This window comes from Methanoregula sp. (assembly GCF_041663825.1).
Lineage (GTDB): Archaea > Halobacteriota > Methanomicrobia > Methanomicrobiales > Methanospirillaceae > Methanoregula.
Map to the genome: position 1 here is coordinate 1 of NZ_JBAYLY010000021.1, position 51,437 is coordinate 51,437.

The 51,437-nt window shown below is 52.9% G+C and carries 43 protein-coding genes; 21 read left to right on the forward strand and 22 right to left on the reverse strand.

Translation table 11 applies throughout. The features are described from left to right. The 3 genes from WCX19_RS09840 to WCX19_RS09850 all read right to left on the reverse strand — a co-directional run. On the reverse strand, positions 1 to 312 hold a 312-nt coding region (locus WCX19_RS09840; protein WP_373007615.1), incomplete at its 3' end, for an AAA family ATPase. Between the two features lie 267 nt (positions 313 to 579). Then, positions 580 to 1,032, reverse strand: a complete 453-nt coding sequence (locus WCX19_RS09845; RefSeq protein ID WP_373007617.1) for a DUF5814 domain-containing protein — start codon at positions 1,030 to 1,032, stop codon at positions 580 to 582. Next, on the reverse strand, positions 1,029 to 1,661 hold the full coding sequence (locus tag WCX19_RS09850) for a DUF2150 family protein (RefSeq protein WP_373007619.1): 633 nt from the start codon (positions 1,659 to 1,661) through the stop codon (positions 1,029 to 1,031). The genes WCX19_RS09845 and WCX19_RS09850 overlap by 4 nt, the downstream gene beginning before the upstream one ends. A gap of 139 nt (positions 1,662 to 1,800) precedes the next feature. Between WCX19_RS09850 and thiI the strand changes: the two genes are divergently transcribed. Then, positions 1,801 to 3,012 carry a tRNA uracil 4-sulfurtransferase ThiI gene (gene thiI, locus WCX19_RS09855; protein WP_373007621.1) on the forward strand — a complete coding sequence of 404 codons (1,212 nt, stop codon included), beginning with the start codon at positions 1,801 to 1,803 and terminating at the stop codon, positions 3,010 to 3,012. A gap of 27 nt (positions 3,013 to 3,039) precedes the next feature. Here thiI and pap read toward each other — a convergent pair whose 3' ends face one another. Then, positions 3,040 to 4,518 carry a polyphosphate:AMP phosphotransferase gene (gene pap / locus WCX19_RS09860; RefSeq protein ID WP_373007623.1) on the reverse strand — a complete coding sequence of 493 codons (1,479 nt, stop codon included), beginning with the start codon at positions 4,516 to 4,518 and terminating at the stop codon, positions 3,040 to 3,042. Between the two features lie 168 nt (positions 4,519 to 4,686). On the opposite strand from pap, the gene WCX19_RS09865 reads away from it, so the two are divergent. After that, complete coding sequence (locus WCX19_RS09865) at positions 4,687 to 5,223, forward strand: hypothetical protein (protein ID WP_373007625.1); 537 nt, start codon at positions 4,687 to 4,689, stop codon at positions 5,221 to 5,223. An 82-nt stretch (positions 5,224 to 5,305) separates the two neighbouring features. Here the strand turns inward: WCX19_RS09865 and pscS are convergent, their stop codons facing one another. Further along, the gene (pscS, locus tag WCX19_RS09870) at positions 5,306 to 6,487 is read right to left on the reverse strand and encodes an O-phospho-L-seryl-tRNA:Cys-tRNA synthase (protein ID WP_373007627.1); all 1,182 of its coding nucleotides are present in this window, start codon (positions 6,485 to 6,487) and stop codon (positions 5,306 to 5,308) included. Continuing rightward, positions 6,488 to 6,667: a hypothetical protein gene (locus WCX19_RS09875; protein WP_373007629.1), complete on the reverse strand. Its 180-nt coding sequence runs from the start codon at positions 6,665 to 6,667 to the stop codon at positions 6,488 to 6,490. A 309-nt stretch (positions 6,668 to 6,976) separates the two neighbouring features. Between WCX19_RS09875 and WCX19_RS09880 the strand changes: the two genes are divergently transcribed. Then, a complete protein-coding gene (locus WCX19_RS09880) occupies positions 6,977 to 8,419 on the forward strand; it encodes a saccharopine dehydrogenase NADP-binding domain-containing protein (protein ID WP_373007631.1) in 1,443 nt (480 codons plus the stop codon). A 42-nt stretch (positions 8,420 to 8,461) separates the two neighbouring features. Next, positions 8,462 to 9,643, forward strand: a complete 1,182-nt coding sequence (locus WCX19_RS09885) for a type III PLP-dependent enzyme (RefSeq protein WP_373007633.1) — start codon at positions 8,462 to 8,464, stop codon at positions 9,641 to 9,643. Between the two features lie 1,584 nt (positions 9,644 to 11,227). Here WCX19_RS09885 and WCX19_RS09890 read toward each other — a convergent pair. From WCX19_RS09890 to WCX19_RS09915, 6 genes are all read right to left on the reverse strand, one after another. Then, positions 11,228 to 11,635: a heavy metal-binding domain-containing protein gene (locus WCX19_RS09890; protein ID WP_373007635.1), complete on the reverse strand. Its 408-nt coding sequence runs from the start codon at positions 11,633 to 11,635 to the stop codon at positions 11,228 to 11,230. Positions 11,636 to 11,679: 44 nt separating this feature from the next. After that, positions 11,680 to 12,231, reverse strand: coding sequence for a hypothetical protein (locus tag WCX19_RS09895; protein ID WP_373007637.1), 552 nt, complete (start codon positions 12,229 to 12,231; stop codon positions 11,680 to 11,682). 4 nt (positions 12,232 to 12,235) lie between these two features. Further along, complete coding sequence (locus tag WCX19_RS09900) at positions 12,236 to 13,243, reverse strand: PAS domain-containing protein (protein WP_373007639.1); 1,008 nt, start codon at positions 13,241 to 13,243, stop codon at positions 12,236 to 12,238. An 873-nt stretch (positions 13,244 to 14,116) separates the two neighbouring features. Continuing rightward, positions 14,117 to 14,866: an ABC transporter permease gene (locus WCX19_RS09905; RefSeq protein WP_373007641.1), complete on the reverse strand. Its 750-nt coding sequence runs from the start codon at positions 14,864 to 14,866 to the stop codon at positions 14,117 to 14,119. Between the two features lie 2 nt (positions 14,867 to 14,868). Continuing rightward, positions 14,869 to 15,855, reverse strand: a complete 987-nt coding sequence (locus WCX19_RS09910) for an ATP-binding cassette domain-containing protein (RefSeq protein ID WP_373007643.1) — start codon at positions 15,853 to 15,855, stop codon at positions 14,869 to 14,871. Positions 15,856 to 15,861: 6 nt separating this feature from the next. Next, on the reverse strand, positions 15,862 to 16,350 hold the full coding sequence (locus WCX19_RS09915; RefSeq protein ID WP_373007645.1) for a PadR family transcriptional regulator: 489 nt from the start codon (positions 16,348 to 16,350) through the stop codon (positions 15,862 to 15,864). A 153-nt stretch (positions 16,351 to 16,503) separates the two neighbouring features. Here WCX19_RS09915 and WCX19_RS09920 point away from each other — a divergent pair, with 153 nt between their 5' ends. After that, positions 16,504 to 18,120: a putative manganese-dependent inorganic diphosphatase gene (locus WCX19_RS09920; RefSeq protein ID WP_373007647.1), complete on the forward strand. Its 1,617-nt coding sequence runs from the start codon at positions 16,504 to 16,506 to the stop codon at positions 18,118 to 18,120. A 99-nt stretch (positions 18,121 to 18,219) separates the two neighbouring features. Continuing rightward, entirely contained in the window at positions 18,220 to 19,920 is a 1,701-nt protein-coding gene (locus WCX19_RS09925) for a histidine kinase N-terminal 7TM domain-containing protein (protein WP_373007649.1), read from the forward strand. 775 nt (positions 19,921 to 20,695) lie between these two features. Here the strand turns inward: WCX19_RS09925 and WCX19_RS09930 are convergent. Together WCX19_RS09930 and WCX19_RS09935 are read right to left on the reverse strand one after the other, a co-directional pair. Then, positions 20,696 to 23,290, reverse strand: coding sequence for an oligosaccharyl transferase, archaeosortase A system-associated (locus WCX19_RS09930; protein ID WP_373007651.1), 2,595 nt, complete (start codon positions 23,288 to 23,290; stop codon positions 20,696 to 20,698). 47 nt (positions 23,291 to 23,337) lie between these two features. Next, positions 23,338 to 23,730 (reverse strand): hypothetical protein, encoded by a 393-nt coding sequence (locus WCX19_RS09935; protein WP_373007653.1) that lies wholly within the window; start codon positions 23,728 to 23,730, stop codon positions 23,338 to 23,340. A gap of 274 nt (positions 23,731 to 24,004) precedes the next feature. On the opposite strand from WCX19_RS09935, the gene WCX19_RS09940 reads away from it, so the two are divergent. Continuing rightward, the gene (locus WCX19_RS09940; RefSeq protein WP_373007655.1) at positions 24,005 to 24,439 is read left to right on the forward strand and encodes a YkgJ family cysteine cluster protein; all 435 of its coding nucleotides are present in this window, start codon (positions 24,005 to 24,007) and stop codon (positions 24,437 to 24,439) included. Between the two features lie 549 nt (positions 24,440 to 24,988). On the opposite strand, the gene WCX19_RS09945 is transcribed toward WCX19_RS09940, so the two are convergent. Then, complete coding sequence (locus WCX19_RS09945; protein WP_373007657.1) at positions 24,989 to 25,543, reverse strand: TATA-box-binding protein; 555 nt, start codon at positions 25,541 to 25,543, stop codon at positions 24,989 to 24,991. Between the two features lie 189 nt (positions 25,544 to 25,732). Between WCX19_RS09945 and WCX19_RS09950 the strand changes: the two genes are divergently transcribed. After that, positions 25,733 to 26,704: a cation diffusion facilitator family transporter gene (locus WCX19_RS09950; RefSeq protein WP_373007659.1), complete on the forward strand. Its 972-nt coding sequence runs from the start codon at positions 25,733 to 25,735 to the stop codon at positions 26,702 to 26,704. A gap of 108 nt (positions 26,705 to 26,812) precedes the next feature. On the opposite strand, the gene WCX19_RS09955 is transcribed toward WCX19_RS09950, so the two are convergent. Together WCX19_RS09955 and WCX19_RS09960 are read right to left on the reverse strand one after the other, a co-directional pair. Next, positions 26,813 to 28,153 (reverse strand): COG1361 S-layer family protein, encoded by a 1,341-nt coding sequence (locus WCX19_RS09955; RefSeq protein WP_373007661.1) that lies wholly within the window; start codon positions 28,151 to 28,153, stop codon positions 26,813 to 26,815. 19 nt (positions 28,154 to 28,172) lie between these two features. Beyond that, the gene (locus WCX19_RS09960; protein ID WP_373007663.1) at positions 28,173 to 29,471 is read right to left on the reverse strand and encodes a COG1361 S-layer family protein; all 1,299 of its coding nucleotides are present in this window, start codon (positions 29,469 to 29,471) and stop codon (positions 28,173 to 28,175) included. A 197-nt stretch (positions 29,472 to 29,668) separates the two neighbouring features. Here WCX19_RS09960 and WCX19_RS09965 point away from each other — a divergent pair, with 197 nt between their 5' ends. The 3 genes from WCX19_RS09965 to WCX19_RS09975 all read left to right on the forward strand — a co-directional run bounded on the left by WCX19_RS09965 (position 29,669) and on the right by WCX19_RS09975 (position 32,701). Then, on the forward strand, positions 29,669 to 31,906 hold the full coding sequence (locus WCX19_RS09965) for an RND family transporter (RefSeq protein WP_373007665.1): 2,238 nt from the start codon (positions 29,669 to 29,671) through the stop codon (positions 31,904 to 31,906). Between the two features lie 68 nt (positions 31,907 to 31,974). Next, positions 31,975 to 32,244: a hypothetical protein gene (locus tag WCX19_RS09970; protein ID WP_373007667.1), complete on the forward strand. Its 270-nt coding sequence runs from the start codon at positions 31,975 to 31,977 to the stop codon at positions 32,242 to 32,244. Positions 32,245 to 32,419: 175 nt separating this feature from the next. Beyond that, positions 32,420 to 32,701, forward strand: coding sequence for a hypothetical protein (locus tag WCX19_RS09975; protein WP_373007669.1), 282 nt, complete (start codon positions 32,420 to 32,422; stop codon positions 32,699 to 32,701). 122 nt (positions 32,702 to 32,823) lie between these two features. Here the strand turns inward: WCX19_RS09975 and WCX19_RS09980 are convergent, their stop codons facing one another. Continuing rightward, on the reverse strand, positions 32,824 to 33,258 hold the full coding sequence (locus WCX19_RS09980) for a hypothetical protein (protein WP_373007671.1): 435 nt from the start codon (positions 33,256 to 33,258) through the stop codon (positions 32,824 to 32,826). 180 nt (positions 33,259 to 33,438) lie between these two features. On the opposite strand from WCX19_RS09980, the gene WCX19_RS09985 reads away from it, so the two are divergent. Both WCX19_RS09985 and fhcD read left to right on the forward strand, forming a co-directional pair. After that, a complete protein-coding gene (locus tag WCX19_RS09985; RefSeq protein WP_373007673.1) occupies positions 33,439 to 34,041 on the forward strand; it encodes a 5-formyltetrahydrofolate cyclo-ligase in 603 nt (200 codons plus the stop codon). Continuing rightward, positions 34,013 to 34,903, forward strand: coding sequence for a formylmethanofuran--tetrahydromethanopterin N-formyltransferase (gene fhcD, locus WCX19_RS09990; protein ID WP_373007696.1), 891 nt, complete (start codon positions 34,013 to 34,015; stop codon positions 34,901 to 34,903). The genes WCX19_RS09985 and fhcD overlap by 29 nt, the downstream gene beginning before the upstream one ends. 771 nt (positions 34,904 to 35,674) lie before the next feature. Here fhcD and preA read toward each other — a convergent pair. After that, positions 35,675 to 36,880 (reverse strand): NAD-dependent dihydropyrimidine dehydrogenase subunit PreA, encoded by a 1,206-nt coding sequence (preA, locus tag WCX19_RS09995; protein ID WP_373007675.1) that lies wholly within the window; start codon positions 36,878 to 36,880, stop codon positions 35,675 to 35,677. 320 nt (positions 36,881 to 37,200) lie between these two features. On the opposite strand from preA, the gene WCX19_RS10000 reads away from it, so the two are divergent. From WCX19_RS10000 to WCX19_RS10035, 8 genes are all read left to right on the forward strand, one after another. Further along, positions 37,201 to 38,880, forward strand: coding sequence for a S41 family peptidase (locus WCX19_RS10000; protein ID WP_373007677.1), 1,680 nt, complete (start codon positions 37,201 to 37,203; stop codon positions 38,878 to 38,880). Positions 38,881 to 39,268: 388 nt separating this feature from the next. Further along, positions 39,269 to 39,439 carry a hypothetical protein gene (locus WCX19_RS10005; protein WP_373007679.1) on the forward strand — a complete coding sequence of 57 codons (171 nt, stop codon included), beginning with the start codon at positions 39,269 to 39,271 and terminating at the stop codon, positions 39,437 to 39,439. Positions 39,440 to 39,700: 261 nt separating this feature from the next. Then, positions 39,701 to 39,883: a hypothetical protein gene (locus WCX19_RS10010; RefSeq protein WP_373007681.1), complete on the forward strand. Its 183-nt coding sequence runs from the start codon at positions 39,701 to 39,703 to the stop codon at positions 39,881 to 39,883. Between the two features lie 255 nt (positions 39,884 to 40,138). Then, positions 40,139 to 40,321: a hypothetical protein gene (locus WCX19_RS10015; RefSeq protein WP_373007683.1), complete on the forward strand. Its 183-nt coding sequence runs from the start codon at positions 40,139 to 40,141 to the stop codon at positions 40,319 to 40,321. A 582-nt stretch (positions 40,322 to 40,903) separates the two neighbouring features. Beyond that, positions 40,904 to 43,396, forward strand: coding sequence for a carboxylesterase family protein (locus WCX19_RS10020; protein WP_373007685.1), 2,493 nt, complete (start codon positions 40,904 to 40,906; stop codon positions 43,394 to 43,396). Positions 43,397 to 44,155: 759 nt separating this feature from the next. After that, entirely contained in the window at positions 44,156 to 44,338 is a 183-nt protein-coding gene (locus WCX19_RS10025) for a hypothetical protein (RefSeq protein WP_373007687.1), read from the forward strand. Positions 44,339 to 44,490: 152 nt separating this feature from the next. Further along, positions 44,491 to 44,667 (forward strand): SOS response-associated peptidase family protein, encoded by a 177-nt coding sequence (locus tag WCX19_RS10030; RefSeq protein WP_373007698.1) that lies wholly within the window; start codon positions 44,491 to 44,493, stop codon positions 44,665 to 44,667. Continuing rightward, a complete protein-coding gene (locus WCX19_RS10035) occupies positions 44,618 to 44,989 on the forward strand; it encodes an SOS response-associated peptidase (protein ID WP_373007700.1) in 372 nt (123 codons plus the stop codon). Before WCX19_RS10030 ends, WCX19_RS10035 begins: the two co-directional genes overlap by 50 nt. A gap of 37 nt (positions 44,990 to 45,026) precedes the next feature. Here WCX19_RS10035 and WCX19_RS10040 read toward each other — a convergent pair whose 3' ends face one another. The 3 genes from WCX19_RS10040 to WCX19_RS10050 form a co-directional block, all read right to left on the reverse strand. Continuing rightward, complete coding sequence (locus WCX19_RS10040; protein WP_373007689.1) at positions 45,027 to 47,426, reverse strand: PKD domain-containing protein; 2,400 nt, start codon at positions 47,424 to 47,426, stop codon at positions 45,027 to 45,029. A gap of 184 nt (positions 47,427 to 47,610) precedes the next feature. Continuing rightward, positions 47,611 to 51,084, reverse strand: a complete 3,474-nt coding sequence (locus WCX19_RS10045; protein WP_373007691.1) for a PKD domain-containing protein — start codon at positions 51,082 to 51,084, stop codon at positions 47,611 to 47,613. 109 nt (positions 51,085 to 51,193) lie between these two features. Beyond that, positions 51,194 to 51,437, reverse strand: a 244-nt coding sequence (locus tag WCX19_RS10050; protein ID WP_373007693.1) for a hypothetical protein, incomplete at its 5' end; no start/stop codon positions are given.

The following is a 51,437-nucleotide window of genomic DNA, read 5'->3' on the forward strand; positions in this document are numbered from 1 at the left end:
CGTTGAGAAGGTCGAGTCCTTCTGGTTGTAGATCTTCGTCCCCATGATATCGGCAGGCAGGAGATCCGGGGTAAACTGGATCCGGACAAAACTGCAGTCAATGCACTGCGAGAGGGTGCGGATCGTGAGCGTCTTTGCAATCCCCGGTACTCCTTCAAGGAGAACGTGGCCGTCGGCACAGAGTGCGATAAGGAGACGATCGATCACGTCCCGCTGGCCGACAATGACGGTCTTCATCTCGTTGCGGAGTTCGTCCAGCGTTTCTGCATAACCCTTTGCCTGGCTAGTCAGGCTGCTTATTTCGGCATTCATTCTGATACTTCCTGGCGGATGCTCCGGGGATAATTCCCCTTGTCGCAGGTATGTGCATAACAACCGTGCCCGTATTTTTTTACGGGGAAGGATCAATGCGATCTCTTCTTGTTGTCTCTGCAGTCCGCTTTTTGTATGATCCCCGGGTTTTTATAGGATGGAATAAATGCTTTCCTCCGGAATTTGATCCTTAAATAAATACTTTCCGGAAAACAGGCCGCCGGGATGCGCTGCCGCGTCTTTTTTTTAATAAAAAAGCGATACAACCTATCGTTCGATGAGCCGGATATGATCCACGGTCTTTTGAGCAAGGGCATCCTGCCTCTGCAGGTGTGCCACATCCGCTATTGCTTCGAGCACATGCACGGACTCTTCCAGAAACGAGAGCACGTCCGCAGGAAAGATCTCGATGCCGTACTCGTCCGACAGGTACGCCGCGATCTGCCGGTGGTCGAGACCGTTCTCGCGCAGTTCGAGGACTTTTATTGCAAATTTCTTCTCCGGGCAGCCGCACAGGGGCGAGTTCTTGCACTTGCACCGGAGAAAATCATTGAAAAAACTAAGGAGCTGCTCGCGGATGGCAAAGTCAAGCGCGTCGAAATTAAAACGTGTGGTGATGGTTTCGAGCATCACCGGGTAAAAAGCGTGGTCGGGCACCCGGTAGCCGGCAAGCCGTTCGATCTTTTTTGCGTGACGGAACCGTGCCCGATCGGCGATCAATCGTCTTCTCCTGTTGACTCGTCAAAGTTCTTTAACGTGGCCATCGCCTCGAACATCCGCTCGCATTCGATGAGCCACTCGTCAAACAGGGTCGGGTTTTCAAGGTCGTCCTTAACATACTTCCCGCAGCAGGCAGCGCCGTCGATCACGGCGGCCCCGATATTTGCGGCTGTCTCAAGTGCACCCTCCATGTCCTTCTCGATCTGCCCCTTGCCCGTTTTTACCAGCGTCTTTATATCCTTGTCAAACTCCCCGCCAAGATATTTCCGGCAGGAAGTAAACAGGCACAGTTTGGGGAGCTGGAGGAGCTCGATAAGTTCCTCGATGTCACCCTTGGGGGCGGGAGACATGACAATGGCCTCGACCTGGCCGAGCCGGTTAAATGCCTCCTCCTGGGAGAAGCGCTTATTCTGGTATAACTTCACGATCTTGAGCACCGCAAGGGTGATGTCGACCGAAAAACTGTCGAGCACCCGGAACCCCTCGGGCATTTCTTCGCTTTTCGGGTCGACCTCGAAACTGGCCTCACCAAGAGATTTTACCCAGTTGTCCCAGCGCTCCTGATTATAAAAAATGTAGAACAACTTGAGCGGTTCCTCTTCTGCTTTTTTACTCGCCTTTTTCGCCATTTCAGTACACTATTCTCTCTCCCGATTAAAGAGTTTCGTTATCTTTGGCACTTTTTAAAACGGCGTGAATTGATCGGATTAGCCCAAGCCACGACTGCCAACGGTTATCACCTTTTCCGCTCCACTATGTGGAGTGATCATGGCAGAGCGGCATTGCGGGGATAAACCGGAAAAGGTCGTGATGGTCCGGTATGGCGAGCTTTTCTTAAAGAGCGATCCGGTAAAATACCATTTCATCGGCCTGCTCCTGCGCAATATCCGGCAGGCACTGGAAGCAGTAGGCTACACTTGCCGGTTCGAGAGCCCCCGGGGCCGGATCTTTATTTTCGGCGACCGGCCTGAAGAGATTGCCGGGATCGTTTCCCGGGTGTTCGGCGTCGTGGACACGAGCGTCTGCACGCTTGTCGCTGCCGAACCGGATGCCCTGAGGGATGCCGGTCTTGCTCTTGCACAAAAAAACCTGCACGCGCCCTGCCGGTTTGCCGTGCGGGGAAAAAGGCAGTCAAAGACCGGCATGAACAGCCAGGAACTCGGCGAGTATGTCGGCTCTGCCATATACGATGCAATCCCCGGGCTCACGGTCGATCTCACGCATCCCGACTATGAACTGTTTGTGGAAGCCCGGGACTGCGGGGGCCTTGTCTACGATTCACGGGTCCCGGCACCGGGAGGGCTCCCGTGGGGCTCGCAGGGAAAGATGCTTGCGCTGCTCTCCTCCGGGATCGACTCTCCGGTCGCCGCGTGGCTTGCGATGAAACGGGGCTGCGAAGTGGCGTACCTGCACATGGACGGCGGCCGGTGGGCCGGTGGCGATGTGAGAGAGACCGCGATCGAGAACCTCCGCCGGCTCTCGCTCTGGTGCCCGGGAAACCCGGTGCAGATGGTGATCGCGAACAGCGAGCCGTTCTACGACCGGATGCAGGAACTCCGCATCCCGCCCCGGTTCCGCTGCGTCCTCTGCAAGAGGTTCATGCTTCGGGCAGCCGGCCGGCTCTGCGGAAAGGAAGGGGCGCAGGCGATCCTCACCGGGGAAAACCTCGGCCAGGTCGCGTCCCAGACGCTTGCAAACCTTGCGGTGATTGCCGATGCAACGACCGTCCCGGTGCTCCGCCCGCTCATCACCTACGACAAAGCAGAGACGATCACACTCGCCCGGAAGATCGGGACGTTCATGGACAAGCAGGGCGACCTTGCCTGCCGTGCGGTGCCGAAGATGCCGGCGACCGCGGCGACCCTTGAAGCGGTGCGCGAGAGCGAAGACAAGATGGGAATAAACGGGCTGCTTGACACCGTGCTTGCATCCGTTCAGTACGTGACCGCAGAGAACGGGAAAGTCCCTGATAAAAAGTAAAAATACGTGAACCGGCATACCGGCCGGTTATTCCAGCAGTTTTTCACAGTAAGCGACAGCCGTTTCGAGCGTTTTTGTCCGGGCATACCACTTGTCGTCGGACTCGATCACAGTCCAAGGCGCGTATTTCGTGCTTGTCTTTGCAAACATCTCATCGATGGCCTCCCCGTAGAGGTCCCATTTCTCCCGGTTCCTCCAGTCCTCATCCGTGATCTTCCACTGCTTCAAGGGGTCCGTCTCACGCTGCTCAAAACGTTTGAGCTGCTCCTCCGGGCTTACTTCCAGCCAGAACTTCAACAGGCCGCCGCCCCAGTTCCGGAACTCTTCTTCCATCTCGTTTATCTCGGAATATGCCCGTTTGTACTCCTGCTTCGTGCAGAACCCTTCGACCCGTTCCACGAGCACCCGGCCGTACCAGCTCCGGTCGTAGATCGTGATGTGGCCTGCCGCCGGGTAATTCCGGATAAACCGCCAGAGATAGTGGTGCTCCTTCTCGTAATCGTTCGGGGCTGAAACCGGCATCACGCTGTAGTCCCGGGGGTTCAGGTCATGGGCAAGACGCATGATTGTCCCGCCTTTCCCGGCGGCATCCCGGCCTTCGAAAACGATGGCAAGCGGGATGTTTCTCTTGTAGAGGAGATACTGGAGATCCCGCACCTTTTTCTGGGCAGCGGCGACCCGGGCCTCGTACTCTTTTTTCTCGCGGAGGTCTGGTGCAGCAGACCTGCGGGTGACCGGCACGATCACCGGGCTGAACCGGGACCGGGTCTCCTTCCCGCTCTTTTTCTTCTGAAGGATCACAGGGATGTTCTTTTCGAGCGTCTTTACAACAGTCTGATAACACGTGAGGAGTGTGTGGTTTGCATCGGTAGCCCCGATCACCGTCCACGGTGCGCAGGGCGTGTCGGTTTTTTTCAAAAACTCATCGAAGACCGGGATGTAGGCATCATACTCGCGGTGGAAGTCCCAGTCGCCTTTTGTGATCATCCATGAGGTGAGCGGGTTAGTCTCCCGTAAAAGAAGCCGCTTTTTCTGCTCTTTTTTGCTGATGTGGAGGAATATCTTGACAATAATGGTCCTGTCATCTGAAAGTTCCCGCTCGAACCGGTTGATGGAACCGATGGCCCGGTCCATGCGCTGTTCCCAGCCCGGCCCATCGGTCTCCTCGGCAAGCGCCCGGCTGTACCAGCCCCGGGCAAAGATCCCGATCCTCCCGGCCGCAGGAATGCGGTTCCAGAACCGCCACATAAGCGGATGCTTCTGTTCCTCTTCGGTTGGCACCCCAATAGAGGAGAGGGTAAACCCCCGGGGATCCAGGAACCGGATAAGTTCCTGGATTGTCATCGTGATCCCGGAGGCATTCCAGCCTTCGATGACGATAATAACCGGGATCCTCTCGTCCCGCAGCTGCCGCTGGAGCTCGCCAAGCCGCTGCTGGAGGGGCACGATCTTTACGGCAAAGGTTTTTTCATCGGTTTTTTTCGTGAGGTCGCATTTTTTAAGCATGGTAGCATCGTGCCTCCCGGCAATTTTTCCCAGTGGTACTCTCGTTTGGTGGGCGCTTGGTGATAAAACCAGTGCCGGAAAAAGAGCACCAGCTGGATCCCTTGGGCATCCGATACTCGCGACAGGATCGCAAATGCTTTTCTGGACAGATCAAGAAAAATTACCCTGATGATCGTTCTGGAGCCGGGAAACGTGATGCTCGCCCTTTTCCTTGCCATGATGATCGGCCTTCCCGCAGGACTACTCGCGGCGGGGATCCGGTTTGTGCTCGAACAGGTCCCGCAAAAACCGATCCGCTGGCTCATCCCTGTTATTATTGCAGTTGCTACCTTTGCCGTTTCGCTCGTATTCTTCGGCCATCCTGAGACCCCGGAATCCTACCAGCAGCACTGGCTTTTCATGATGATCTCTGGCTTCCTGCTGTATGCATCATTCCTGCTCGTCTCCTTCCCGCTTTTCGAGAAATACTTTACCCGGAGCCCGCCATATGGAGTCATCCTCTTTGCGGGCATTGTAACATTCTTTATCCTTGCCTTGCTCGGCATCATCGGCGGGGATCGGGCGTATGCTGGTGAAGGATCGCAGATGCTGCTCGATATTGTCATCACTGACAGTGCACTGCTGGTTGTTCCGGCCATCATTTATGGTGCGATCGCGTTTCTTGACACGGCACTGTACGGGGAACCCGGTAAAAAATCCCCATGATCTTTTGCTGTATGCGGGCTGGCGGTTCGGGAGCACCGGCAAAATAACCGGTTCCCGACAAGCAGCGGGAAACAAAAAAACGTTACAGGTTTATCGCGAGCCCGTTCTCCTGTGCCACCGCCACAAACGCATCGGCAAGGTACCGGGCCTGTTTTGGTGTCATCCCGTATGTGTTGAACTTCCAGACCCGGGTCGCTCCGGGAATGAGGCCAAATATCCCCTTGTCATTTAATGCGGACGAGAAGAAGAATCCCTTTTTCTTGTGCGTCTCTGCAACCTTGTCAAACGAACCGGTCGTATCGACCCGTGTTAAGGTATGCTTTCTCGGGTACTCGGAGAGGATCTTTGTCCCGTCAATTGAGAGCAGCGCTTTCATGACGACCCGGTTGTTTTCAAGTTCATTATCGAAACGCTTCACTCGCTCCTTTACGTGGGGAAACGAGGCCATCATGCCTACAAGTGTCGCGCCCATCAGCGTGCAGCCCATCAGCTCCGGTTCCTTCACGCCAAACCTGCGCTTTGTCACGTCGCCTTCGATCGTAGTCGTGCGGAACACTTCCTTTGCCCGCTCTTCTGTTGCCGCAAGGACACCGGATGGTGCGGGTGACGCCATGCTCTTGTGGCCCGAGCCAACCACAAAGTCGACACCCATCGCTTTCCCGTCAACGGGCATGATACCAACGGTGTATGCACCGTTGCAGAGGATCGGGACATCGTTTTCACGGGCAACTTTTGCAATACCGGTAACATCGTGCAGGTTCCCGTATTGGTAATCCACGTGATCGATAAAGGCAAGGACCGGCGCTTTCCCAAATTTTTGTTTCACCTCATCGATCTTTGCCGCTGTGGCTTCGGGCGAAACTATGTGCCCTGCATCGGCCGGGATCTCGCAGGCAACACCGCCCGCTTCTTCCACCGCGAGGAACTCGGTATAATGCGAGAGCGAAGTCAGAAGAACCGGGTCGCCCTTGTTCACGTACGTATGGGCGACTGCCTGGAACGCCCGCCGGGCACCGGGCATCATCCGGGCTGCATCCATGCCAAGCCATGCGGCAACATCCTTGTGAAATTCAGCAATCGGTGGTTTTGAAATGCAGTCGAGCCGGTTTGGCTTCCTGCAATTATCGCAGACCGAGTACCCGTCCCCGTATGCGATAATCGCTTTTATCGCATCGCCCGTGAGCCGTCCCCCCGCCTGGATAGGATCGACGTTTATGAAAAGCTCGTTGACCTGTCGGGCCTCGATTCCTGCCCCGCATTTCATTTAGAGCATCTCCTGCTTTAATGAGCCAACCTGCCGTTCGAGGTTTTCGAGCAATCGTGCCGCTTCTGCTTTCTGCGTTTCATCCAGCTCGTGTGTCGGCGCCGTCTCCCGTAGAATCATGCGGATATCGGTGAGCGTGTAGGTCGCCTGAAATACAATGTCAACTGCCCGTTTTGACAAAAATTCACCTGTCCGTATATTGTACTATTCCAAGAATTAAGTAACCGCTTCGTACGAGTGCCTGTGTTTTTCCCATCTGGAAGAGGCCGGTTAATGAGCGCAGATCCGTGTAGATTTTACTACGAAAAACTGCTGTTTTTAATAAGCCTGATATACATGCCTGACCATCTTTTAATTGTCACTTTACACGTTATTACTGGAACATGGTAAAGAGACGCTGTACCTCAAGACTTTTTGGTCCAGCAGGCCCATGTTTCTTAGGTTAACTGATTACTACAGAGCACGAAATAAAAACCCGGGAGGGTTAGGATGGACTTTAAAAACAAAGTACTCATTATTGGTTATGGTTCTGTGTGCCGGTGCACGCTCCCCATCCTGCTTCGGCATGTCAATATACCGCTTGACAATATCACTATCGTGGATTTTAAAGATAAATCCCAGGATCTCAAAGCGTATACGACCCGGGGTCTCCGATTTTTGAAACGGAAGATCACACCCGAAAACCTTAGTACTATCCTGTCCGAGAACCTCGCGGATGGCGGGCTCCTCATTGACCTCGCATGGAATATCGACTGCGGGGATATTCTCCAGTGGTGTCACGACCACAACGTGCTATATGCCAACACATCGGTCGAGTCCTGGGACCCGCTCGGCGTACGTTTTACCGCAAGCCCGTATGAAAAATCCCTGTATTACCGGCAGATGAGACTGCGCGAGCTCACCCGCGACTGGAAGGGTTCGACAACCTGCGTGGTCGATCACGGGGCAAACCCGGGCCTTATCTCGCACATGACAAAACACGGGCTCGTGGATATCGCAAACCAGATGATCGTGGACGGGATTGCCGAGGACCCGAAACGGTTTGTCGAGCTTATCAAAGAGCAGCGCTTTGCCGAGCTTGCGATGGAAGTCGGGATCAAGGTGATCCACTGCTCCGAGCGCGACACGCAGATCTCGCGGTTACCCAAAAAGGTGGACGAGTTTATCGGTACCTGGTGTATCGAGGGCCTGCATGAGGAAGGCACTGCGCCGGCCGAGATCGGCTGGGGAACCCACGAGAAGGAACTGCCCGCGAATGCACATGTGCCGACAGAAGGGCCAAAAAATGCGATCATGCTGCCCTACATGGGAATCAATACCTGGATCCGGTCCTGGGTGCCGAACGAGGAGATTGTGGGCATGGTGATCCGGCACGGCGAGGCTTTTGGCATCTCCGACCGGTGGACGGTCTGGCACGACGGGAAGGCGATCTACCGGCCGACCGTCAACTATGCATACCTGCCATGTGACGCGACGATTGCATCGCTGCACGAATTGCGGGGCAGGAACTACGAACTCCAGCCCAGGATCCGGATCATGAACGACCGGGAGATCACATCCGGTTCCGATATCCTTGGCGCGCTCCTGATGGGCCATCCGTACAAGTCCTGGTGGACGGGAAGCATCCTCAACATTGAAGAAGCGCGGAAGCTTGCGCCGGGCCAGAACGCGACGACCATCCAGGTCGCGCTCGGTATTGTCTCCGCGGTCATGTGGATGATCGAGAACCCGAAGAAAGGATTCTGCCTGCCCGACGATCTGCCCCACGAGTTTGCGCTCAATATTGCAAAGCCCTACCTTGGGGACTTTGTGTCCGGGCCATCAGACTGGACGCCTTTAAAAGATCGCGCGGTTTACTTCAAGGAGAACCCTGAAAACAATTATGATCGGTCAGATGTCTGGCAATTCAAAAACTTCTTATTTGTCCGGTGAACCAACATACATACAATAAGGGGAACTGATGTGGACACAACTGTGAAAACATGTGGACGGGACGACGCGGTCTCTCATACAGACCGTGGAAGTCTCCAGTATTTGCAGCAGCTTGCGCGGGAAAATGGAACGCCTATTTTCATTATAGATCACGAAAAAATCCGTGAAAATTACCGGGAATTTAAAAAGTTCATGCCGAAGATCCAGGTCTATTTCGCGGTCAAGGCAAACTCGAATCCCGATATTGTGAAAACTCTTCTTGACATGGGATCAAGTTTCGATGTGGCTTCCATGCCGGAATTTATGATCGTGCACCAGTTCATTAAAGACCTGCCTCCAAAGGAACGGCAGGACTGGATTTGGGATCGCATCATCTATGCAAACACGATCAAACCCATCGAGACCTTAGAAGAACTCAACCAGTACAAGCCTCTCGTGACATTCGACAACATCGAAGAACTCAAAAAGATCCGGGCACATGCACCTCAGGCAGGTCTTGTCCTGAGGCTCAGGGTCCCTAACACCGGCTCGATGGTTGAACTCTCGTCAAAGTTCGGGGCCGACCCGGGCGAAGCGGTGGATCTTATCGCCGCTGCCTTCGACCTCGGCCTTGTAGTCGAGGGTTTAAGTTTTCACGTGGGCAGCCAGTGCACGAACTTCGAGAACTATGTGGAGGCACTCCAGATCTCCGCAAGTATTATCGCGGAATGCGAGAGCCGGCTCGACAAGAAGATCCGGATTCTCGATATCGGCGGCGGGTTCCCGGTGAAGTACAACCCCGAGGTCAGGTCCATCGAAGAACTTGCGGTAAAACTTAACGCGGAGATCGCACGTCTCTTCCCGGCCGACATGGAGATCCTTGCCGAGCCCGGCCGGTTCCTTGTCGCAAATGCATGCACGCTTGTTGCAAAAGTTGTGGGCAAGGCGCACCGGGACGGCAAGCCCTGCTACTACATCAACGACGGCGTGTACCACACGTACTCGGGGCAGGTCTTCGACCACTGTACCTACCCGGTGCTCGCATTCAAGGACGGCCCGACGCAGATCTCGGCCGTATTCGGGCCGACCTGCGATGCGTTTGATACGATCACACTCTCGGCAGAACTTCCCGAACTTGAGATCGGCGATCTCGTGTACTCAGTAAATATCGGGGCTTATTCCCATGCATCGTCCACGTACTTCAACGGGTTCCCCCCGGCAAAAATTGTGCATATCAACAAGTAACTTTTTTTTCGTTCCTGAAAACCGGGGGCGTAAGCGGTGCCCCGGTATTACCTGCACAGGAAAATCTCACAAGTCATAAGAAAACCCGTATGAAGTCAAAGACTTCGTACCAAAGCAATGAAAATTTCACACTCCAAACTTAATTTCCGTTTGCCTGCTCTATCGTCTGAAATTTTTAAAATTTTCATGACAAAACCGTATCCCAAATACGCCCCAATTGGCCCCGGATTGGCAATCCGAAGATCCCGTTTGCCGGTTCCACAGGAAATTCTGTCCACGCCCACGGAACAAACCATATTCCGGTATTCTTTTTTAAAAACCGGGCAAAGTGAAGGCCACTTGAACCTGCAATACAGCGGGCCTGTACGGACCCCGGTTTTTGGGAGGTGTTAGAATACTTGGCAGAGGGCTGGAAGGCCGCTATGAGGCTTTTCCCGGATTGGATTATTCCCGGCAGGAATCCTGCCCGCCGATATAGGCCATAGTATTCCGGGCCCAAATTGAACCCGGATTATCCCCTGCGTCAGAACCTGCGGGCAGGTTTCGTGAAAATGCAGGTGAATTTCGGTTCCAAAAAGGCATTTTCACGTCGTAAAAGGTGAGGGCATATTTAGCCACGTCTGGACGGCCGATCTTTTCTCATATGGGCTCCTTGACGTGGAAATAAAAAGAAGGCTGTTCTAAAATCGACGGAGCGGAATTAAATTGTTAATCTCAATTATTCGGATTTTTTATGTGCGTATTCATTTTTTTTAAAAGGCCGGTAATAAAATGGTTTTCAATCATTGTGTCTCTTTGAGTGCCCCCCGGAAGTTCCCGGGATTTAATCAGCGGATTTAAATTGTGGACGCATACAATAACAAAATACAAGAAGGGACCATACAAAACGCATTTTCAAACACGCAGTCGTTTCATTTCTGGAACGACGGCGGGAACTGACCATATCCTGTTAAAACCGGGAAAACCGGGAGAATCTGATGGCAGCAGATTTTGAACCAAGATAAAACAATCCGCCAAAAACTCATATGACATTAACCTTGAAAACAAAGAGCCGGATTAAGGAACTGGTCGGCACCTGCGAATATTGCGATATTGAAATATCTCCCGATCAACTTGAAATTTACCTGTTCAGCCCAATCGCACGCCCCGAGTACAGAAAGGAGAATGACCCCATAAATACCCTCATTGTCCTGTGTAATGAGCACTATGCTCAGGTCATGGAGGGTGAAATTTCAAAAACCTCATTAAAATCAAAGATGGCAGGACGCTCCGATAAAAAGAAAAAAGAACTGCGATCCGCTCTACGGAAAAATGAAAGAACATACGGACGTTCCGGAGTAGTCAGGATACGTGACCCCACACGATTTAGTGTTTCCCTGCCGGACCATTCTGGTAACCGTCGGTAACCAAAAAAAAGGTTCCAGGGAATGTTTCTAAACCCTGTCATCAGGACGAGCCGGATACCGTTATATCCGGATTACCGGTCTTACTTTTGCCGGCGATAAAAAACAAAAAATCGTTCCGTAGTTCACATCCACCCTGATGGTCCCCGGGTTTTCCCGAAACATCATCGACCGTTTTTTCTTATTCGAGCCTGACCGGGCTTGTCGGCGTCGTGTCCTTTTCGACCACAACTGCTGTCCCGTATGCAAGAACTTCGGTCATGGCGCCACCGGTCTCTGACGAATCAAACGCAACGCCGATAATCGCATTGGCTCCGAGCGACGGTGCATGATCCTTGAGACGCACGAGAGCCTCTTCCCGAGACTGGTTTAAAAGCTGGGTGTATTCATGGATCTCGCCACCGGCAAGCGAGCGGAGGAATGCAGTGACGTTGCGGCCAAGGCCCCTGCTCCGGACAATAAGACCCCACGTGAATCCCAGTGTCTTTGTGATCCGGTAACCCGAAAGATACGGAGTACTTACAACAATAATTTCGTCGTTCAATGATCTCACCTGATCGTACAGATTGTCCGGGAAAGGACTAAACATATCGTTCTCCCTGCGGGGTTTCGCAGTCTGGTTCGTTTAAGGAGTTATGCCGTGTCAATAACTTTGTCAACAAAGGTGGTGAGTTGCGTCATCAGCATAGGGTCCAGACCTTTCTCAACCGCAAGGAATATTCCGGAAACATCCATGAGCCGGAGCTTGTTGGTCACAAAATGGATGAATTTCGAAATATTTGCCGATGAAAGGTAGATCAGCATGGTACTGACGGAATCGTACATGATGCAGATTTTCTTTTCGGAATGTTCGTGGAGTACTTCAGTGACCGCGATACCCATATCCGTGAGATTCGTCGGATTGTTGATATAGCGCACAACCCCGGGTATATTCTGAGCGTTCCCAATAGAGTTGCGGGTAACCGCATCGATAAATGTGACGCTCTCCCCCGGGATGCCGCTCTGGGCATACAATTTTGCCAGGATACTGTACGGAAAATTTGTCGTAATAACAACCGTATGATAACCCTGGGCCGATATTTCCTTGATAATCTCAATATTACGTTCGCGGATCATGCCGGGTGTGGCAAGGATCAAAAAGATCTTTTTCTGTTCCAGATCCTGCACGTCAAAAATATCCGGCACCGCATCACCCTTCAAGGAATTTTCGGTATGCTTCGGGAATTGATCGGTCCCTGTCGACAATTGCAGTCTGGAATTCCTGGATATTTGCTGCGATCTGGGTGGCGTTGCGGGCCTGCCCTTCAAGCACCAGCACAATCTCTTCCGTGGTGAGAACGCCCTCTCTTACCATCTGTGCTGATTCAAGGAGGGTGCTGCTGATAATCCCTACCGGCTGCTTTAACCGCATGGTCATCTCGGTCATATACGCAATCAGAGCCTCTTCGGCCTTGCGCTGTTCAGAGATGTCTCTCCCGATGGCGATCTCGTGATATATCCCACCGGCACCGATCTGCCGGGTGTTCCACGATATGATCCTCCGGTCGCCGCTTTTTGTCAGGATCGTGGTTTCGAGGTTTTCGAAATAATTGCTTTCAAAAATGATTCGTGAAATTTTCTGCGTTATGGCACGGCGGTATTCAGCATCGGGATAAAGTTTTTTCCAGATATCACGTCGCCCGATTACCTCCTCGGGAGAATACCCGGTGATCCTTTCTGCGGCTTTGTTCCAGACAAGGATTGTTCCCAAGGGTCCGAGTACGGCAATGAGAACATAGGCATTGTCGATGATACTTCCGCGGAATGCCATTGCCTCCTGTTCATTCGTGACATCCATGCCGACTGTAATGGTTCTTGGTAGGTCACCACTTGGGATCTTTTTGGTATTCCAGAGAATTGTGCGGGATTCTCCTGAACGTGTGCGGATCGTGGTTTCGAGATTTTCAAAAAAATTTTTTGTTTTGAGAATGCCTGCAATTTTCAGGGTAATAACCGTACGGTAATCCTTATCCGGATAAAGTTTTTTCCAGATCAAGTTACTGCCGATTACTTCCTGCTGAGAATACCCGGTAATGGTCTCTGCGGCATGGTTCCACGAGACGATCCGGCCTCTCTCTTCAAGGACTGCTATCATGACGAGAGCGTTGTCCAATATGCCGGATTCGACAGAGGATTTTTGTTCGTTGGTTTTTTCCATCAGAATGCATCCCCGGCGATTCTCGATTAATATACTTGAGTGTGAATATCCTCATCAGCGTATAAATGTTGGGGTTTAACAAACTACGATAGAGGTCTGTTGTGTTGACAGAGTTTATGTCAATTTTAAGAATTCGCCAATCGGGTGTTTGCGGAGGAATACGGATCCAGTACTTCTCTAAATTTTCCTTTGCAAACATCAGAATTTTAATATGACTTGCCGAAGCGATTCCCGGTCCATTGGGGGTACCCCCTTATCCAGCCCAAGGTGGCACCCCCCGCTCCCAAAAACGGGAGGTACCCTGACCCCCCGACCAATTTTTTAAAAGCACGATACCCCCACCCCCCTGTCCGGGCATAAGAGGGCCCCTACCCCCCTTTCCGGCATTTCCAAAACCTGTGCTTCGCGTGGAGTTATCATCTGAAGGTATATTTTGCCGGCCGATGACTTGGGGGGGTAGGGGCCTCTTTTCTTGCAAGGGGGTACCCCCCGCTCCCAAAAAGGAGAGGTACCCCCACCTCCCGACCGATTTTTTAAAAGCATGATACCCCACCCCCTTCTTGTGGCCCGGGAGTGGGGGGTGCCACATTTGTACAAATGGGTGGTACCCCTCCCTGCAACTATAGGGAGGGTAGCATGCCAAAAAGGATACTCCCGCTTCCAGATCTGGCTCATACGAATTTTTGGTGGTTGTTCTTTCAACGTGAAAATTGAGAAGGACTGGAATCCTAATCCGGTTACTGGTACAGGTCAGGACCTCTGGCATGAGGTTCTTAAAAAATCCAACATATGTTTTAATCCACTCTTGAGGCATCCGGCAGAGCAGGAAATGTAAAAAAAAATTGTTCGGTCTGCCGTACCGGCAAGCGACATTCACACTGAAATTTTCCGGAACAAAAACGCTCCGATCACCGTCATCGCGACCGCAAACCCGGCAGCCACCGCAGCGCACACAACCGGGTTTATCTGCGAGACACCGGTCAGTCCGAACCTGATCCCTTCCACGCCATAGGTAAGCGGATCCATCAGGGTAACCGGCACGAGCCATGCGGGAAGGGAACTGATCGGAAAGAGTGCGCCCGAGAGCCCGAAGATCGGGAAGATGACAAAGTTCATGATCAGCTGAAAGCCGGTCATGTCCTCCATCCGGGATGCAATCGCTATCCCGAATGCCGTAAACCCGATCCCGACCAGAATCATGAACGCAAGCGCGATAAAAAATCCGACCGGGTTCTGGATACGAAGGCCGATCAAGACAGAGAAAACCGTGAGGATGAGACCCTGGAGGACCGACGTCGTCGCCCCGCCCGCGGTCTGACCAAGCATGATCTCAAGCCGGGACACCGGCGCGACCAGCGTCTCTTTTAAGAACCCGAACTGCTTGTCCCAGATGATCTGGAGACCGGAAAAGATCGAGGAAAAGAGCACGCTCATCGCGACCATGCCCGGCACGAGGAACATTACGTATTCCTGTCCGAGTGATGAGGCATTGACTACCGAGTTGAGACCCAGACCTAAAAAGAGGAGCAAAAAAAGCGGCATCGCAATGCTCCCGAAAATACGGCTCTTGGACCGGACGAACCGCTTCATGCTCCGTAGCCAGATTGTATAGATGATCTCCATGATCAATGCCTCATCATCCTGAAATGCATCCTCATCCCCTCTTTGCGGTCTGCGTCCCGCTCCCGGATGGTCTTTCCGGTAAAGGAGAGGAAGACGTCTTCAAGCGTCGGCTTGTAAACAGAGATGGACGTGACAGGAATTTTTTCTTCATTGAGGCGTGTCACGATCGTGCTGATGTGTTGCTCGGCGTTTACAAGAGTGATCCTTACCTCTTTATCATGTGATTCGATCCTGCTGATCCAGGGAGCGACAAGCGTGGTCGCGATCTTTTCCGGGTCCGGTGACTGGATGGTCACCACGTCACCGCCAATTGAATTTTTCAGCTGTGCGGGCGTGTCAAGCGCGATAATCTTTCCATGGTCAATGATCGCGATCCGGTTGCAGAGCCGGTCCGCTTCTTCCATGTAGTGCGTCGTGAGGATGATCGTGATGTTCTTCTCTTTTGCAAGGATCTCAATATACTTCCAGAGGTGGTTTCTTGTCTGCGGGTCAAGGCCGAGCGTTGGTTCATCAAGGAACAGGACCTGCGGGTGGTGCAGGAGCCCCCGTGCAATTTCAAGACGCCGGCGCATCCCGCCCGAAAACGTCTTGACGATATCATTTTTCCGGTCAGAAAGTTCCACAAGTTTGAGGAGTTCGTCAATCCGCTGCTCCCGGATCTCTTTTGGAAGCCGGTACAGCCGGTCATGGAAGTCCATGTTTTCCCACGCAGTGAGTTCTTCGTCAAGGCTCTGGTCCTGGAAGACGATCCCGATCGCTTTCCGGACACCATCCTGATCTTTTTTGATATCGATACCCATAATTTCGGCGGTGCCGGATGTAGGTTCAAGCATGGTCGAGAGCATCGAGAGCGTGGTGGTCTTGCCGGCACCATTCGGGCCAAGGAGACCAAAGATCTCGCCCTGTACGATCTCAAAACTGATCCTGTCCACGGCCACGAGTTCGCCAAAGCGCCGGGTCAGGTCCGTGACATGTATTGCGATTGTCAAATCAGATCACACCTTTTTTAGTTCCTCGCGGCAGCGTTCAAGGATCGCCTCAACCTCTTTTTCGGTTCCGGTCGGCATGTCGTTAACGAGCATCTGGATCTCAAAGAGAAGCTCCTTCTCCGGGCAGGTTCCACCTCCGAAGATCGCAAGGAAAAGATGCCGGAAGTGCGCCAGCTTCTTGTGGTGCTCCCCGCTCATCGCCACAATTTTTTTAAGAGTCTCACGTCCCTCGGGAGTCAGAGTAAAACCGGTCCGTGCCCGGTTCCCGTCAGCAGAGTCTGCTGTAATGAGCCCTTCTGCTTCGAGCTGGTGGAGCAGGGGGTACAGGGTGCCTTTGCTTGGGATCCATGCTCCGCCGGTCAACTCTTCAATCTCACGGAGAATTTCGTACCCGGATTTTTGCCGGTTCTGGAGCGTATGGAGAATGTAGAGCGCAAGTAAACTCCGTGATTTTCCACAGTGCGGTGAAAAATTAAACAGGCCGGTCATATTCATAGTTCGGTTTCGAACTATTCCTCAAGTAGGACATATCGGGATATAATGGTTTGGCCGGGGAAATCCGTCTCCACTGGATCCTGCCAGACCTTATGAACCTGAACGCCTCAGTTATTCCAATAACACTGCGTATTACCCATCAGGGGTTTTTATATGAACCAGATCTATTGCTTCGGCCACCGCCAGCCCGACACGGACAGCATTGCGAGTGCAATCGGGTATGCGGATTTTAAAAACCGGTCCGAGCCGGGCCGGTACGTCCCGGCCCGGTGCGGTGAACTCAATGCCGAGTCCCGGTTCATGCTCGAACGGTTCGGCAGCGCTGAACCGGTCTTTGTGCCATCGGTCGAGCCCCGGCTCTCCGATATCACGTACAAGCCGGTCTTTGCGCTGCCAGAGGACGTCCCGACCGTGGATGTAGCGACACTCATGGCACAGGAAGGGATAAGAAACGTCGTCATCACCGATGCGGCCGGAAAACCGGTCGGGATGATCGGCGAGCACGCGCTTGCGAATGCGTATATCGGGACCCTCCACCTTGCCGAGCTCGCGGTGACGCCGGTGCCGATCGGAACGCTCGCCCGGGTCCTGAGCGCGGAAGTCATCGTCTCGGCCCACCCGATCCTTGAAGGCCGGGTCTACATCGCGATCGATGCCCTGCATGTCACACTCGCGAAGATGACCGCAAAAGACATCGCGGTGGTCGGCGACAACGAGCCGGCCCAGCTTGCCCTTGTCTCGGCAGGGATCGCGGCCCTGATCATCGCGGAAGGCGCACCGGTCGGCGACCGGGTTATTACTGCCGCACAGCAGCGCGGCGTCTCGGTGCTCTCCACGAATCTGGATGCATACGGGGTGGGGAAGATGATCAACCTCTCGCTTCCCGCCCGCGAGTTAATGGAGAGCAATGTCCCAGTCCTGACGTTTGCCGATACCCTTGCCCATGCCCGGCAGGTCGTTGCCGGTTCAAAGTTCCGGGCCGCGTGCGTTGTCACGGGCGACGGGACGCTCGCTGGTGTACTGACACGGACGACGCTGCTCGATGATGTGCGGCGCTCGGTTGTCCTGCTCGACCACAACGAGGCCTCGCAGGCCGTCACCGGGATCGAAGAGGCAGACGTGGTCGAGATCATCGACCACCACCGGCTCGGGGCGATCACGACTTTAAAGCCGATCCGGTTCTTCAACGATCCGGTGGGCGCGACCTCGACGATTATCGCCAGGAAATATATGGAGTCCGGTCTCACCCCATCCCGGGAGATTGCCGGCATCCTTCTCTGCGGCATCCTCTCTGACACTCTTGCCTTACGGATGTCGACAACAACCCACCAGGACAAGAAGGCAATCAGGTACCTTTCCCCGATAGCCGAAGAAGACCCGGAAAAGCTCGGGATTGCGCTCCTTGAACGGGGCATGGATCTCTCGGGCATGTCGCTCGAAGCGCTCCTTGCAAAGGATACCAAGATGTTTACCCTCTCGGAAAAAACCGTGCAGATCGCGCAGGTGATGGTGCCCTCGTTTACGTGGAACCGTGCACGGAACACTGAAATTACAACCGTACTCGAAAAGAGCCGGGCCAGCTCCAAAGCAGATCTTTCGCTTGCGCTTTTCACCAATGTTCTGGAAGATGCAAGCGATCTCTACGGGGCCGGTGACCCGACGCTCCTTTTGGCACTCTTTGACAAACACCTGCCGGCCCGGCTTCCCGGCGTGATGTCGCGTAAAAAAGATTTTCTGCCAAAGCTTGGGGAGAAACTTCGGACACTATAAAAAGCGTGAGTAATTTATACAAAAAATATTCAACCCTCAAAAAGAAATGAGATAGTATTCCGATAGTCTCATAAAAACGTAATATTTTTTTGGTGTTCCATGGGCCTCCAGTTCTCTCCAGTTCTCATCCTGTTTGTGCTGTCGCTTTGCATCACGGCGACACTGGCCATCGTCAGCTGGCGGAACTGGAAGACCGACATTGCTCCCTACTTTACCCTCCTGATGGCGGCGGCCTCCCTCTGGACGGCCGGCACTATCGGGGAGATCATGAGCACCGGGCTTGCAGAGAGATACTTTTTTGTCTGCCTTCAATACCCGGGAATTGTCACTGTCCCGGTCGCGTGGTTCTTTATTGTCCTGCACTACATGGGAGGTTCCCGGTATCTCACAAAAAAAACTATCCCCCTCTTCTTTATTATTCCAACACTTTCCGTCCTTCTCGTGCTGACGAACCCCCTGCACCATCTCTATTATACGGGTTTTATGCCTGTCATTGAAAACGGACTCGTGGTCTGGATCTTTTTGCACGGGCCGCTTTTCTGGATTCATGTCGGGTATTCGTATGCGCTCTCGATACTCGGCCTTGCCCTTGTAATCAGCGGGTTCCTGACGGCGTACGATCTTTACCGTCGCCAGATGGCCCTCCTCCTTCTTGCCTGTGTCATCCCGGCGGGAGCAAATATTGTGTATGTATTTTCCCTCGGACCTTTCCCGGGGCAGGATTTTACACCCCTGATGTTTACCCTGTCGGGCATTATCGTGGCATTTGGCATACTTAAGTACCGGCTTTTCTCACTCACGCCGGTTGCGTATTCCCGGGTGTTCCGGACAATAACGGATGGTGTCGTGGTTACCGACAGCGAAGGCCGGATCATTGAGGTGAATCCTGCGGCTGAAACGGTCTTTGCATCCCCGGCCCGTGTCCTCGTTGCACGGAATGTGGACGAGTTCCTGCCCCATGGCACAACATTCTCTGAACTCTGTAAGAGAAAACCGGTCAGCGGCCCTGCTGAGATTGCCTTTAACAGGGAAGAGGGTACGACGCTGTATTACGATACGTACTGTATGCCGCTCAATCCTGATTTCCCCAAAAAAAATGGCTACCTCCTTATCCTTATGGATGTCACAAGGAGAAAAAGGGCTGAAACTTCACTTGAAGATGCCCACAGGAAACTCAGCCTCATGTCAAATATCACGAGGCATGATATCCTCAACCAGATCACAGGAGTGAACTGCTTTCTTGAAATGAGTGCAACGCTCGCAACCACCCGCGAGCAGGCAGAGTATGTGGAAAAGGAAAAACAGGTAACAAAAAAAATCGAGCAACAGATCGAGTTTGCCCGGGAATACCAGAACATTGGTGTCGAGATCCCGCGATGGCAGGAAGTAACCTATGTTCTCTCGCGGGTCACGTGCCAGACAGATACGGGACCGCAGATTATTGTCAGGGTCCCTCCCTGCGAGGTGTATGCCGACCCCATGCTTGAAAAAGTCTTTTTCAATCTTATCAGTAATGCCCGGAACTATGGGGAGACACTTACCCGGATTACCATCACCGGTGAAACAGACAGGAAGAATTTCCGGATTATTTGCGAAGATGATGGGGTCGGGATATCTGCAGAGGATAAACTCCGGCTGTTCACCCGGGGATTTGGCAAAAGTACCGGCCTTGGTCTATTCCTCTCCCGCGAGATTTTATCCATCACCGGAATTTCCATCACCGAGAATAGCGAGCCGGGTAAAGGCGCCCGGTTTGTGATCCTGGTACCTGCGGGGACCTGGAGAATTCCGGCTGCCTGATGATAACCGGTGATTTTTTTACCTGTGTCCTTGCAGTTATGCCGGTTTTTAACCGTTTCTCCCTCACAATTTTAATCAGGAAGGCGAAGATCGTACGGGAAAATGGAATTGATTATAGGAATGTGGCTGTTGCATAACGCCACGGGCATCACTTAAATATAATCGAAATTACTTTACTGGAGTACGTACAACCACTCGCTGATGTATCCTACAAAGGGTCGTGACCTCGAACAACAATATTTTCTGCCGGTTAACATCAAGGAATGGTTACCGGAAGATGAGTTCAGTCATATAAAAATCGAGGTTCTTCTCCCGATTGGGGATGACCTCAGATGAGCAAAAAGGATGATTCAACTCGCATTTCCAAAAATTTTGTTGATTTATGGTTTTAGAGTCCTAAAATTCAGACCGATTCTTGGCTGAAAATTTTGTAATTGTAGATATACATTGAGCCATCCAAAATCTATCAATTTATCTCCCGCACTTTTGTCGTTACAGGGGGCACTGCAACCCCCTTCGCACCTCACTCTTTGAGTCGTGCTCCTCCTCACCTCTGCGAGGTGAGGCAGTAAAGATGATGTATCCGCCTTCAACGACAGAAGTTCATGGAACTAATGATTTTTAGCCAGGATTTTTAGATGGGAAAAACTAAAAAAAAATTCCTCCAAAAATTGGAGAAGATCCATAAAAATCACGGGAATTCCCCGGTTACGGGTACTGCACTCCCGTTTCTGGTGCTTCCGGGGAAATTTCTTTCCTGGTGTGAAATTCCCGCTTACCTTATAGTCAACCCCTGCATGACCGCGGATTCCGGCACCTCAAATTCCTGTCCGGAACCGGAGATCCGGTATTTCCCCATGGCCGTAATCCCGTACGCGCTGTCGGTCGTAGAGTAAGGGACGACAAATTCTCCATTGACGCTTTCCTGTCGGTAGGTAAAGGCTCTCCCGGTATTCGTGACCAGCGGAAGTTCGATAATCCCGTTCCCCACAATGTGCGCCCCTTTGACATATTCAAAGACCTTCACATACTTCACATCGACCACTGCAGAATTAAACACGTTTGTCGGAGACTCGTGGATCAGCCGGTAATGGCGGAGAGCCGGAACCCCGTCAACCGGTTGGATGACCGATGTTCCGAGCACTGCTGCATGGTGCCCTTTCTCCGCGTTCTGGTTATATTCACGGGCCCGCTCTTGGGCGGCGGATGTGTTCATCGATACGGCATTCGTTATCACCGGCAGCGAGACGTTGGTGACATCCCCCTCGGCATACTCAATGTAATAACACATGGTCGTGTTTGTCATCGACCCGTCGAAGTTGTGGAGCCGGGATACCATCGTCAGGTAATAGTCCTGCGTGTACAAATACCCGGATTCATATCTGCCGGTCGTATCCTGACGGGGGATAAGCATTGTTTTCATATAAGGTTCTGCGGCAAGCGACGAATTATACCATGTTGCCATGGCCGGGAACTTGCCATTGTCCATGAGAATGTCCGTTACCACGTACCGGGTGCCGTCGTTGTCCAGGATCGCATCGGCTGTGTCCTCGGAGGTCGCAACAAAAAATGCTGCCGAGCCGTTCTGGCCTGCCACACCCTGCTGGAAGGGGTTTGCGTTCGGGATCCGTTTTGCGATATACGTGATCATGTGCCCGTAGTCCCACCACGACATGACGCCGTACGACTGCGCGGGATATTCAAATGTCTTTTGATCGTACTGTCCAAGGTAGGGCACTCCCGGATCAGGGGTATTGTTCCCCAGCCATTCAAGTGACTCCTTCCAGTCGGGGATCACCTGGGCACCAGCGCCCGATATGCCGGTGTAATTGTCCGCCGCAGATGTATATGCAAAGAGGATACCTCCCAGAGCGACGAGGATAAAAAGAACGAGAACCGGATAGTCACGGGACTGTGGATGGCTGGATTTTTTCCTGGTTTTTTTCTGCTGCTTTTCCCGGGGGGAAATACCGGCTGTACTATTTGAGGGTTCCGTGGAACGGGGATTGTCCGGGATATGGGGTATCAGTTTCCGTATCTCCGGCCATGCCCGCTCAGTGGCAAACCCGACAAATACCGCTGATAGCAGCGCGATATTTACCGCAAGATAATATTCGTACCTGATGTGCTGCCACGTGGAAATAAACATGACTGCCGCCCAGACAAGGGCAAAGATCTGGTGAGGGCGCTCCTCTTTATAATTATTCCAGGCAAGGACCAGCGCACCGCCGGCAAACAGGAGAAGCCCGTAGTTGAACGAACTCCAGGCCTTCTCAAGCGACCAGCCCATGGCTTCAAGTACCGTCTGGGTCACCGGCTGCTGGCCGAAAAAGGCAAAAAGGGAACTGATAAGCAGGTTATAGATCTGCGGGATGGCAACAAAGAGGATCGTGGCAAAGAGAACCACGCAACCGGCCAGCACTACGGGATAATACCTCCTCTTTTTCCTGGCAAGGTATCGTGAGAGGAAGTACAATGCAGCCGTCCCGCCGATAAGGCCAAGGTATGCGTAGATATGGCCGATGGAATAGGTGGACAGGCCAAGTCCCGGATCCTTTAACCCGAAGAGCAGCAGCCCGAGGATGGCCGTGGCAAAAACCGTGATATTGATAATGACAAGATATTCCACGGGCCGGCCGCGGTACGCGTCAACGATGAACTGGACGACGGTAAATACTCCCACGATCAGGGCAAACAGGATCATGGTCGGCATGACAAAGAGGCCAAGAAGGTAACCGATGCCGGCGATAAATGCCAGAAGAAGGATTTTTTTATAACTCTGGAACTGTTTGAAGTCGATACTTGCATCCTTTGCCGACAGGAGGGCATAACTGTACAGCAGGCAAAAAACGGTCGAGAAGAGGACTTCTGCGATATGGTGGTCGATGTACCCGTACATTGAGACCGTAAAAAACTGTCCGGAAACAACCGCGGTAAACCCTGACGCAAGGAGGCCGGTCTTCCAGTCCCCGAAGGTTTTACCGACAAAATACATGAGAACGACAATGGCAGCCGCGAAGAGCGGCGTTGCCAGAAGAGCTGTCCCGATGATCTCCGGCCGGGTGGCGGCCCCGGTGATCAGGCAGCCGAATGCGATGATCGTGGGAAAGAGCGGGCCCCAGTAGACCGCCGTCCCGTACGGGTAATTGGTCATCGGATCGAACCAGGTGTAGGTGGGGAAGTGTGCGAGGATCAGTTCGACCTGCCGGAGGTTATAGAACGGATCGTCCATTGCCACCATGCTCGTAATATCCGTGGTTCCCATGGAAAAGAAGGGAATCAGGCGCAGCCAGAGGGCAAAGAATGCAAAGACGGCGATTAAACCGACGATAAGATAATTCCTGCGGTTTTTAAAAACAGCATTTACCATGACGACAACACCTTCGGCGGGTTAATGTGCGAAAAAAATTCGGGAATTTATTCCTTCTTTTCCCCGTCTCGTTTCCGTTTCAGGAGGTACCATGAGCTGATCCCCACAGCTGCGATCATAACGATTACGATCGCAAGCAGTTCAGGACTAATTGAAAAACCAATGGTCCGGGGAACCGCTGCCATCTCTCCTTTCGGGCCAGCAAAGTCCGAATCATTCGAACTGATCCCAACCTGGATGAGTGTAGGTGTTACCTGGTACTTTGCTGGAATCGTTGCGTTTGCAAGGGATACATTTGTTACATTAAGTTCGGTAGTTGTTATCATCGGTTGTGCCTGCCCGTCGCTTGCGGGAACCGCTGCAATGGCGGCAGGCATGCAAAGACCAAAGATGGCGAGTAAACACAGGACGAATACCAGGATCACCGGTTTCCCTTTCATGAGAATCACACTTCAATACTATACTTATACCGGACCCTCCATGAGTTTTGTGGTCGGATGCCGGCACGAAACGACCGGCACGCGGAGGTACCGGGACGCCGTTATTATTTAGATCCGGGATACGGGCACGCGTTGTAAATCATAAAGATACATTCGTGGGAACGGGAACATGTCCGGTAGTATCCGGCAAAGAGCCGACCCGGCGCCCGCATCCGGTCTAAACCATATCGGCAGATATTATCCCGATGACGGCAAAAACAGTGAATGAAAATTCATGGATGCGATAGCAACAGAGGACGAGCCCTGCGAGCAGTGCGGGCTCTGCTGCCGGATCTTCGGTCCCGACATTGCGCCGACAACGGCAAACGTGTACGTCTGGATGGAGCAGGGGCGTACCGATATCCTGCGCTGGTTTGTTGCATTCATGGAGAACGGCAGCATACCGGTCAAGTGTGTCGAACTCAAGACCGAAGACCTTGGGAACGTGATCTTTTTTGAAATGCGCAATCCTGATACCGGAGAATATGTCACGGTCTGCCCGTTCCTGCGCCGCGTGGCAAAACAGCGTTACCTCTGCGGGATCCATATGGTAAAACCCGAGATGTGCTGGAACTACCAGCCGTGGATCTGGGGCGAGACGTATTTTAACAAATGTAAAGGTCTTGGTAAATGCAAAAAGCCAAAGGACCTGTTCAACCCGGATGTATAAGTCTTACGGGAATAGTTTTATCACGTTCATTCCAGGAAAAAAATCACAGAGTCACTCTCCTGCATACACCATTGTTTTTTATCTGAAAAAGCCAGCGTATCACCCGGTGGGATTCATCGCTGCCACCCCACGATTTTGTACCCATGCGACCCCCCTCACTCCCATGACTCAAGAAAATCCCATATCAATCCCGTAAAACTGCACAAAACCGGCCCAGACTTTGGACCGGGGTTTGTGGGAGTCGGGCATCTATATTTGAATTTTTACGGTCCGTACCCTGCTGATAATATACAAAAATCACGAGGGAATAAGTACAAGTTCCCCCTTTCGTTCACCATGAAAGTACACTGTCCGACCCCCCCCAAAGGAGCAGGATACGGTGCCGGTAGTGGCGCCCGGCTGGCCGGTCCTCGCGTGACGGTGCAGGCTTAAGACCAGCGTAGAGTTTTGTGTTTGCCCGGATAAAGAGAATTCAGGATTCCTAAAAAACCGGCGTTTACTGCAATGAACAGGCGTACTGCAGAAAAAGCAGATGAAAATGTCCCCCTTTTACATAACGCTTTCAAGTTTCTGTTTGAGGGCGTCAAGTCCCTTCTTGACATCTTCGATGGTCTTACCCCCCGTAAGAATGATTTTACCCGATGAGAAAATAAGAACAACGATCTTCGGTTCCGCAATCCGGAATACCAGCCCGGGGAACTGTTCGGGTTCGTACTCCACACGTTCCATATTGAGCGTAATCATCAGCTTGTTGAGATTGATGTATCTGCCGAGATCGTACGAACAGACCATATTGGTAATTGCAACCCGGGGCTCTTTGAGGGGTTCAATGCCAGCATCTTTTAACGATTTGATGACAATAGCAAGTCCGTCAGCAAGCGCCTTATCGTCACGGAGTCCCGTGATTACGACCTTACCCGACGAAAAGATCAGGCACGCAATCCTAGGATTCGCGATATGATAGACTGCGCCGGGGAATCGTTTCTTATTAAGTTCGCAGTTCTCGGTCTTATCTGAAAAATCAACAAGATCAATGGACTCTGCAACAGCACCGGATGCAACGATGTTTTCGATCTTCAATGATTCGTATTTTTTATCGACCATCCATTTGTATGACGTTTTTTAAAACATAATACTAATGGACAACCTTTATGTGATGTCTTTTTTTTCGCATCAAAATACCCACTAAATGGGTTTTTTGCCCGGGCACGCGAACGTGAACATTCCGAAAAACGAGGGATATATCCGTACCTCTTCCCAAATACTTAAAACGGGCATTGCGGGTAAGATACCATGGTTTTGGGCCTGACGGGGGAACACACATCCGATATCACCGGTGAGAGCATACCGGAGGAGCAGCGGTCTCTCCTTGCCTCACGTACCATGATACTCTCCATGGGGGTCACAGCAATCATCGGGTTTGCTGAACTCATCTTCTGTCTTTTAAGCCGCAACAAACTCTTCCTGATCGAAGGGGCCGGCAACCTTGCCTGGCTCGTACCCGACGTAATGATGCTTTTTACCCTCCGCGTCGGCTCGAAAAAAGCAGACTGGAAGATGAACTACGGCTACCGCCGGATCGAGACATTGTTCCTGCTCTTTTTTGCTCTCGGTATTGCCGTGTGCATGGTTCACATCCTCTACCATACCATCACAACCCCCCCGGAACAACTGCCCGCGGGTTACGGTATGGCAACGGTGGTCTTCTCCCTTGTTCTCATCGCCGTCCTCGCGTTTCTCTGCCGGTTCATCTGGAAGACCGGCAGGAAGATCGGCAGCCGTCTTCTCCTGATGGACGCCATGATCATCCGGCTGGACATTGCCAGTGCAGCGATCCTTCTTATCAGCGGAATTTTCCTGATCGTCGCACCTTCGATCACCATCATCCAGACCATCCTGACGGTCATCGTGGGGATGGCACTCCTTATTTACAGCTTAAACGAGGCAGTTCAGGCCGCAAAAGAGCTCATCGATGCGAGCCCGTCGATGCAGGTGATGACCATAATTGAGCAGATTGTCGAGGACACCCCGGAGGTACGCTTTGTATCCGAGCAGAGGATCCGGTCCTTCGGTGGGGCAGTCTCTGTAGATATTACGATTGAAACTGCCCCGGACCTGACCGTGAGCGAGGCATACCGGATTGCCACGAGCTTAAAAGACCGTATCCGGTCGCAGGTTGAGGACGTCATCGAGGTCCGGACCCGTGTCCATCCTGCCGGAACTTTCCTGGCAGAGGAGGCCGAGGAGTGGTACCATGACGGATAATTGTGCAGTCTTTGCCGGGTCGTATCCCCCCGTTCTACCTGTCACAACCAAAAATAAGGGATTTGCCTTTCCTTTTTAATGGCGACTGCTTGTCGGGCGTTGCCGTTTTTACTGTTTCTTTGTAAGGTGCTTCCATCCGAAGAAACCGGCGCATGCGATGACTGCTGCGAGGATGATGAGGACCACCGGATCGGACAGTGCATCGGCGAGTCCTGAGGGCTGTTCGATCGAAACACCGGTATGGTACTGGTCGGAGAGCATCAGGGCACCGAGACTGTCGCGGTACTTGACTTCAGTATCGAGCACATACTGTTTACCCGGTATGGCTTTTTCTGCTGAAATGACATATTCTGCCGTGACCGAATCGCCCGGGCCCACATCCCCGAGTGCAGCCGTATCCGTCTCCGGCACGATCACCTGGTCGCCGGTGATACGGGCTTCTGCACCGTATGCCACACGGTCCCCTCTATTTGTATAGGTAAGGGAGATGGTCTGCTTCCCGTTATTTGCGAGCGTCATGTTGGATGCGGACATCGAGAACACCGCTCCCCGGGCAACGGAAATCCTCACGGGGACGGTCGGGATTTGCTGGTAGATCCCTTTAATATCTTTGTAAATACCTGTGATATTCGCCGGGTAGAACCCGGCCGGGAGATCTTCAGATACGGCGATCCGCGGGTGAATGGTGACCACGTCACCCGGCCGGAATATGCTCACGTACATGCTTGCATCGATGAGCTTGAAGGTAGTGTTGTCGGCCGGTACGAGGATAAATGCCACATCGCGCCCGGTTGCGTACCCCGCATTTTTCAGCGTAATGTTCAGGTACCCTTGCGTCCCCGGAACCATATTGAGGGATCCTGTCCCGGAGACCACCGGCTGGACCTGTCCTTTGACCCGGAACGTGATCGGCAGGAGTTGATGGACTTCTTCGTACACCGGGGTGACCGTGGGAATGCCGGACTCGATGTTTGGCATCGCATGAATATACTGGTAAGATACGTTCAGGAACATGACCGATGTGCCGGGCCGCGCATCCGGGCTGACGGTCCCCCGGATCGTCACCGGTACAATATCCGAAGAACCAATGTCCCCTGCGGTGACCGGGAGGCTCTTTATCGTAACCGGAGCAGCCCCGGCTTCCGGTATAACATATACTACGAGAGCCGTGGTAGGATTATAGAGGTTTGCCTTCAATGATGCGACCTCCATCGACTCTGCCCGGGCAGCATTGGTGAGATCGACCGTGAGCACAAAATCATCGCCCGGGAAAAACTCGGGCTCTCCCTGGACATTTGCCCCCAGATCCGGGTGCTCGTTAACGTCATAGATATAGGCCACGGCAAGGACCGGGGCCTGGCAGATCAGTGCGGCAACAAGGATGATAAAAACAATCCTTGCCGCGAGTGGCAGGACACCGGTCCTTGTGCGGGAATGTGGGGAGATCATCAGGGACCACCAGGATGCTTCAGACCGCTCTCGTTTTTCTGTACGCGATATACGCGATGATACCGGCAATGGCAAGCAGGAGAACACCTATAGGCAGCAGGAGCGACGTGGTGTCATTCTCAACCGTGGCAAGAACCCGGATCGTGTCGGAGGTATATTCCGTATTACTGAGATCGGTATACTGGATCTCTGAATTTACCGAGTACGTCTTAGGCGTGGTTTTCCCGTCAGCCTTGATGCTGAAAAGGGCAGTGGCGGAATGGCCCGGAAGGATGGTGCCCAGGTATGCCGTATCGTCCTCGCTTGTGAAGGGATCGACCACGCTTATCCGCGCCTGGGCATTATATGCCGGCGCAGTTCCGACATTGGTATACGTGACATTGACAACGTCCGTCTTTCCCGGGTGAAGGACGACCGGATCCCCTCCGGCCTGGAACCGGATCTTCTGCTTAAAGTCAACCCCGGTATTAACGAGGGGGGACTGCACGATGTTTCCCTCGAAATCGGTGTACTTCAGGTACACGGCTATTGGGTATGTCTGGGTGAAATCGGCATCCTGCGCAACGGCGATCTTAAACCGCGCCGTTGTGGTGTTGCCCGGGACAAAGTCCCCGATATAGATGCCGTTTGTTGACGGGACAAGCGGGCTTACCCCTGAGGGTACCAGGTATACGGATGCATCCCTGCCAATATCCCGCCCGGTATTATTGAGCGTCACGGCGAGATACCCCTCCCCGCCGGCATGGAGTCCCATGCTCTCGACGCGGACGACCGTGGGCATGGCGATCGGGCGCACGATCACGGGAACCGGAATGGTGACAGAATCGTCCTTGAAGTAATACTCGATATCGGTCGTGGTCTCCTGTTCGGCCCGGGGCATGTACTGGTAGGTGATCCGTGCAAGCATCGTGTAGTTGCCGGCCGGTACTCCCTGGGGGGCTGTGATTGTAAATGACGCCGGAATAATGGCGCCGGCTGCCACATCACCCACTTTCTGGGGATTGGTCTTTACAAGAACCGGGGCATTGCCCGGCAGGAGCTGAACGGTTGCCCCCATAGCCGTGGTCGGGGTGTATTTTGACCTGAGCGTGTACGGGTAATACACCTCTTCTGTTATCGTTCCCCGGTTCTCAATAAGAAGGGGAAGTTCGGTTGTCGTGCCGGGGACCAGTTCATTGGTGGATTCAAGGGAGACCGTCAGATCAGGACCGCCGGAGTAAATGCTGGCGACTGCCATGCAGGGTGAAATGCAGAACCCGCAAAGAATGCAGAGCAGGATGAGAAAACCATAACTGTTATACCGGGTGTGGAGGTTCATCAACAATTCAATGTTTTTTTATGTGATAAAGATCATCATTTGATATCTGCCGGAATATAAAAGTCCCAAAAGTAATGTGATGGGTCTTAAAAGTACCCAAAGGCACCGTGCGGACAGGGAGTTCTGTAAGGGGAACATTTCCCGCGAACACAGGCTTTTGCCGCTATAGTATCCAAGACAGTTCCGAGGAATACGTGATGGAAAAGACGGAAGCCCTGTTCAGCCCGGTTGCACACCTGGTCAACCATCGCCCGAAAGCAATTCTTGCCACGATGGTCCTGCTCGCCATTGCTGCCCTTTTTTGTGCCACCATGATTCCCTCACAGGAATCCTCCGACCAGTACCTGGACAAGAACTCACCGGCCGGTATCATCTACGACCTGTATAATAACCGGTACGGGCAGGATACGTATATTCTCGTGATCCAGGGATCTGACCTGTCCGACCCGGACCTCTTAAACGACCTTCTCGTCCTCGAAAAACAGATCCGCCGGATCGACCATGTCGGCAGCGCGGTCTCCATCGCGGATATCGTTGCCCAGAACCACGGCGGGACTATTCCCGGCACTTCGGCAGAAGTGACGGCTATCACGAACGCCCTCCCCGCAGATACCCGGAGCACATACCTCCCGGACAAGCAGATGTCCCTTGCCTATGTGGTGATAGACCAGGGCGTTTCATCAGACACCTCATCAATGGTAGAGCCGTACGTGGTGACCGCAATTGATGAAGCCACGCTCCCGCCGGGCGTGTCGATCGAGCTGACGGGGAACACACCCTATAACATCCAGCTCGCTGATGCCATGAAGACCGCTTTTCTGACGGTCATCATCGCGTGTATCATGCTCATGTTACTCGTGCTTGCGCTCCTCTTCTCCAACATGCGGTACTGGTTCCTCCCGGTGATCCTGCTCGTCTTCGGCCTCTTTTTCATGTTCGGCATCATGGGGATTTTACAGATCCCGGCAAACGACGGGGCGCTTGCCGCGTTTCCGATCCTTCTTGGCCTTGGGATCGATTATGCCGTCCAGTTCCACTCCCGGTTTGACGAGGAGCGGCGAAAGAGCAGTGCGGATGAGGCCATGTACACAACGATCACCTCCACCGGCCCCTCCGTTCTTATTGCCCTTGCGGCAACGGCACTTGGGTTTGCGGCCATGTACATCACCCCCATCCCCATGATTCATACCTTTGCCACGGTCTCGATCCTCGGGATCACCTGTAGTTACGTAACGACACTCGTTGGTTTCGGGGCGCTTGCGCACCTCCTCAACTATACTCCAAAACCCCTGCATGCCGGTATCTCCGGCAGGCTGATGCCGGCGTATGGGAAGAATCTTTCAGTGCTTGCAGGAAAGATCGCCCATCATGCAATACCCGTCCTTATCATTGCCGTTGTGATTGCCGGTATTGGGATCTCGATGGACAAGGATATCCTCATTGACATGTCGCAGCAGTCCATGGTACCTTCCGACCTTCCGGCCCAGCTTGTCTCGGACAAGGTCACCTCGGTTGCCGGGTCCTTTACGCCCCTGCCGCTCTATATCCGGGGGATCGATACCACAACGGTGAACGGGATCACGTGGATAGACCGGATGTGTACATATATCCAGGAGAAAAATGACGAGATCGCCAGTATCGACAGCCTTCCGGCCCTCATCCGGTCAAAGAACAACGGGGTCCTCCCCACAAACCAGGCAGATCTCAACCGGGTCCTTGCGACCATCCCTCCGGAACAGCTGGCCTCCTACCGGATCGATACCACGACATCAATCGTGACGATTAGTACCAAGTCCATGACCGTCAACCAGCAGTGCGCCTTTGTCGATAATGTGCAAAACGATATTGCCTGGCTTGAGCCCCCGGCCGGCTCTGAGGTCACCCCTACAGGGGACTTTACCCTCTACACAAGCCTCACTGAGCAGGTAAAGATCAGTAAAGACCAGATGACGATGCTCGGTTTCATTTTAATCCTTATTTTCCTCCTCCTGGTGTACCGCACCTGGGTAGCGGCAACCCCCTTAATCCCACTGATCTGCGTGGTCGGCTGGAATTCGCTTGCCATGATTGCGTTGGGCCAGAACTACAACCTGCTCACGGCCGTGCTTGGCTCGATGACCATCGGGGTCGGCTCCGAATATACGGTCCTTGTCATGGAACGGTACATCGAAGAGGTCAAGGCCACCGGTGATCCCTTCAAATCCCGGAAGGAAGCGGTACGGAAGATCGGCGCGGCAGTCACGGTCTCGGGCCTTGTGACCGCGAGCGGTTTCTCCGCTCTTCTCTTCGCGCCGTTCCCCATCCTTTCAAGTTTCGGCCTTGCAACCGTGTTTGCCGTTATCTTCTCTCTCCTCGGGTCGATCCTTATTATGCCGGCAGCCCTTGCACTTGTCGCCGGTGTGGCCCCGGAAGAGAACAGGACGCCGGAGTCCTGACGGGGGCCGGTACGGTACCTGCCCGGGGATCTGCTGGTCACCATTTTGTAAAAGAGGAGCACTACCCAATGATCACACAGGATATCGTAACAAAACTCTGGAACGAGGCAGGGAACGGAAACGTGGCTGTCTGGGAGAACGGGACTATGACGGTCGTACCGGCCAATTATTCCGGTGAGACTCACGGGAAAAAGCCGCTCGTCATTTTCAAGCCTATCGCGCTCGTGAACAAATTCGAGTTACTGGACTTTGCCCTGAACGATGAAGAACTGCTCACAAAAATCGAAGATGCGGTCCGTGCTGCCGGAGGAGAGATCACCCGGGGCGCACGGGCGTAACCCGTTACCCCGCCGGCCGGGGCATTTACCCCCCTGACCCGTGCGTCTCTGCAAATAAAAAGAAATCCTCACTCCATACTGGCAAAGAACCGGGATCAGGAAATTCCGGCGGCCATCCTTTTTTTAGGAACCTTTTAACGCCGCGGGATACTACAGTTCTCCTGTAGGTAATGGAATGCTGCTTGAACTGCTGGATTTACTGATCGGTATTGCCTTTGGTTTTTTTCATAAGGGAAAGGAAGACTACGTGGGCATTCTCCGGAACGGGGCGATCATCGGGATTGTTGTCAGTCTTGTCTTCGTGCTCGTCATGAACGTCCTCGCTCCCGGCAACCTGAGTGTCAGTTTCGGGTACCTGGGAACAATCGGTGTGATCATCGAGATCCTGATCTTTGTGGTTATCTTCATGGCAGGGACATTTATCGGTGACCGGATTGAAAGTGCCATACGAAAATAATCTTTTTTTACCTGCAAATGCACCGGGAGAACTGATGTCCCGGAATCCCCGGGTCACGCTCTCCCGTCAATTTTTTTTAAAGGGCCGGTTGTAGGGACTGGAAAAAAAACGGGTGAGTTTTTCTAGACCCTTTTAAGCGAGTCGATTGTAATAATAAATGGCTTGCCATCATAAGCATACACGAGTTCAAGCTCATTATCGGAAAGGATTGAGCCGGTATCATACCCGCCCCCCTCGTTTGTGAGGGTCAGGGTTTTGCCATCGTGGCCGATCACACCGGCAAATGCTACGGTCTTTTCTGGCCCGTTATTCTCAACAAAGACCATGGTCCCGGAAAATACCCGACCGGTCTGGTTTACAATGGTCATTCTCATGCTTCCGGCGGGAAATGAGATGTATCCTGCATCCTGGGTATAGCCCGTCATCGAACCGGTCCAGTTCCCGGTCAGATCCGTGGTGCCGGCTGCCGGTGTTGTCCCGGTCGAAGGAGCAGTGGCGGTACATCCGGCAAGCAGTACGGCAACGATGACGATAGCAACAAAAATGAGATGTTTCATGCACTCTCCGGTTTGGCGTGGAGCGTGATAAAATCTGATAATTCCGGATCAGGAATTTTTTTTAAAGGAACTGTTCTACCCGGGTTCCCGGCATTTCCCATTTCGGTGAGATTGAAGTCTCTGCACCCGTGGGTCCGGATCATCTAAACTCATAAATACGTCCCCGATACACTACTGCCCATGAGTGAAGAAAAGGCCCGGGTGCGGGATATCCTGCGTAAGCGAAAGGACGCAATGGTGCCGGAGGATCGGCTCAAAAAAAGCCTCGCGATCACCCGTCATCTCATGAAAAATATCAGGCCCGGCGAGACCGTCATGGTCTTTACCTCCAAGGAAAAAGAGGTCAATACAAAATCCCTGATCCTGGCCCTGTTTGAGAAGAAAAACCCGGTGGTAGTCCCGATTATCGTTAAAGAAGATGTCAGCCTCCGTCTTTCCTATTTGCGGGATTTTGCTGCGCTTGTCCCGAGCACATTTGGCGTCCCGGAGCCTATCGGGAGCGAGATTCCGGCCGATGCAAAGGATATCGACACAATCATCCTCCCGATGCTTGGTTTTGACCGGGCCGGGGGACGGATCGGATACGGGGCCGGGTATTATGACCGGTTTCTCTCGAAAAACCCGGACTTAAAAAAGATCGGGGTCGCGTTTGCCTGCCAGGAGATGGCAAGCCTGCCTGTCGATGAAAATGATATCCGGATGGACTATATCATAACCGAGGATGGCATTGTTTATCCGGGCAAAAGGGGAAGCGATGGAGCTCAACGGTACCGAAATACTTGACACCTTTGCAGAGGCATTCCCTACATGGCTCTCAAGGGTCATCATCACGGCAGCAACAAAAGAATGGGCGTATAAAGCCGCGGTTGAAGCGACAGGATTTGCAACATCCAAAATCGGGTGTCCCTGCGAGGCCGGGATCGAACGCTGCCTTTCTTCAGAAGAGACTCCTGATGGCAGGGCAGGTATCTCGATTTTGATCTGTTCTGAAAAGAAGAATATGAAATCAAATGTCGCCGCGAGGATTTCCCAGTGTATTCTCCCGACACCGACCGCTTCTGCATTTGACGGTTTTCCTGATGCTGACTCCCGGTTTTACACAAAAATGCACTATTTCGGGGACCGGTATGAAGAGCGATGCATGATTGGCGGCAGGAGCTGCTGGAAGATCCCGGTTATGGAAGGCGAGTATCTGGGAGAGGAACGGTTCGGGACCGTGAAGGGAATTGCCGGCGGGAATTTTCTTATCATGGGTAAAGACCAGCAGTCGGCACTCTCAGGGGCTGTTGCTGCGATGGAAAAAATAACCGGGATGCATGGTGTCATAACCAGTTTTGCGGGTGGCATTATTGCGAGCGGTTCGAAAGTCGGGTGCAAGAATTATCGTTTCCCGATGCCGGCGAGCACCAATCATATCTGGTGTCCGACGTTAAAGGACCGCATCCGCGATTCGCTAGTCCCCGACGGCGTGGCTTGTGTATATGAGATTGTCTTAAATGGCATCGATGTGACCTCCATTCAGGATGCGATGAGAACCGGCATCCGGGCTGCGACAAAAACAGGGACTGTTATGTACATTGGTGCATCAAATTTTAAAGGGTCACTCGGCCAATACCGGTTATCCCTCCACGACCTTTTCCGGTAACTTATTTTTCGACCCGATCGTCACCATTCTGCGGGGGACAGTACTTCTCTATTTTCAAGTTAAATGAACAACCACCAAAAATTCGTATAAGCCAGATCTGGAACCGGAAGTATCTTTTTTGACAGCCACCCCCCACCCTCGGGCCACAAGAGGGGGGTAGGGGTATCATGCTTTAAAAAAATCGGTCGGGGTATGGGGGGGCCTCTCCTTTTTGGGAGCGGGGGATCCCCCCTTAGTAAGAAAAGAGGCCCCTACCCCCCAAGCCATTGGCCGGCAAAATATACCTTCAGACGATGACTCCACGCGAAGCACAGGTTTTGGAAATGCCGGAAAGGGGGGGTAGGGTCCCTCTTATGCCCGGACAGGGGGGTGGGGGTATCATACTTAAAAAAAATCGGTCGGGGGGTAGGGGTACCTCCCCTTTTTGGGAGTGGGGGGTGCCACCTTGGGCTGGCAGGAGGGGGTACCCCCAACGGACCGGGAATCGCTTCGGCAAGTCCTATTAAAAAATTCTGATATTTGCAAAGGAAAATTAGAGAAGTACTGGGGGATAAGGATTGACTCCCCGGTGTGACGTCATCCTGTTTTATGAGGGAAAACGAGAAGTGTGATGGATATACCTTTGATCCGGACTTGATTTAATCAGAAATCAATAGTATACCCGATTCCTGTATCCAGTGCCCGGTCATGACCCGGAGGTTGGCCGGTGTCCCGCGATGCGGTGCAAATGGGAACCAATTACAGCGGCAGTGCCTCATGGAACGTACCGGTTTACGAACCGGGCCGCATGACAATCACACCTTTATGACAGACAAAGGAACACAGGCTGCACCCGTTACACAGTTTTTTATCGATTACGACATGCCGGTCTCCTATCGATAGGGCATGGTATCCCCCGTCACGACAGGCAACAACACAGCTGCCGCAGGATGTGCACCGCTCCGGGAATTCCAACGTTGCATAACTAATCGTGTCCCGCGAGAGGGCTGTGTGCGTTCCAATATGGGGTAGGGCTAAGCCTTTGAGTGCACCGACACCGGGAAAGTTTTTTTGTGCAAGATATCCCGACAGGCCAGTATTCATTTCATGGATAATACCTGCCCCTTCCCACATGACCGCTGTGCAGATCTGGACTGCCGATGCACCGACTGCTATGTAATCGGCTGCATCCTGCCAGCGGGAGATCCCACCAATTCCCATAAGGGGGACCGGAATCTCCCGGGCAATCTGCGAAATAATCCGGAGCCCGATGGGTTTTATTGCGGGCCCCGAGTATCCCCCGTAGGTACTCGCCCCGGCAACCGAGGGCCGGGGTTCGAGCGTATCGAGGTCGATGCCCATGAGGCACTGGACCGTGTTGATGGCGGCAATGATATCGGCCCCGGCGTCCACCGCCGCATGTGCAACCGGCATGATGTCCGTCACATTGGGCGTGAGCTTGACAATCAGGGGAACTGTCGCAAACGGTTTTACTGCACGGGTTATCTCTCCGACAAGATCGGGGTGCTGCCCGATTGCCGCACCGATCCCCCGTTCCGGCATCCCGTGTGGACAGGAAACATTCAGTTCGATCGCATCTGCCCCTGCATCCTGCACGGTACCGGCAAGTTCCTGCCATTCTTTTGGATCCGGTGAGGCCATGATGCTTGCAATCAGGACCCGGCCGGGGTACTCCTTTTTTATTGCGGCAATCTCCCGGGTCCAGTACGATTCATCCTTTTTGCTGAGCAGTTCAATGTTCTCAAATCCAAGGAGCCGGGAATTCTCATCTTTCCAGACCGCAAAACGGGGCGAGACATCCACAATTTCCATCGTATCCGGGACAATGGTCTTCGTGACTGCACCCGCCCAGCCGAGCCGGAACGCATGCCGGATTTGTTTGCCCGATGCAGTCGGGGGACCTGAGGCAAGCAGGAACGGGTTCTTAAACCTCAATGGACCAACAGTAGTTTCGAGGGAAAGGTCAGGTGCAGGCATAGGTTTTTCCTTATCTTTTTTATGTGCGCCGGAATTCCTTATGGTTGTTATTACCGGGTAGGGGTACCCACAGGTACTCCCGTTTTACCTTCTGCCCCCACTTTTTTTAATAGGGCCCGTAAGTACCCTGCCACACCGAAAGGTACGTTCGAAAGGTCTGCCACGATCTCAATAGTGTGGTAATTACAAGGGGGAACCGAGGCGCTCATCTCGCACAACAAAATGATTATTCACTTATAAACAGCGAAGCAGATACTACCCTGTATGATCGGTCTGCATGGAAAGCAGGGAATTTCGCAAAGCAGGAAGTGGTCTCACAGATGAAGGTTCCACGATACCGGGCAATCGCCGGTGTGCTTTTGCCGGTTCTGCTGGTCACGATCATTTTCCCGGTAGTTGCAGCAGGTTCGGATTCCTGCCCGGGCTGTGGTATGGTCTGGAAGGATACCTGCGCACCGTTTGAGAAGAACAATGAGACTGCATACAACGAGGAACTTGTTGCGGCATTTTCGCCGATTGCCGCAAACCAGACCCCGCTTGCGGATTTCAGCAACGAGTCGTGGAGCGACGCTTTTCTCTCTCTTCATACTCTCTTTAAAGAGAGGTACGCATTTACCCGGTGGAGAGCGGTTGACTGGGATACACTCTACCAGACCTACGCACCGGTCATTGCCGATGCAGAGAAAAAACAGGACAAGGCTGCGTATTACCGGGCGCTCCGGGAATACCTGTTTTCTGTCCCGGACGGGTATATAGGGATTATGCCGGCCACCGGTGAATTCGGGGCAAAATACGCGGACATTGGCGGGGGCTACGGGATTGCCGTGAGCCGGCTTGATTCCGGGAAAGTTATCGTGAGTTATGTTGCAAACGGAAGTGCGGCAGAGATCGCCGGGATACGGCCTGACGATGAAGTGACAACATGGAACGGAAAGGAAATTCACGCTGCCATCAACGCAACTTCCTACATCTGGGCGGTAAAAAAGCCCTCAACTGCCGAAGGTATCCTCCTCCACCAGCAACGGTTTTTGACCCGGGGCCCGGTCGGGAAATCTGTAACGGTCTCGGTTATCCGGCGTGACAATTCAAGCCCCCTGATTGTGAATCTTACGGCTTACGATGACGGGTACGAAACCCTGAAAAAGACTTCCACGTTCCTTGGGAGGCAGGTCAACGATTACGGGGTAAAACAGATCTGGACTGATATCCAGCCCCAGATCAGTAACGATACAGTCACTTACAGGACGCTGCCCGGCGGGTATGCGTATATTGCAATCTACAGCGAATCATACGACGTCTACCAGCCGTTTAAATCTGCGATGCAGTCTGCGATAAAAAACAAAACGCCTGGCATCGTACTTGACTTCCGGTATAACAGCGGCGGGGACGACAATATTGCATCCTGTGTTGCCGGGTGGTTTGTGGAGCAGCCGGTCTTCTACGAATATGTCACCAAGTATGATCCCGGTACTCACACGTTTAAGGTTTTGTCAGAGGCATGGACACAGCCCCAACCGGATGCATTCGATGGGCCGGTCGCCGTGCTCGTGAGCCCCGATACGATCAGTTCCGGCGAAGGCGTTCCTATGATCTTTGCAAAGACCGGGCGGGGACCGATCATCTCCTGGTACGGGACGAACGGGGCATTTGGCATGAATAACTTCCAGGCAGCAATGCCGCTCGGCCAGTATATCACCTTCCCTGACGGAGCATCGCTTGACATAAACGGTACAATCCAGGTTGACAGCAATGCCATGCTTGCGGGAGGGGTGTCGCCGCAGATCCGGGTACCGATGAACGAGGATATGGTCGCACGGTCGGTAGCCGGTGAGGATGTCCAGCTGACCTATGCCATGCAATGGCTGGACAGCCAGCAGAAACAGAACGCATCCTTTGTACCTGCTGTCCCGGCCACACCCACGCAGAAGGCGTCGCTCGTACCAGCCCTTCCGTTTGTGGCGCTCGGCTTTGTTGTGGCGATTGCAAAACGACGGAAATAATTCCCACGGACGGGATCGTATAAGATCCGTCGTGCAATATTTTTTAGCCCCGCATGACGGGTATGGCGGGAGGGTGTTTTTGTCCACCCTTTAAATTGTCCGGTAATGTGCCGGCCGGGTTTTTTTTAATTCTGGAATCCAGACGGCAAACGATCTCCGTACAATTACGGACAACGCAACCGGGGCCAACGGGGGTTTACACTGAAGCCCTTTTGACGCTCTTTCTTGTACACGTGTTTACTTTTGTGAAATTATCGCATGAGACCGGTAAGGTTACCTTTGCTTTCCACCGGTAATCTGCGGGATTACTGCATGTAATCCGGGGAGATCCTGATGATGTCCGTTAAAATTAAAAAGATGTATCTATGAAAAGATAAAAAAAATGATCATGGCAGAAAAACCAACGTGTGAATACTGTGGGAAGAATGCTATCGGATTTCAATCAATTGAGGGTGGTTTTGAATATGTCTGCCAGGACCATGCTCACAGCCTCCTTCTTGAACTCAAACCTGGTGAAAAAAAACAGTTTGGTGTTTGTGTCTTCGAACGATACAGCTGATATCTGATCATTTTCCTGAATAATGATCGAGGCACTTTCCCTGTAATCTGAAATAATGGTACGGGAAGAGATCGTTTTTGTGCTCATGGTGATGAACTCTTCCTAGAGGATACGTGCACCATTTCCTGATATAAGGGGGTCCTTTTTTTATTCCGGCCCGGGTTGTTTTTACCCAAAACCTGCGTCGTATTCTGATGTTTCCTGGCCAGATCCGTGAGATTAAAAAGATGTATCTGTGAAAAACTCCAACATAAAATAACGATGGCAGAAAAAATAAAGTGTGAACGCTGTGAGAAGGATGCAATCGGCCTTCAGTCTTTGGGATTCTGTGTCTCTTATGTCTGCGAAGAACATGCCGACAGTGCCCTTCTCGCACTCAAACCCGGTGAAAAGCAGGCGTATGAATATTGTTACCTCGAACGCTTCGATACAGCTGATCACTAATATTTTACTAAAAACGGGGAGGGATGTAGATTCCCTGTGACCTGAAATAACAGTGCTGGCAAAAATCGTTTTTTCTGCTCTTGATGCTGAAACACCCTACAGGATACGTGAACCATTTCCTGATAGGAACTGCTGATCCTTTTTAGCGGCCCCGGGGTTTTTTTACCTGAAACCAGCGTTTCATCCAGAGGTTCCCGGACCAGACCCGTGAGACCAAAAAGATGTATCTCTGAAAACCTCCAAAAGAAAATAACCATGGCCGAAAAACAAAAGTGCGAACACTGTGAGAGGGACGCGATCGGGTTCCAGTCATTCGGATGCTGTTTTGCCTATGTCTGCGAAGAACATGCCGACAGTCTCCTTCTCGCACTCAAACCCGGGGAAAAACAATCATTTGGCGAATGTTATATCGAACGCTTTGATACCGCTGATATCTGATCATTTCTCTTCGAACTTTTTTTTAAAGATTATTTGAAAATTTAATTGTTTCTTTTTTCTCCATGATTTTTCCTGTCGTCAGTGATAGGCGGAATAATAACCGGAAGTGAGATTAAGGATCCTGTTTTTAGCAGGTTTTGCATCGGGTTTAACGAGAGGTGTGGCCGGTCATGTTCCGCGTGGTGTTGCAGCCACGGACCGGTTGCGCCCCGGCCCATGTGAATAGTTGAGCAGCCGGTTTGCCGGGTTTTATTTAGAGGCGGGATTAAAAACTGACCGGCCCGGGCAAAATGGGACATGTGTCCGGATCTTACCCTGATTTTTTCTTCCGGGTGATGCCCCGCCTTATCGGATACCGGGAGGGCGATGGGCTGTAGAAGCAGGAGAAATATCGTCGGGACTTTTTCGAGGGGGGTTCGGATTTAAGGAAGATACAAAGCGTTAATGTGTCACAGCGTAATATTCACAAAAAAATCTTTGATTTCTATCTGGATGCCGGCATGCAGTGGGACCCGCTAAGATCTTTTCTGATTCTGCGAACACCCGGCTTTTCCATGAGAAAACACGAGGGGATGTAATCGTATGCAAACGTGTAAGCTGACAAGTTGTGTTCTGGCAATCTGCCTGATCCTCATCGGATCATCTTTTCTTGCCGGGTGTACCCAGAAAGAAAAAGTATCCGGGATTGTGAAGACGGACGCCGGTTATGTTTCAGGTATAGACCAGAACGGGCTCCGGGTCTTCCACGGCATCCCGTTTGCTGCTCCCCCGACAGGCAACCTGCGGTGGAGACCTCCTGCACCGGTACAGCCCTGGGATGGCGTTAAGGAAACAAAACAGTATTCGGCTACGTGTCCTCAGCCGGCCACTGCCCCCTCACCGGGATCACCAGCTCAGCTGAACATGAGCGAAGACTGCCTGTACCTCAATGTCTGGACCCCGGCCCACAGTGCAGATGAGAAACTGCCAGTTATGGTCTTTTTCTATGGCGGGGGATTCAAGAGTGTGGCCTCATCCATGCCGGCGTATAATGGGACCACTCTTGCACAGAAAGGGGTCATTGTCGTCACGCCAAACTACCGGCTCGGCGCTCTCGGGTTCCTTGCTCATCCCGGACTTGACAATGAGTCAACGCACAACGCTTCGGGCAATTATGGGATTCTCGACCAGCAGGCTGCCCTCTCCTGGGTTCAGCGGAACATCGGGGCATTCGGCGGCGATCCGTCCCGGGTGACCATTTTCGGGCAGTCGGCAGGAGCGGAGAGTGTGCTCATCCATCTGGCCAGCCCGGAGAGTAAAGGGCTCTACCAACAGGCGATTGTCGAGAGTGGCCCCTTCTGGGCGGACGGGGCGATTATCAATGCCACCCATCCAAAAGCGGACGCCGAACATTTCGGCGTGGAGTACGCGACAAGCCTTGGATACTCCGGCCCGGACGCGATCGCCGGGATGCGAACTTTGAGTCCCGAAACCCTGATTAATGCAACGCCATCGCCGTCATCCTCTTTCTGGGACACTCACACCGTCCAGTTCGAGCCAACGGTCGACGGGTGGATCCTCCCTGACACCCTGGACAACCTGTATCTTCTCCACCGTGAGAATCCGGTTCCCCTGATGATCGGGAACAACGCCAATGACGGGACCACGCTCTCAGCGAACGCCAACATGACCGTTCCGGAGTACGTGACATTTATCCGGGGCCGGTTTGGGAAGGATGCTGATGCAGTCCTCGCAAAGTATCCCGCAAATTCGACTGCTGAAGTCCAGCTCCGCCTTGCACAGATCATGACGGACTATGACTTCTCTGACTCGGTGAAGTTTGCAGCGGGGTCGATGGGGGACCTGAACCCGAAGACATACCTGTACCGGTACTCCTATGTCATGCCCGGGATAAACCTGGGAGCATTCCATGGCAGCGAGACCCTCATGCTCTTCGGAGTCCCGGAAGTGAAACCGGATCCGGCGGTTGCCGCCAACCTCGTGGATCTCTGGACCCGGTTCGCAAAGACGGGTGACCCGAATGGCGGGATGAATGTTACCTGGCCGAATTATACCCGGGAAGGAGGCCAGTATCTCGATATCGGAAATATTCCAACCGTGAAAAGTTTTACAGGATCCACAACACCCGCCGCATCCGGGAGCTGGAGATTCGTGGTATTCGGGGACTCCCCTGACCCCGCGACGAATACGACAACCGGCATCAGCCCGGATCTCAGCCCGATTGCAAAGGCAATTGCTGCAGAGAAGCCGGACCTGGCCCTGTACATCGGCGATCTGGTCAACGGAGCGCTTCTCTCAAATGCATCTCCGATGCAGAATAATTACACGGGTCAGTTCGGGAACTGGATGGCGGCGGTCTCTCCCATCCATAATTATACCGAGGGTACCGGAATCCCGCTGTATGTCATCCGGGGAAATCATGAGGAAGACCTGAACAGGACCGATGCTTCCCTGCTTGACGCCTACCTTACTTCCGTAGCCTCAACTATGCCAACTAACGGGCCGCCCGGTGAAGAGAAGCTGACGTATTCGTTCACCCATAATGGCGCTAAATTCATCGCCACCGATGATTATATCGCACACAATGGACAGAAGGAGACCGTGAACCAGAGCTGGGTCGACGCGCAGCTCACGCAGGACACCCGGCCTTTTATGTTTGTCTTCGGGCATTCCCCCGCATACCTTGTGGATATGGATAAGGAAGATCTGCCCTTCAGCCTCGCTATGCATCCTGAAGAACGTACTACGTTCTGGAAAAGCATGGTGAATAACCACGTCTCTGCCTATCTCTGCGGGCATGCCCACGTGTATGTCCGGGCCGAATCACAGGGCCTCCCGCAGATCGTCAGCGGGAATGGGGGTGCACCTATGCAGGGTTTCGATCCTGCGGATGCCGATCCGACACTCACGGTAAAATACCCGTTAAAGCCCGTAGCCGCAAATGATCAGAAAGTCGGCTACCTTGTCATTACCGTACATGAAGACAGCGGGACCTTTGACGGCATACAGAAAGTACTCAACCCGACAACTCATGTATGGGAAACCGGGGATACATTTACCATTAAAACCCGGTGAAACAACCGGGATACCAGACCAGCCCCGGGTGCTGGCTGGTCCCGCGGGCGAGCTGTTCCGCAGCCATACCATAAACCAAAAAATATTTTTGTGGATTTCGATTAACCGGCAAAAATGATACGATGACTCGATCATTCCACGACGGAAGTTGTAATTTCAAATCCTACAATTGGCAGTTTTTTTAAAATCCTCTTTTCAATGACCCGGTGGCAGCAATCACCATCCCTCATCAAAAACCCCTTTGCCGTCGTAGAAAAACACCTCCGATTCAGGGTTTTTGCGCGGAAATACACTCGGAAAATTGTCTGTTTTTGACCCCATTGTCAGAGGGGCGCCAAGGCTCTTTACGGGCCGATCCTCTCCCGGGTCAGTGAACAGTTTGCCAAAAATGAAAACTCACCCATATTTTGGAGGTAAAAATCGGAGGATTATGCGGGCGTATTTTCATAAAATAACCCAGAATTGGTGACTTCAGGATGCCGATTAAATCCGGGCGTTTTACGGGGTTTTCCGGAAGATGATACCAGCAATCGGAGCCCGATTCGGGCTTCTTTTTAAGCGAGGAAAGGCCCGGTTTTGAGGCCAATTCAGATCTGGATCCAGTCCGCCGAGGGAGAAAATTATAAGGTAAAAACAGCTTGTTTTCCCAAGTGGGCTGTTATGCCTTGCCGGAGTTACAAGCAAAAACATTTTAGAACGGTGAACGAGCAAATGTTGATTTTTAAAATTTTTTCAGTCGGGTTTTGTCCGCGAGATTGTATGAGCTGCCATTTTTTAGATTTTTCCGGAAAGACTGCCGCGTTGAAGGTTCCCGGCCGGAGCGTGATTCCCCTGCGGATCTCGATCTGCATAGCACCTGATCACTGCCCCACTGATAGGGGTAAAGATCCGATCGTGAGCGGTGTGAACGTGATCTCTCACCTGATGCTGGCACAAGTTTGATGAGCCCCTGCACAAGAATGAACGTTTATCCTGTGTGGCCGGTACTCGCTTGCCTGTATCGATGACCTCTGCGGGAGGTTCCGGGTGATCGACCCGATGATCGGATTCCGGTCTCATTTCAACATCGCGCCCGGCAGCACGAACCCGGTGATCTGGCGCACGAGCGGGCAGAAGCGGTCATGAGGGGCCTCGTGCCGCACTGGGTACGGAACATTAAGGCCGCCCGGCGCCCGATCAATGCCCGATCTGAAGGTATCGAAGTGAAACCGATGTTCCGGGATCTTCTGCGGACAAAACGCTGCATCGTTCCCGCAAGCGGGTTCTTTTAAGTGGAAACAGGAAGGCGGGCGCAAAGTCCCGTTCTACTCCCGCGTACGAGACGATCCGGTCTTTGCTTTTGCCGGCCTCTACGATATCTGGAGCAACCCGGCGGGCACGACCCTTTCGACCTACACGATCATCCCGACTGTTGCAAACTCCCTGATGGCCCCAGTCCACGACCGGATGCCGGTGATCCTCCGGCAGGACGACGAGATGCGCTGGCTGTCCCGCGATCCGCTTATTGTGGACGACCTGCACTGGATCCTTGCGCCTTATCCATCAAAGGGAATGAAAGCGTACCCGGTGTCGGAACGGGTAAATAATACGTGATGATGATTAATCCCAAATTTGTTTTTCCCCAACCTCCTCAGGTCACTGTCACAAAATCCTTCCGTACTATCGTGTTCGATCCATAGGCATTCGTGACGGTAAGATTGATTGTATAGTTCCCCGGCACATTATATACACAATATGGATTCCGGTCAGTACTGTCAATAATCCCATCATTGTTGAAGTCCCAGGACCGCCCGGTTATGTCCGAACCCGTTGAGAGATCCTTGAACTGGACTACAAGTGGTGCGTACCCGGATGTTTTGTTCACCGCAAATCGTGCGGCCGGGATCCCGCTGGACACGTCTACAGAGCCTGCTTTTGAGGTCGTGTTCGATCCATAGGCGTTCGTGACAGTAAGATTGACGGTGTAATTGCCCGGCACATTGTAGGTGCAGGTGGGATTCTGTTCAGTACTGTCAATGACACCGTCATTGTTGAAGTCCCACGCCCACCCGGTTATATTCGAGCCTGCAGAAGTATCTTTGAACTGAACGGCGACAGGAGCGATATCTTTGGTACGGTTCATGGTGAAACTGGCAATCGGGGCCTGTGTATTGACCTTTATGAATCCCTGTTTAGAGATACTGCCCGGTCCGAATGCATTCGTTACTGTAAAATTGACTGTATAAGTGCCCGGCACGTTGTAGGTGCAGGTGGGATTCTGTTCAGTACTGTCAATGACGCCGTCATTATTGAAATCCCAGGACCAGCCGGTTATATCCGGGCCCATCGAGAGATCCGTGAACTGGACGGTGAGCGGAACCGTTCCGGATGTCTGGTCCGCTGTGAAATCTGCAACAGCCCCATTTGTCACGGTCACAAAACCTGCTCGCGATAGTGTGTTCCATCCATAAGCATTCGTGACAGTAAGGTTGACGGTGTAATTACCGGGTAGCTTATAGATACAGGATGGATCCTGTTCAGTGCTGTCGATAATGCCGTCATTGTTAAAGTCCCAGGCCCACCCGGTTATACCCGCACCAACCGAGGTGTCATTGAACCGGACGGCAAGGGGTGGTGTCCCGCTCACGTTACACGCGGTGAACGAGACGACCGGTGCCAGGCTGCCGACCGTGATGAAGCCGGCCCGGAAAGTCGTGTTCGATCCGGAGACATTCGTGACCGTGAGACTGACGGTGTAGTTGCCGGGCAGTTTGTAGACGCAGGTAGGATCCTGCTCGGTGCTGTCGATAACGCTGTCATTGTTAAAGTCCCATGCCCAGCCCGTTATACCCGCACCAATGGAGGTGTCGTTGAAGAGGACGGCAAGGGGTGGTGTCCCGCTCACATTATCCGCGCTGAATGAGACGACCGGTGCCAGCACCTTCACGGTTATAATGTCTTTCCGGGAAATCGTTTTTGTCCCGAAGGTATTCGCGACGGTGAGGTTGACGGTGTAGTTGCCCGGCAGCTTGTAGACACAGACCGGGTTCTGGTCGGTACTGTCGATGATCCCGTCGTTGTTGAAGTCCCAGGCCCGGCCCGTTATGTCCGGGCCTGTCGAGAGATCCTCAAACTGGACAACGAGCGGAACCGTCCCTGAACTTGCATTTACCGAGAAATCCGGGCCCGGTGGGATTACTTTTGCGCGAATCGTAATGGGTGCGGTTCGTACTATGCTGGAACTGCCACCCTTGTTTTTCGCCGTCAGGGTAACGGTAAAGTTTCCCGGCCGGAGGTAGGTATAGGCCGGGTTCTCCCGTGTCGATGTATTGCCGTCGCCAAAATCCCAGTACCATGACGTCGGCCAGCCGGTTGACGTGTCAACGAACTGGACGGTCAACGGCGCGAACCCGCCATTTTTGTCAACCGTGAAGTTTGCACCAGGAGCCGGGGGTAATATTGTAATCGTGGAGAGGTATCCCTCCCGCACTTTGCTGTCCGATCCCCCGCCATTTGTAACCGTGAGGTTCACCGTGAGGTTTCCCGATGCCAGGTACGTATGGACCGGGTTCTGTACCGTGGAGTTTTCGCCGTCGCCAAAATCCCAGTACCATGCGGTTGGCGAACCAGTCGAAGTGTCGGTGAACTTCACGACAAGGGGCGTTTTTCCGCTTGTTACATCTGCGCTGAAGTTTGCAACGGGCGGGAGGTTGGAGTGGGCAGAGAGATTATGGCCGTAACTGCCGATGTAGACGGTATCTTTTGCGACTGCGGGGGAGGAGAGGATAGTGTTTCCCGTGGTATAATTCCAGATCAAATGCCCCGTCGTTGCATTGAGGGCATACACGTTGTGATCATACCTGCCGAAATAGACAATCCCGGTCGTATAGTTCCACGCCATGTGGCCCCGGACCGGCTGGCTGGTATCTGCGGGCTGCTGCAGGGTACCCGTATCTGCCACCGTTACGGTGCTGGCAAAAACTACTGCCCCGAAAACAAGTGAGATCAGGAAGATCCCCATAATTGATAGTCTTATGAATCGTCTCTGCATTTTTCTCATTCTCCTGAAAACGGAGTCATTTTCCCTGCTTCATTTTCTATCCTTCCGGGATTTACCCCGCTGTCCCCGAAACCCATCACGAGATATCATTTTCATTAAGTCCAGTTAATGCAACTAAACCGTGGCGGGCTTTTTTTTTGGGAATCACCAAAAAGTAAATTTTACCGGGCCAGATTTACGCCCAGTGTCCCACTTCCGGTATGTCGTTATTAGTACCGAACCTGAACTGGTAGTCGATCGTTCCATCGAGGTTGTTGTCCAGGTACCAGTAATTCGTGGATTTTCGGAACACGCCGATCCCTGTGGTCCCGGCTCCGTTCCAGTCCCCGACAACCTGCGTGTCCCCACCCTTTCCTAACTTAACTGTTTTGTCGACAATTCCATCGAAGTTATAATCCAGGTACCAGTAACCGGTGGATTCTCTGAACACGCCAATCTCTGATTTTCCGGCTCCGTTCCAATCCCCGACAACCGGTGTGTCCCCTGCCTTTCCTAACTTAACCGTTTTATCCGCAGTACCATCATTATTGAAATCCAGGTACCAGTACCCTGTGGATTTTCGGAACACGCCGATTCCTGTGGTTCCGGTGTTGTTCCAGTCACCTACAACCAGCGTGTCTCCACCCTTCCCGAACTTTACCGTTTTATCGGCAATTCCATCGAAGTTATAATCCAGGTACCAGTACCCGGTGGATTCTCTGAACACGCCAATCTCTGATTTTCCGGCTCCGTTCCAATCCCCGACAACCGGCGTGTCTCCACCCTTCCCGAACTTTACCGTTATATCGGCCTTTTCATCATTCGTGGAATCGAGATACCAGTATCCTGTGGATTTTCGGAACACGCCGATCCCTGAAGTTCCGGTGTTGTTCCAGTCTCCCACAACCGGTGTGTCCCCACCCTTCCCGAACCTGACTGCTTTGTCAACGGTTCCATCGTTGGTATAGTCCAGATACCAGTAACCGGTGGAAGGCCGGAATACACCGATCTCACTTGAGGATGTCCCACTGCCAGAACGCACGGTTATGTACCCGGCATGGGTGACCGTGTTATTCCCTGCTGAGTTCGAAGCGGTGAGATTCACCGTATAGGTCCCGGCAGTGGTGTACGTGTGGGCGGGGTTCTGGACCGCAGACGTGTTACCGTCGCCGAAGGTCCAGGTCCACGACGTCGGACTGTTGGTCGAAGCGTCCGTGAATGCCACGGTCAGCGGGGCCCTGCCGGAGGTCGTGTTTGCCGTGAAATTGGCAACCGGGGGTACCGTGGGCGTCGTTGGGCTCACCGTATACCCGCTCGCGGCCGAACCGGTCAGCGCGTTGGTCCATTGCATGCCCTGCCCGCTCTTCCACCCATAGACATTGAAGGTTGCAGTGCCGGGAAGGTCGGTGAAACTATACTGGACTCTGACCGCACCGTTATCCGTGAGGCTGCTGTCACTAAGAATACCGGCCCGGGTGTCGATAAACATGAGACGGTACTGGTTTTTCGAACTGTTCATGTCCTGCCCGTAAAAGAGCGGGTAGTTTGCATCCCCCTGGGTTGGTTTCCAGTTCTGGGGGCCGTAAAAGAAATCGTCTTTCGTGAAGGTCTGGTTGAGTGCCGACGACTGGTACGTGGAACTGCCGGATGCAGGCACCGAACCGGTCGGCGTCCAGGTGTATCCGCTGGTTGTGATCCGGGCCGAGAAATCGTCCGGGATGGTCCCGTTGACTGCAAGCAGGAGGACGCTCTCATCCTGGTAGGCCCCGGAATTTGCAGTGACATAGAAGGTCCCTGACGGGTTTTGTGACGCGGTGACCTGCCCGGCGCTGACCGACGGATCGGTGGAAATGTGGATGGCGGAGAGGCCGCCACTTGCGGCACCGGGGCTGATATAATACGTGCCGTTGCCATTGACATCCTGCCGGATGCCGTCATGGTTTGCGGCCCGGACATAGATGTCGGTGTAACCGGGAAGGGCTCCTGTAGCGGTAGTCGCATAGATAAATCCATTCTTTGTCAGGCGGTTATTTCCCGTCAGGCTGCCGGTGGTTAATGTGACCGTGTAGGTGCCAGCCGAGGTATAGGTATGCGACGGGTTCTGGCTGGTGGACGTGCTGCCATCCCCGAAGTCCCAGGACCACGATGTCGGTGAGTTGGTCGAGGTGTCGGTGAATCGGACTACCAGGGGAACGCCTCCGTTCACCGGGGCTGCCATGAAGGATACAACCGGTGTTCCGGAAGCAGTGATGGTGATGTAATTCGACCGGGTCAGGGAGTTGGATCCCTGGCCGTTTGTTGCGGTGAGTTGCACCGTGTAGGTGCCGGCACTGCTGTACGTGTGCACCGGGTTCTCCACGGTAGATGTACCCCCGTCCCCAAAGTTCCAGAGCCACGAGGTCGGGAAATTCGTGGACGTATCCGTGAACTGGACAGCGAGCGGGAATGGTCCTGAGGTAACGTTTGCGGTAAACCGAGCGTCAGGTACACCAGCGGTCCCGGAGACCATATACCCGCTGGAGGTTACATCATTTGTCATAATGATACCGGTACCGTGATTGCACTGTTCATACCAGCCATAAATATTGAACACTGCGGTGCTTGTCAGGTTGGTGAAGCTGTACTCTACCTTGATCATGCCGTTGTTGGGCAGACTTTTATTCTGGACTGCCCCGACCCGGAGGTCGATGAACATAATCTGGTACTGGTTAATTGGATCGTTCTGGTTTTCCCCGGTATAGATTGGGTAGCCGGAACTGCTGCAGGGTTTCCAGTTCTGTGGGCCGTAGATGAAGTCGCTTTTCGTAAAGGTCTCATTTACTGCACCGTCAAGGAACGTGACATGGGTGGGCATAGGCTGGTTCGATAGGCCCGGTGTGCCCGGATCAAACTCCTGCCCGCTCGACCGGATATTGACAGTGAAACCGTCAGGGATCGTGCCGTTGACGGCAAGCATCAGGACGCCATCCGGCATGGAAGGCTGCCCGCCGCTGAAGGTTATCCAGAACGAGCCGGACTTGTTGGTCGTGCGGGTGATGTCGGAACCGGAGAAGGCATTGGTTGTCGAGGAGATGTGCAGGGCATTGAGACCGCCGTTGGCCTGTTCAAAAAGGACAAAGTAGGTATCCGGCACGTAGGTGTAGGTAAACACTTTAGCGATGCCATTCGGGATATCGTATTTCACTCCTTGAGAGTTCGCAACATAAAGGTTGCCATTATTATAGTTCGAGATGGGGGCCGGAGTTAAGAGCGTGATGTAACTGGTTTTTGTGCTGGAATTTGTCCCGATTGCATTGGTTGCTGACAGTGTCACGGTATACGTGCCAACTGATGAATACGTATGAACCGGGTTCTGCAACTTCGAGGTGGTGCCATCCCCGAAGTTCCAGAGCCAGGATGTTGGCGACTGGGTCGAACGGTCGGTGAACCGGATGGTCAGGGGTGCTTTACCAACTCTTGCAGATGCCGTAAATGCAATGGCCGGTGAGGTAGCCGGGGAAGATGAAACGGTGTTACCGGTTGCAACATCCCCGACAAGGTTACCCGTTGCCGGTCCCCTGGCGGAGTTCATGGTTGTTGCCATTCCGGTATCGGCAAAAACTACTGCCCCGAAAACAAGTGAGATCAGGAAGATCCCCATAATTGATAGTCTTATGAATTGTCTCTGCATTTTTCTCATTCTCCTGAAAACGGAGTCATTTTCCCTGCTTCATTTTCTCTCCTTCCGGGATTTACCCCGCTGTCCCCACGTGTAACCTGCGGTCTCCTTAAAAAGGAGATTACTTCCCGTTCTTTCTGAACAGGAAGATCGCACCGCACAGACCGAGCGCACCGAGAACCGGTAACGCATCAAGTCCGGACCGTGGCGTATTGGTAGGCAGTGGCGGTATAGTAAATGTATGAGATGGTGTAGCCGACGACGATACCGTAGTCTTCTGCTTTGTAGGCGCAAGTGTAGCCTGAGTGGGAGCAGGACCAGTATACCCCAAGTCGCTGGATGAAGGTTGTCCCCCGCCGACTGCC

Coding starts and splice junctions, on each gene's coding strand:
- WCX19_RS09930 (WP_373007651.1), bottom strand. CDS start 23,290: ATGGTAAATGCTGTTTTTAAAAACCGCAGGAATTATCTTATCGTCGGT.
- WCX19_RS09880 (WP_373007631.1), top strand. CDS start 6,977: ATGGACTTTAAAAACAAAGTACTCATTATTGGTTATGGTTCTGTGTGC.
- thiI (WP_373007621.1), top strand. CDS start 1,801: ATGGCAGAGCGGCATTGCGGGGATAAACCGGAAAAGGTCGTGATGGTC.
- fhcD (WP_373007696.1), top strand. CDS start 34,013: ATGGAGCTCAACGGTACCGAAATACTTGACACCTTTGCAGAGGCATTC.
- WCX19_RS10040 (WP_373007689.1), bottom strand. CDS start 47,426: ATGCAGAGACGATTCATAAGACTATCAATTATGGGGATCTTCCTGATC.
- WCX19_RS10025 (WP_373007687.1), top strand. CDS start 44,156: ATGAGCTGCCATTTTTTAGATTTTTCCGGAAAGACTGCCGCGTTGAAG.
- WCX19_RS10015 (WP_373007683.1), top strand. CDS start 40,139: ATGGCCGAAAAACAAAAGTGCGAACACTGTGAGAGGGACGCGATCGGG.
- WCX19_RS10005 (WP_373007679.1), top strand. CDS start 39,269: ATGGCAGAAAAACCAACGTGTGAATACTGTGGGAAGAATGCTATCGGA.
- WCX19_RS09900 (WP_373007639.1), bottom strand. CDS start 13,243: ATGGAAAAAACCAACGAACAAAAATCCTCTGTCGAATCCGGCATATTG.
- pap (WP_373007623.1), bottom strand. CDS start 4,518: ATGCTTAAAAAATGCGACCTCACGAAAAAAACCGATGAAAAAACCTTT.
- pscS (WP_373007627.1), bottom strand. CDS start 6,487: ATGAAATGCGGGGCAGGAATCGAGGCCCGACAGGTCAACGAGCTTTTC.
- WCX19_RS10045 (WP_373007691.1), bottom strand. CDS start 51,084: ATGCAGAGACAATTCATAAGACTATCAATTATGGGGATCTTCCTGATC.
- WCX19_RS10020 (WP_373007685.1), top strand. CDS start 40,904: ATGCAAACGTGTAAGCTGACAAGTTGTGTTCTGGCAATCTGCCTGATC.
- WCX19_RS10000 (WP_373007677.1), top strand. CDS start 37,201: ATGAAGGTTCCACGATACCGGGCAATCGCCGGTGTGCTTTTGCCGGTT.
- WCX19_RS09980 (WP_373007671.1), bottom strand. CDS start 33,258: ATGAAACATCTCATTTTTGTTGCTATCGTCATCGTTGCCGTACTGCTT.
- WCX19_RS09965 (WP_373007665.1), top strand. CDS start 29,669: ATGGAAAAGACGGAAGCCCTGTTCAGCCCGGTTGCACACCTGGTCAAC.
- WCX19_RS09850 (WP_373007619.1), bottom strand. CDS start 1,661: ATGGCGAAAAAGGCGAGTAAAAAAGCAGAAGAGGAACCGCTCAAGTTG.
- WCX19_RS09935 (WP_373007653.1), bottom strand. CDS start 23,730: ATGAAAGGGAAACCGGTGATCCTGGTATTCGTCCTGTGTTTACTCGCC.
- WCX19_RS09960 (WP_373007663.1), bottom strand. CDS start 29,471: ATGAACCTCCACACCCGGTATAACAGTTATGGTTTTCTCATCCTGCTC.
- WCX19_RS09915 (WP_373007645.1), bottom strand. CDS start 16,350: ATGAATATGACCGGCCTGTTTAATTTTTCACCGCACTGTGGAAAATCA.
- WCX19_RS09920 (WP_373007647.1), top strand. CDS start 16,504: ATGAACCAGATCTATTGCTTCGGCCACCGCCAGCCCGACACGGACAGC.
- WCX19_RS09865 (WP_373007625.1), top strand. CDS start 4,687: ATGATCGTTCTGGAGCCGGGAAACGTGATGCTCGCCCTTTTCCTTGCC.
- preA (WP_373007675.1), bottom strand. CDS start 36,880: ATGCCTGCACCTGACCTTTCCCTCGAAACTACTGTTGGTCCATTGAGG.
- WCX19_RS09955 (WP_373007661.1), bottom strand. CDS start 28,153: ATGATCTCCCCACATTCCCGCACAAGGACCGGTGTCCTGCCACTCGCG.
- WCX19_RS09985 (WP_373007673.1), top strand. CDS start 33,439: ATGAGTGAAGAAAAGGCCCGGGTGCGGGATATCCTGCGTAAGCGAAAG.
- WCX19_RS10010 (WP_373007681.1), top strand. CDS start 39,701: ATGGCAGAAAAAATAAAGTGTGAACGCTGTGAGAAGGATGCAATCGGC.
- WCX19_RS09950 (WP_373007659.1), top strand. CDS start 25,733: ATGGTTTTGGGCCTGACGGGGGAACACACATCCGATATCACCGGTGAG.
- WCX19_RS09975 (WP_373007669.1), top strand. CDS start 32,420: ATGCTGCTTGAACTGCTGGATTTACTGATCGGTATTGCCTTTGGTTTT.
- WCX19_RS09940 (WP_373007655.1), top strand. CDS start 24,005: ATGGATGCGATAGCAACAGAGGACGAGCCCTGCGAGCAGTGCGGGCTC.
- WCX19_RS09905 (WP_373007641.1), bottom strand. CDS start 14,866: ATGGAGATCATCTATACAATCTGGCTACGGAGCATGAAGCGGTTCGTC.
- WCX19_RS09970 (WP_373007667.1), top strand. CDS start 31,975: ATGATCACACAGGATATCGTAACAAAACTCTGGAACGAGGCAGGGAAC.
- WCX19_RS09890 (WP_373007635.1), bottom strand. CDS start 11,635: ATGTTTAGTCCTTTCCCGGACAATCTGTACGATCAGGTGAGATCATTG.
- WCX19_RS09945 (WP_373007657.1), bottom strand. CDS start 25,543: ATGGTCGATAAAAAATACGAATCATTGAAGATCGAAAACATCGTTGCA.
- WCX19_RS09925 (WP_373007649.1), top strand. CDS start 18,220: ATGGGCCTCCAGTTCTCTCCAGTTCTCATCCTGTTTGTGCTGTCGCTT.